This is a genomic window from Microbispora sp. NBC_01389 (assembly GCF_045040095.1).
Classification (GTDB): Bacteria; Actinomycetota; Actinomycetes; order Streptosporangiales; family Streptosporangiaceae; genus Microbispora.
In genome coordinates this window covers 1729874-1787544 of the sequence record NZ_CP109552.1, presented here as the reverse complement: position 1 = coordinate 1787544, position 57671 = coordinate 1729874, and the positions used below count along the sequence as shown (strand labels likewise).

Here is a 57671-nt window from a genome sequence, read left to right as displayed (position 1 = left end):
CCGATGACGACCGTGAGGTTCTGCCTGATCGAGCAGTTCGTGACCCGGCGGCAGAAGCCGTCCTCCACGCTGGTCGCCCCACCGGCGGTGCTGGCGCTGGTGTGCTGGTGACCACGGCTGCGCGAGGGGCTGTCCAGGAACACGACGTTCCGGTTGCGGGTGCCGTTCCCGACCGTGGCCGGGCCCCTTCCCCCCGGCGGATCCTCCGCCGGCCGGCCGGCCGCCGCCGCGGGGACGGCGAAGAGGGCCTGCGTGACGGCCGCACCGGTGAGCGGACCAGCGAGCAGACCGGTGAGCAGACCAGCCAGCAGACCGGCGACAACAGCGCGGAATCGGGCGAGAAGCGGGTCGCGCCGTCGCCCGCCGCGCGCTTCGCCGTGTGAACGAGCCATTCGCCACCGTCCTGTGCGTGCCGCCCCGATCCGGATCGGGCACAGCGTAATCTCGGCGATGGCCCGGCGGATTCCCCGGCGCGCCTCTTGTCGTATTCTTGCCCAGCGCAAAACAGGCGGCGTCAACAGGCGGCGTCAACAGGCTGATTTGAACAGGTGACTTCGAAAAAGCGGCTCATATTCGCATGGCAGACGGCCCGCCGGACGTGTGGGCAGGGGCCACTCGATGCCGATTCAGGGCCGATTCAGGGCAGATTCAGGGCAGATTCAGGGCCGATTCACTGCCGGCTCAGTGTCCTCCCCACGTCACGTTTCCCCGGGTGGTCGGGAAACTCGTGTTGGTGCCCCAGATGCGCTGAGGGACGCCACAACCAGGCCGGTGCCTGCAGTTGGCGGCCTGCGTGTTCACCGCCGCGTCCACGCCCGCGACGACCTGCTGGGCGCCGAATGCGTTCCGCTGACTGCCGGTCAGCAGGTAGGCGCGGTTGTTCAGGCCGTTGTTGATGACCCATCGCGTGCCGGAGGCGTTGGTGTCACCGCCGCCGCCCCGGCCCGCCGCCGCGGCGGCGCTGCCCGGCGAGAGCGCGACGGCCGCGCTCGTGACCGCCAGTGCGCCCAGCGCCAGCAGGCGTGCCGCCGGGCCGGCGAGCGCTTTTCGTGCCGTGTGACGAGCCATCAGATTCTCCCGAGGGGACCGTCGCCTTGAGGCGTTACAACGCCGCCTTGGAGCACCGCCGCACGGCCTACCGCAGGGCTGGGGTCACCGTTCGGTACGGCGACCAGTCGGGCGAGCTGAAGCACATCCGCGCCGACGACCCCACCGGTCAGGGCCGGTGGTCGTTCTCCTCCCAGCAGGCCACCCTGCGCCGGTTGGACAAGGCGTTCGCCGCGTTCTTCAGGCGCGTCCGCGAGGGCGGAACGCCGGGGTTCCCCCGGTTCAAGGGACGGGGCTGGTTCGACACGGTGGAGTGGCCGAAGGACGGCGATGGCTGCCGGTGGGACTCCCAGCCCGAACACCCCTCGGCGACGTTCGTCCGTCTTCAGGGCGTCGGGCATGTCCGGGTCCACCAGCACCGCCGTGTGCTCGGCGCCGTCAAGACGATCAGTGTCAAGCGGGAGGGCACCCGCTGGTATGTGATCCTGTCGTGCGACGAGGTGCCGGCCGGAACCCTTCCCGCGACCGGCGCGGCGGTCGGGCTGGACATGGGTGTGGCCTCGCTGGTCACCACCAGCGATGGCGACCACATCGACAATCCGCGCCACCTTGCCGCGTCCGCCGGCCGTCTCGCGGCGGCACAGCGGGCGCTGGCCCGCACAAAGCGCGGGAGCAAGCGCCGAGGTAAGGCCGCTGCCAGAGTCGCCGCGGTGCACGCGAAGGTGCGGCGGCAGCGGTTGGACGGCGCGCACAAGGCCGCGCTCGCCGTGGTCGGTGATTACGACGTGATCGTGCATGAGGACCTGCGGATCGTGAACATGACCCGCTCGGCCGCCGGCACGATCGCCCAGCCCGGCCGGAACGTCGCCCAGAAGTGCGGCCTCAACAGGTCGATCCTGGACGCGGGTTGGGGGGTGTTCCTGCGTGTGCTCGCGTACAAGGCTGAAAGCGCCGGTCGCGAGCTGATCGCGGTGAACCCTGCCGGCACCTCCCGCACCTGCTCGCGTTGCGGGCACTGCGCGAAGGACAACCGCGTCACCCAGGCCGAGTTCCGGTGCGTGGCGTGCGGCCACGAGGCGCACGCCGACGTGAACGCGGCCAAGAACATTCTCAGGGCAGGGCTTGCCCTTCGCGACGCTGCGGAAGCGGCTTAGCGAGAAGCCGCTCCCTTCAGGGAGCGGAGGAGTCACTGTCTTCTACGCCCTCTCGGTCGGTTTCCGCGTCCGGTGGAATACACCGGGCATCCACCCCGGATCTACCCCGCAGGGCCGCGCGCGTCACCGCCGCAGTGAAATGATTACCGCCGCATCGACCGCATGGCGGTCCTTTTGGCATCACGTCGGATTCGGGGAGAAATTTCCCCCGAATACTGCTGGTCCGACGCCCATATTCTCTGGGTCGCCGCACAGCGGCGGAACCACCGCCGGCAGGCTGTGCTCTGGGCGTTGCCGATTCCGCCGACGCCGACCGTCTGCTGCTGGATGCCGCCGTTTCTCGCGCTGCCCACCGCCATGTGGCTCGTGTTGTCGATGCCGTTGCCCACGCGGACCAGGGCGCGGTTGCCGTTCCGGTCGCCGCCATCGTCCCGGAGCGCCGCCGCGTTCGCGACAGGTGGCGCGATGGACCAGGCGATCACGATCGCGATCGCCTGGACCAGGGGGACGAGAACCCGCACGGCCGGCCGGTCACGCAAGCCGTTCACCCGGCCGGGGACGGAGGTGATGACCGGCACGCGCGGTGACCGGCGACTCGGAGGCGGACGCGCGCACCTTCTGCTTCAGCACGCAGAGGCGGCCGTGCGGCCGGCACAGGCCGCCCTGCACGCTGCTCACCCCGCCGACTCCGGCGGAGAACTGGTACAGGACGCCGCGGATGCGCGTGCTGCCGATCGTCACCATGTTCCGGTTGTCCGAGCCATTGCCCACGCGTACGGCCGCGTCGTTCCCGTTGCCGTCACCGGTTCCGGCAGGGTGACCGGCGCGGTGCCCGGTTCCGGCAGGGTGACCGGCGGGCGGCCGGGACAGGGCGGAGGCGCTCGCCGCACCCGCGTCCGCGTCCAGCGCCATGCCCACCATCAGGCCCACCATCAGGCCCACCGTCAGGGCCGTCATCAGAGCCGTCGTCAGGACCACCACAGTGGCCGCCATCAGGGCCGTCATCAGGGCCGTCATCAGGGCCGGCCCGAGCGCGATCGCCGCCGCCGTCGCGGCGGGCCCTACGCCGGCCCGGCGCGTGGCCGCGTGAGGAGTGTCGGAGGTGGGAGTGATCGGCATCGCTGTGCCTCTACCCCGCCGTCCGGTCCCCGTCTCCGCTCCCGCCGAACGCGGGCCGGATGATTGCCGGCCCTTGGCAAGATCTCGGAGGCCGAGTCATAGGGCCAACTACGATACGCGGACCGCCGAGTCCGACCGGTGGGTTCAGCGGCGCCTGTTGAACCCCGCCTCCGCGATGTTCCGCGAGGGCACCCTGCTCCTGCGGGAAGAGCCCACGATCGCCGATCCGACCTCGTACGCGGCGACGCTGAGCGCGATCAGCGCCGGCAACCATCGGCGCTCGGAGACCACGTCGTTCGGCGCCCTCCCGAAGCTGATCCTGTTCGCCCGGTCCGGGTTCTCCGCGGCGCTGGTGCGCCTGGCCGGCGGCCGGCCCGACGTGGAGCTCGTCCCCCTGGACCGCCTGTACGGCGGACACTGAGGGGCCGGGGCCCCCGGGGGCCCCGGCGGGTGCTACTTGCCGAAACCGGCGGTCAGGCCGCTGAGCAGCTGACGGCGCCCAACGGTGTAGAGGACCAGGATCGGCAGGATGGTCAGTACCACTGAGGCGAGCACGGCGGGCACGTTCACGCCGTACGGCCCGCCCTGGAACGCCGCCAGTCCCAGTGGCAGGGTGCGCTTGTCGGGGCTCTGGGTGAGGATCAGCGGCAGCAGGAACCCGTTCCAGACGTTCAGCGCGTTGTAGATCGACACCGTCACCACGGCCGGCCGGGTCAGCGGGAAGGCCAGACGCCACAGTGTCATCCACTCGGTCGCGCCGTCCATCCGCATCGACTCGAAGAGCTCCTTGGGCACGTCCCGGATGAAGTTGGACAGCACCAGCACCGACAGCGGGATCGCGAAGGCGATCGACGGCAGGACCAGCGCCGTCAGCGAGTCGTAGAGGTGCAGCTTGATGATCATCAGGTAGATCGGGATGACCGTCGCCTGCAGCGGGATGGCCAGGCCCATCAGGAAGAGCGAGTTCACCCCGCGGAGGAACCGGCTGGCACTGCCGCTCCGGACGATCGCGTACGCCGCCATGAACGAGAACAGGACCGACGGGATCACCGTGCCGACGGCGACGAGGAGGCTGTTCAGGAAGTACAGCGGGAAGTCCATCTCGATCACGAGCCGGTAGTTGTCCAGCGTCGGATCGGCGGGCGGCAGCAGCGGGTTGGTCAGATAGTAGTTGCTCTGCGTCTTGAAGCTGGTGATCACGATCCAGTAGATCGGGACGATCACCACGGCCAGCCACAGCCAGCCGATGAGCCCGCCCAGCCAGTTGGGGCGCTGGCTGGGCGTTGCGGGGCGGCGTCCGCGCGAGTGGGCGGCGGTGGGGCGCTTCGCCGCCGCCGGCGTGTGGGTCGCGGTCACGGTCAGGCCCCTTCGAGCTGGCTTGCGTTGGGGTCGCGGCCGCCGAGCCGGCGCAGCAGCAGCGCCAGGGCGAGGCCGACGAGGACGAGGATGACGCCGATCACGCAGGCCGCTCCCATGAGGTTGGCCTGGAAGCCGCGCTTGTACATGTCCAGGGCGAGCGCGCGGGTGGCGTCGGCGGGGCCGCCCTCGGTCAGCACGAAGATCAGGTCGAAGAAGGTCAGGGAACCGACGATCATCAGCGTGGAGGACGTGATGACCGTGTACTTGAGCTGCGGCAGGGTGATGTTGAAGAACATGCGGACCCGTCCCGCGCCGTCCAGCTCCGCGGCCTCGTACAGCGAGCGCGGGATCTGCCGTACGCCGCCCTGGTAGAGCAGCGAGTGGAACGGGATGAACTGCCACGACACCACGAAGATCACGATGCCCAGGGCGAGGCCGGGCTCGCCGAGCCAGTCCTGGGTGAGCAGGTCGAAGTGCAACCCCGCGCCGAGCCCGAAGTTGGGATCGAGCAGCGCCTTGTAGGTGATCGCGATGGCCGCCGAGCTGAGCAGCAGCGGGACGAAGTACAGCACCGCGAGCAGCTCGCGGTAGCGCTGGTGTCCCGCGAGGAACACCCCGATCAGGATGCTCGCCGGGGTCTGGACCGCCCAGGAGAGCGCCGTGATCAGGAACGTCACCCACAGCGCGTGCGGCAGGCCGGGGTCGGTGAGCACGGACTGCCAGCTCTCCAGGCCGGTCAGCTGGATCGTGCCGAGCGTGTCCCAGGACGTGAAGCTGAGCAGCAGCACCCCGATCAGCGGAATCACCGCGAAGGCCACGAAGGCCAGCAGGGCCGGAAGTGCCAGCCACGGCAGGACGCCGCCGCCGCGCGCCGCGGGCGCGACGGCGGACGGCGTCCGTCCGGTGGCGGTCGCGGACACGGTCACTTGCCGATGACCGCGTTCATGTTCGTCGCGAACTGCTGCGGCGAGATCGACAGCTGGAACAGCTTGGCGATGTTGTCCAGCAGCACCTCGGCCGCGGTCGGGCTGAGCGCCTGGTCCCAAGACTGGGCGAAGACCTTGGCGTTGCTCGAGACGCCGTAGATGAAGTTCAGGAACTCGGCGTCCTTGGACCCGGAGAACAGGCTGTCGGAGCCCTTGACGATCGGGACGCCGCCGGTCTCGACCCATTCCTTCTGCTCGGTGTCGTCGAGGACCCCGGTGGCGAAGAACTTCTTGGCGATCTCCTTCTGCTCGGGCGTCGCCTTGGAGGAGATCGAGAGGTACTGGCCGGGGTTGCCGACGGTGTCGCTCGGGTCGCCCTTACCGCCGTCGATCGGCGGGAAGTTCATCCAGCCGAGGCCGCCGCTGGAGACGAAGTCGCCGCCCTGCGCCTGCTGGATGCCGTACGACCAGCTGCCGTGCAGCATCATCGCGGCCTTGCCGGTGTAGAGCAGCGCCTGGTCGGCGTTGGAGTCGGCGGTGACGGACGAGAAGCCCTTGATGAATCCGTTCGCCTTGATGAGCTCCTGCATCTTCGTCAGGGCCTCGATGGAGGCGGGGTTGTTCCAGGCGTCCTTCTCGCCGTCGAAGACGGCCTGGAACACCTCGGGACCGCTGATGCGGTCGAAGAGGAACTCCAGCCACATCATGTTCGTCCAGCGCGACTGGCCGGCGAGCGAGAAGGGCGCGATCCCCGCCGCGTTGAACTTCTTCACCAGGTCCAGGATGTCGCCGTACGACTGCGGCGGCTGCACCCCGACCTTCTCGAAGACCTTCTTGTTGTAGAACAGGACGATCGGCTGCACGGTCTCGCACGGCATCGCGTAGATCTTGCCGTCGATCGTCGCGGCTCCGAAGGCGCCGGGGAACAGCCGGTCCTTCACGGCGGCGTTCTCACCGAACCACGAGGTGAGGTCCTCGACCTGGCCGGCCTGCACATAGCTGCGCAGACCGCCGCCGCCCCAGCCCCAGATGATGGTGGGCGCCTGGTTCGCGCCGATCGCCGTCTTGATCTTCGTCTTGTACGCGTCGTTCTGGATGACGTTGATGTCGATCTGGCCGTTGGGGTTGGCCTGGTTGAATCGCTTCACGGCCGCGGTCCGGGGCGCCTCACCGGGCGGGCCCGAGAGGAACCAGTAGCTGGCCTTGGCCCCGCCGCCCCCGTTTCCGCCCGCGGCGGCGCCGCTCGCGCCACCGCCGCTCGGGGCCGGGCCGGACGTGCCGCAGGCCGCCAGCGCGGCGCCCAGCGGAAGGCCCATCGAGAGGGAAAGGAAAGCACGGCGGGATGTATTGCTGGACTCCACGCTGTTCTCCGTACGTCGCATGCCGAAGGCTGAGCGCGGCTCGCCGAACATCGGATGCGGTGGCCGGCGAACTGGATCAACACCGTGATCAGCACCGTGTGATCAGCACCGTGGGCGCCTCCGCCCCACTCCTCCTTGAAGTCAGCCCGTCGAAACATTTCGACACAAGCCGCGTGGCACGCCAATTTAGATAGGCGTTACCAACGTGTCAAGGCTCCTATCACGCCCTCGGCACAGGCGGGTTAGCCGTGTGTAGAGTACTTTCGCATGGGCGTCTAGCTGGTGATCTCGTGAAACATCCATGTTTCATGAGATTCCGCGGCCGGACCCCGAAATGTTTCGAAACTCTTTCTTGAGGAGAGCAGATGACGGCGCTCGATCGGACCCCCGCGACGGACCGGATCCTCCGTCCGTGGCAGGACCCCGCGCTTCCCGTGGCCGACCGGGTGGAGGCCCTCCTCGAGGAGATGACCCTGGAGGAGAAGATCGGCCAGCTCGGCAGCCGGTGGATCGGCAACGACATGCAGGACGAGCAGGTCGCCGAGCCGGAGGACGGCACCGGCACGCACAACGTGGCGCCCATGCAGGACGTGTTCGCCGCGGCGGGGAGGGTGCCGTTCGAGGAGTCGGTGCGCCACGGGCTCGGCCATCTGACGCGGGTGTTCGGCAGCACTCCCTTGACCGCGGCGGAGGGCGCCGCGGAGGTGGTGCGGCTGCAGCACGAGGTGGTGAAGCACTCCCGGCTGGGCATTCCGGCGCTGGTGCACGAGGAGTGCCTGACCGGTTTCACCACTTACGGCGCGACGGTCTACCCGACGGCCATCGCCTGGGGCGCGACCTTCGACCCCGCCCTGGTGGAGCGGATGGCCTCGGCGATCGGGCGGGACATGCGCGCCGTGGGCGTCCACCAGGGCCTGTCGCCCGTGCTCGACGTGGTGCGCGACTACCGCTGGGGCCGGGTCGAGGAGACCCTGGGCGAGGACCCGTACCTTGTCGCGATGCTCGGCTCGGCGTACGTGCGCGGCCTGGAGAAGGCCGGGGTCATCGCCACGCTCAAGCACTTCGCCGGATACTCCGCGTCCCGGGCGGCCCGCAACCACGGCCCCGTGGCGATGGGCCGGCGCGAGCTGATGGACATGATCCTGCCGACGTTCGAGACCGCGATCGCGGAGGGCGGCGCGCGCTCGGTCATGAACTCCTACTGCGACATGGACGGCGTTCCCGCCGCCGCCGACCCGTGGCTGCTGACCGAGGTGCTGCGCGAGGAGTGGGGGTTCACCGGGACCGTCGTGTCGGACTACTGGGCGGTCGCGTTCCTGGCCACGATGCACCAGGTCGCGGCGGACGCCGAGGACGCGGGCGTGCAGGCGCTGAGCGCCGGCATCGACGTCGAGCTGCCCGACACGCTCGGCTTCGGCCAGCACCTGGCCGACCGGGTGCGGCGGGGCGAGCTGCCCGAGGCCCTGGTCGACCGGGCCGCGCGCCGGCTACTCACCCAGAAGATCGAGCTCGGCCTGCTCGACCCCGACTGGACCCCGGAGAAGTCGGTGGCCGGGGCGGAGGCGGTGAACCTGGACTCGGCCGGCAACCGGGAGCTCGCCAGGGAGCTGGCCGAGCGGTCCGTCGTCCTGCTCGACGCGGGCTCCGCGCTGCCGCTGCTCGGCGAGGGCCGTCCCGAGCTGCGCCGGGTGGCGGTGGTCGGGCCCTGCGCCGACGACCCGCGCACGTTCATGGGCTGCTACGCCTTCCCCAACCACGTGCTGCCCCGCTACCCCGGGCTCGGGCTCGGCATCGAGACGCGCGGCCTGCTCGACGCGCTGCGGGCCGAGCTGCCGGACGCCGAGATCGTCCACGAGCGGGGCTGCGACTGGCGGGACGCGGACCGCTCCGGCTTCGCGGACGCGCTGCGGGCGGCCCGTGAGTCCGACCTGTGCGTGGCCGTCGTCGGCGACCTCGCCGGGCTGTTCGGCCAGGGCACCTCGGGCGAGGGGTGCGACGCCGAGGACCTGCGGCTGCCCGGCGTCCAGGAGGACCTGCTGACCGAGCTCGCCGCCACCGGCACGCCGGTCGTCGTGGTGGTCGTCTCGGGCCGGCCGTACGCGCTGGGGGACGTGTGCGACAAGGCCGCCGCGCTCGTCCAGGCGTTCATGCCGGGGCAGGAGGGCGGGGCGGCGGTCGCGGGCGTCCTGTCCGGCCGGGTGCAGCCCTGCGGGAAGCTGCCGGTGCAGATTCCCCGCAGCCACGGCGGCCAGCCCGGGACCTATCTCCAGCCGCCGCTCGGCGCCGAAAGCCACGGCATCAGCAACCTCGACCCGAGCCCGTTGTTCGCGTTCGGCTACGGCGCCTCCTACACCACCTTCGAGATCGGCGAGCTGGAGATCGGCGCGACCGAGGTGCCCACGGACGGTGAGTTCACCGTGTCGGTGCGCGTGCGCAACACCGGCCCGCGCGCGGGCGAGGAGGTCGTCCAGCTCTACCTGCACGACGTGCTGGCCCAGGTCACCCGGCCGGTGCGGCAGCTCACCGGCTTCGCCAGGGTCCGGCTGGAGCCCGGCGAGAGCGTGCGGGCGACCTTCACCGTCCACACCGACCGCACCGCCTTCACCGGACGCGACCTGCGGCGGGTGGTCGAGCCCGGGGACCTCGACGTCCTCGTCGGCACGTCGGCGTCGGACCTGCCCTGCCGGGGCCGCGTACGGCTGACCGGCCCGCTCCGCCACGTCGGCCGTGGCCGCCGGCTCGTCACCCCCGTGGCAGTGACCCCCGAGGCAGTTACCCCCTTGGCAGTGGCTCCCGTGGACGCGGCTCCGGCGCCGGGGGCCGGAGCCACGCGACAGGGAGGATCAGATGGCGGCCGGTCGTAGACGGGCCACTCTGGCGACGGTCGCGGCCTCGGCGGGGGTCTCGGTCGCGACGGTGTCGAAGGTGCTGAACGGCCGCAGCGACGTCGCCCCGGCGACGCGTTCCCTGGTGCTGTCGCTGCTCGCGCAGCACGACTACGTGGCACCGCCACAGCGCCGGGGCGAGGCGGCCGCCTCCGACACGGTCGAGGTGGAGTTCGACGACGACCTCAATCCGTACTCCACCGAGATCGTCCAGGGCGCGGTGGAGGCCGGGGCCGAGCTCGACGCGTCGATCGTGGTGAGCATCCGGCGCTCCGCCGACCGCACCGGGGGGTGGGCACGCGGGCTGGTCGCGGCCGGGCGGCGGGCGCTGGTCGCCGTCACCGGCGAGCTGACCGGGGGGCAGCTCGGCGCCCTTTCCCGGGCGCGGCTGCCCCTTGTGGTGATCGATCCGCTGAACCTGCCGAGGACCCGGGTGACCAGCGTCGGCTCCACGAACTTCGCCGGTGGCCTGGCCGCCACGCAGCACCTGCTCGGGCTGGGCCACCGGCGCGTGGCCCACCTCGGCGGCCCGCCCACCGCCGCCTGCACCCAGGCCAGGCTGCACGGCTACCGGGCCGCGATGGAGGCGGCGGGCGTCGCCGTACCCGCCGGTTACGTGCGGACGGCGCACTTCCACTACCAGGACGGGATCGAGGGCGGCGCGGCCCTGTTCGACCTCCCCGAGCCGCCCACGGCGATCTTCGCCGGGTGCGACGAGATCGCGTTCGGGGTGCTGGAGGCCGCCAGGGCGCGCGGGCTGCGGGTGCCGGAGGACCTCAGCATCGTGGGGTTCGACGACACCCAGATCGCCCGGATGGCCTCGCCGCCCCTCACGACCGTCCGCCAGCCGCTGCGGGAGATGGGCGCCGTCGCGGTGCGTACGGCGCTGCGCCTGGCGGCGGGGGAGCGGATCGAGTCGCACCACGTCGAGCTCGCCACCGAACTGGTGGTGCGCGGGTCGACCGCGCCCGTCGCGACCATGGACACCCCGGCGGAAGCCCCTGAGGACACCCCGGCGGACGTCCGCCGGGGGCGGGCGTACACAGCCTGACCAGGGCGAACGTAGGCTGGGATGGACTGTCCGTCCGGGGGGACGGGCCATGTCCGCGCGCTTCCGGGCCGCGCGGCCGCTGGGGGAGGCGGAGATGTCCGATCGGTCGTTGCCATTCGCCGCGCATCCGCGGGTGCGCACCCAGGACGTCGACGAGGCCAAGGCCAGAGTCGGCGAGGTCCTCGGCTACCACCAGTTGCGTCCCGTCGAGCCCGGCGCCCCCATCCACGCCTGCATGAACGGAGTGGAGTTCGACGGCGTCGGCCTCTACTGCCTCGACTACGGCACGGCGGTGTCGATCACCCCCCAGATGCTGGACGGGCATCTCCTCGTGGAGATGCCGCTCGCCGGCACGGCCGAGGTGTGCCACGGGTCCGAGCGGATCACGTCGACCCCCGAGCTCGCCTCCGTGCTGTCACTGAACCGGCCCATGTCGATGCGGTGGGCGGCCGGGCACCGCGAGCTGATCACCCGGTTCAACCGCGGGGCGCTCGAGAACCAGCTCGGCAGGCTGCTCGGGCGGCGGCCGGACCGGCCGCTCACGTTCTCCCTCGGCATGGATCTGACGCGGCCCCCCGCCCGTTCCTGGCGGTCGGTCGTCGAACTCCTCCGCAACGAGGCCGAGACCGGCGGCGGCATGCTGGAGCAGCCGCTCGTCGTCAGGCAGCTGGAGGGGCTGCTGATGACGCAGCTTCTCATCGCACAGCCGAGCAACTACAGCGACGCGTTGTGCGGTGGCCAGCGGAGGGTGGCGCCGCCCACCGTGAAGCGGGCCGTCCGGCTGATCGAGGACCACGCGGACGAACCGCTCACCGTGGAGGACATCGCCGAGGCGGTGGGGGTGAGCGCGCGGGCGTTGCAGGAGGGGTTCCGGCGTCACCTGGAGAAGACGCCCATGGGTTACCTGCGTGAGGTGCGCCTCGATCGGGTACGGGCCGAGCTCGCGGTCACCGATCCGGTCGCCGCGACCGTCACCGACGTCGCCTACCGGTGGGGGTTCGCTCATCTCGGCCGGTTCTCGCTGGCCTATCGGCAGCGGTTCGGGGAGTCGCCCTCCGACACCCTGCGTCGCTGATCCCGGCCTGATCCCGGCCTGGCCCGCTCAGCAGGAGGGCAGCTCGGCCCAGTAGGTCGCGGAGTCGGAGCGGACGTCGGCGCCGTGACTGAGCGCCAGCGCCTCGACGACGTCGGCGCCGCGTCCCCGCTCGCCCGACGCGGGCGCGCTGCCCGGCCACACGGGCGCCGCCCCCGAGTCGCCGACCTCGACGCGTACGACGTCTCCGTGGAGGAACAGCCGCAGCTCGGCCGGCGGCAGGGCGTGGAGCACCGCGTTCGTGACCAGTTCCGAGATCACGAGTATGGCGTCCTCCGTGGTGGCCTTGGACAGGCCCCACTCCGCCAGCACGTCGCGTGCCCGGCGGCGCGCCCCGCCCACCGCCTGGAAGGAGTGGGAAACCGGATGTGTGTAGACGGCCGTCGCGGCCGTGGAGATGTCGGCACGGTCCATGATCTGTACGTTCATCGTCTCGTGCTCCCTGATCACCAGCGCGGAACCCGTTCGGAGAGTCCTGCGGTGACCCTCCCGGCAAGAAGGCGTCCAGCTGGTGAGAGCGTCCATATCGCCACGTTATGTGGGTCGGTCAATGCGTGCTATCCCGAAGACGAGGCATGACGTCCACATTACGAACCCCCCCTTCTCTACCGGACTCCGCCAAGATCGATCTCCCGCCTACGGTGGGTCCGGCGCCGCCGCCTTCTGGTGCGGGCGGCGAGGGCTTAGCGTATGAGTCATGATTCGCGTGTTCCTGGTGGACGACCACGAGGTCGTAAGGCGAGGCGTGGCCGCGCTGCTGGAGGCCGAGGACGACATCGAGGTCATCGGCGAGGCGGGAACGGCGGAGTCGGCCGTGGCCCGAATCCCGGCCCTGCGGCCCGATGTGGCGGTGCTGGACGTGCGCCTGCCCGACGGCAACGGCGTGGACGTCTGCCGGGAGGTGCGCTCGAAGGTGCCCGGCCTGGCCTGCCTGATGCTGACCTCCTTCGCCGACGACGAGGCGTTGTTCAGCGCGGTGATGGCCGGCGCGGCCGGCTACGTGCTCAAGCAGATCCACGGCTCCGACCTGGTCGGCGCGGTGCGGACGGTGGCCGCCGGGCAGTCGCTGCTCGACCCGCAGACCACCGCCGCGATGCTGCACCGGCTGCGCGACCAGGCCACCAGGAAGGATCCGCTGGCCGCCCTGTCCGACCAGGAGCGCCAGATCCTGGAACTGATCGGCGAGGGCCTGACCAACCGGCAGATCGGCGAACGGATGTTCCTGGCCGAGAAGACGGTCAAGAACTACGTGTCGAACCTGCTCGGCAAACTCGACATGCAGCGCCGCACCCAGGCCGCCGCCCTGGCCGCCCGTCTCAAGGCCGAACACGACCAGACCGCGTGAACCGCCGCTCGGCGGTCATTCGCCGAGGGGAATGGTCCACTCCAGACGGGTGCCGCCGCCGGGGGGCGAGGTGAGGGCGAAGGCCCCGCCGAGCCGTTCGGCGCGGTCGGCGAGGTTGCGCAGGCCGCTGCGGCGGCCCTCGGCGGGGACGCCGACGCCGTTGTCCTCGACCACGAGCGTCAGCCGGTCGCCGGCGGCGTCGAGGGTGACGTCGGCACGCGAGGCCCTCGCGTGGCGGACGATGTTCGACAGGGCCTCGCGCAGCACGGCGAGCAGGTGCTCGGCCGCCTGCGGGGGCACCCGGCTGTCGAGATGGCCCTCCAGGCTCTGGCCCGGCATGAAGCCCAGGTGTCCCCGGGCGCTCTCGACCAGGTCCACCACCTGGGCCCGCAGGCTGGGAGAGCTGTCCTCGCGCGGCGTCTGCAGGGCGAAGATGGTCGAGCGGATCTGCCGGATGGTGGTGTCCAGCTCGTCGATCGCGGTCTGCAGACGGGAGGACGCCTCGGGGCGTTCGACCAGCCGCACCGTGCTCATCAGGGTCATGGCGACGGCGAAGAGCCGCTGGATGACCACGTCGTGCAGGTCCTTGGCGATGCGGTCGCGGTCTTCGAGCAGGCCGAGCCGCTCGGCGTCCCTGCGGGTGTCGGCGAGCTCGAGCGCCACCGCCGCCTGCCCCGCGAAGGCGTGCAGCATGCGCAGCTCCGACCGGCTGAAGGGCATCCGCCCGGCACGTTTCACCAGGGCGAGCACGCCGCGGACCGCGCCGGGCGCGCCGAGCGGCACCGCCGCCACCGGCCCCGCGGGAGCGCTGATGGCCCAGGCGAGCGTCTCCTCGTCCTCATCCTCGCCGTCGAGCATCAGCGGCTCACCGCTGAGGAAGGCCCGTCCGGCCAGCGAGCCCTCGATCGGCACCCGTCCGCCGTACGCGGAGCCGTCCGGGCCCGCCTGCTCCTTCTGATCGCCGGGGTCGCCGGGGTCGCCGGGATCATCCGGGTCGGCGGGGTCGGCGGGGTCGGCGGGGTCGCCGGGGTCGGCCGGGTCCGCTGAGCCGGTGCGCTCCAGCGCCAGGTGCAGCGCGTCGCTGCCGGCGCGGCAGCAGGATCGCGACGCCGTCGGCGGCGCTCATCTGGTGCGCCCGGTGCGCGATGAGGGTGAGCACCTCCTGCGGCTCGGCGCCGGAGAGCAGGCGGGTGGTGATCTCGGCGGACGCCTGCAGCCAGGTCTCCCGGCGGCGGCTCTCCTCGTACAGGCGGGCGTTCTCGATGGCCACTCCGGCGGCGGTGGCCAGGGCGACCACGATCGCCTCGTCGTCCTCGTCGAACTGCCCGCCGCCGCGCTTCTCGGTCAGGTAGAGGTTGCCGAACACCTCGTCGCGGACCCGGATCGGCACCCCGAGGAAGCCGCCCATCGGCGGATGGCCGGGTGGGAAGCCGTACGACTCGGGGTGCTGGGAGATGTCGGCCAGGCGCAGCGTCCGCGGCTGCTTGATCAGCAGGCCGAGCAGGCCGAGGCCGTGCGGCCAGTGCTCGATCCGGGCGATCTCCTCCTCGCTCAGCCCGACGGGGACGAACTGCAGCAGCGTGTTGTCCTCGCCGATCACGCCCATCGCACCGTAGGTCGCGTCCACCAGGGTGGCGGCGGTCGCCACGATGCGGCGCAGCACGACCTCCAGGTCCAGGTCGCTGCCGATGGAGACCACCGCCTCCAGCAGCGCGTGGACGCGGTCGCGGGTGGCCAGCACCGCTTCGAGGCGTGACTGCAACTCGGCCAGCAGGTCGTCCAGTCGCATGCTCGGAATCAGCGACCGGGACAGCTCGTGGTCGGTCATAGGGGGCAGTCTCGCATCGAGAACAGGCCGGTGCCCACTCTCAGGGGGCGGGGAGTGGGCACCGGAGCCGGGGAGGCTTACTTGAGGATCGGGAAGCGGCGCACGAGGGGGGTGGCGGCCCAGATCCTGCCGAGTCCGAGGGTGTTGCCGGCGCCGGCGAGGGCCAGGCCCGCGAGGACGATGGCGTAGACGATGTGCTCGTCCATGAAGGGGTTGGTGGTCAGCGGGAGCTCGGCGGCCCACATCATGAGCAGGAGCAGCCCGCCGGCGACGGCGGCGATCCGCATTCCGACGCCAAGGACGAGGGCGGCGCCGATGCCGGCGAGGCCGGTCATGAACAGCCAGTCGACCCAGGCCTGACCGGCGAGGGCGCCGAACAGGTCGCCGAAGGTCCTGTCCGCGGTGCCCTTCAGGAAGCCGGTGGTCGGGCTGCCGCCATTGATCCAGGCCTTGGCGGCGGGGGTGGCGAAGCCCCAGCCGAACAGCTTGTCGAGGAAGGCCCACAGGAACACCCAGCCGACGGCGACGCGGGCGGCGGCCCAGACATACCTCGCCGGGTCCGGGCCGGTCGTCGGGCCGGTCGTCGGGCCGGTCGTGTGGGTCATCTGGGGAGCGGGGGGAGTGACGGGGAGGAGGGGGGTCCTCTGGTGCCGACCTTCGGTGATGGCCATGACCGGCCCCTTTCGCTGCGGTGGTCGCTTCTTTGTGCTTCTCTTTGTGCTTCCAAGAACACCGCGACACCGCATGCGCGGAGCAGAGCCGTACGGCACCCTCCGATCACTCCGAAGTCCCGTGATCGTGGGACCTTCGGCCCCCCGTGAACCCGCGCGAAACCCATGCGCGGGGCCGCGCGAGCTCGGGGGGTGACCACCCACCCCGGTCTCGCACGACCCCGCAGCGCACTCTCGACGTGCGTCTACCCCACGGGTTCGACGTCATGCACGAGGGCGTTCTCCGTTATCTGCTCCAGGTCCACTTCTGGTTGGTGCCGCCGTGGCAGCTGTACAGCTGGAGTTTGGTGCCGTTGCCGGTGCCGTTTCCGGTGGCGTCGAGGCACAGGCCGGACTGGACGCCGGTGATGCTGCCGTCGGCGTTGACCCGCCACTTCTGGTTGTCGCCGCCGTGGCAGGAGTAAATCTGGACCTTGGTGCCGTTGCCGGTGCCGCCGGCGTCGAGGCACTTGCTGCCGTAGACCCGGATCTCACCGGCGGACGTGGACGACCAGGTCTGGTTGTTCTGGCCGTTGCAGTCCCACAGCTGCACCTGCGTGCCGTCGCTCTGGCTGGCGCCGGGCACGTCCACGCAGCGGCCGGAGGCCACACCCTTGACCGCCCCACTACCCCCGCCGGACGTCGGGGTGGTCGTCGGCGTCACAGTGGGGGTCACGGTCGGTGTCGCGGTCGGGGTGGCCGACGGGGAGGTGCTCGGCGCGTCGAGGCCGAAGAACCGGATCGCGTAGATCCCCATCCCCTGGTGCGGCAGGTCGTGACCGGCCCCGGAGATGGTGTACGCCTCGACCTGACCCGAGCCGAAGGTCCGCCGGGTCCAGCCGGACTGCGGGGAGCCGGTGGAGGTGGGCGTCTGGCTGATGCCCCACACGTTCGTCCACTGGTCGACCTCCTCCTGCAGCATGCTGTAGTTCAGCACCGAGTCGTTGGTGCCGTGCCACGCCTGCACCCGCGGCCGGGGCCCGGTGTACCCCGGGTAGGCGTTGCGCGCCAGGTCGCCCCACTGCTGCGGCGTCTTGTCGCCGCACCCGGCCGGGCCGAGGCAGCCGTAGGGGACGCCCGAGAACGGCGCGCCGGCCTGGAACACGTCCGGGTAGGTGGCGAGCAGGTTGTTCGTCTCCATCGCGCCGGAGGAGAAGCCGGTGGCGAACACCCGCTGCGGGTCGCCGTTGTAGCGCTGCTGGACGTAGTTCACCATCGACACGATCGAGCCCGGGTCACTGCCGCCGCCGTGGCGCAGGGACTCGTTCGACCACACGTCGAAGCAGTTCGACATGCCATTGGCGCTCTTGTTCGCCTGGGGATAGATGACGATGAATCCGTACCGGTCGGCCAGCGAGGCGAACTCGGTGCCCTGGTAGAAGCCCTGCGCCCAGCCGTTGCAGCCGTGCATCGCCACCAGGACTCCCGGCCTGGCCGCGACGTTGTTGGGGACGTACAGGAACATCCGGATGTTGCCGGGATTGGAGCCGAAGTTCGTCACCTCCGTCAGTGTCGCGGCGGACGCTCCCGGCACCGGTCCCACCAGCATGGAAAGCGCCGTGACCACCGCCGTGATCAGCGCGGCCAGGGCGGTGCCGACGAGTTTCCTGAGATGTCGTCTCATCGATCTGCTCTTTCTGCGGGGTTCGTACGGGGGTCGTGCCGGGGGTCGTGCCGGGGGGCCGGACGGGAGTTCGTACGGCTATCGGGTCCAGGTCCACTTCTGGTTGGTGCCGCCGTGGCAGGAGTACAGCTGGAGCTTGGTGCCGTTGCCGGTGCCGTTTCCGGTGGCGTCGAGGCACAGGCCGGACTGGACGCCGGTGATGCTGCCGTCGGCGTTGACTCGCCACTTCTGGTTGTCGCCGCCCCAGCAGGAGTAGATCTGGACCTTGGTGCCGTTGCCGGTGCCGGCGGCGTCGAGGCACTTGTTGCCGTAGACCCGGATCTCACCGGCGGACGTGGACGACCAGGTCTGGTTGTTCTGGCCGTTGCAGTCCCACAGCTGCACCTGCGTGCCGTCGCTCTGGCTGGCGCCGGGCACGTCCACGCAGCGGCCGGAGGCCACGCCCTTGATCGCCCCGCTGCCCCCGCCGGACGTCGGGGTGGTCGTCGGCGTCACAGTGGGGGTCACGGTCGGTGTCGCGGTCGGGGTGGCCGACGGGGAGGTGCTCGGCGCGTCGAGGCCGAGGAAGGAGATGGCGTAGGCGAGCTGGCCGTTCATGGGGAGCTGGTGGCCGACGCCGGAGATGCTGATGCCCTCGACGGTGGCCTGGGTGCTGGTGTTGCCGTAGCGGGTGCGGGTCCAGCTCGACTGCGGGTGGTCGGTGAAGGCGGGGGTCTGGCTCAGCCCGTTGAGGTTGGTCCACTGTTTGATTTCTTCACCGAAGTTGTTGTAGTGCAGGGTGGTGTCGGTGGTGCCGTGCCACAGCTGCATGCGGGGGTAGCGGCCGGTGTAGCCGGGGTACATGGCGCGGGCCTGGTCGCCCCACTGCTGGGCGGTCTTGCTGATCTGGCCGCCGGAGCACTGGCCGTTCCACAGGGAGCCGTCGTTGGTGGCGAAGCAGCCGGCGGGGACGCCGGAGAAGGCCGAGGCGGCGGAGAATACGTCGGGGTATTCGGCGGCCAGGACGTTGGTCATCATGGCGCCGGAGGAGAAGCCGCTGACGACGATGCGGCCGGGGTCGACGTTGTAGCGCTGGCGGGTGTAGTTGACCATGGCCATGATGCCGGTGGAGTCGCTGCCGCCGTCGCGGCGGAGCGCGGCGGGGGTGGACACGTCGAAGCAGGATCCGCTGCGGGTGGCCTCGGGGACGACGATGATGTAGCCGTAGCGGTCGGCGGCGGTGACGTAGTCGTGGCCGTTGCCGTTGAAGATGCCGCTGGCCGAGCCGCTGCAGTAGTGGACCAGGAGCAGCAGGGCCGGTCGTGCGGCGACCCGGTCGGGTACGTAGAGGTACATGTTGAGGTTGGTCGGGTTGGTGCCGAACCCGGTGATCCGGGTGAGTGTGGCGGCCGCGGCGGGCCGGGCCGCGAGCAGCATGCCGACCAGCACCAGCGGCAGCGACACGGCGGCCAGCAGGGATCTGAGCCTTCGTTTCACGGAAGGTCCTTTCGTCGGTGGGGGGTGACCCGTCGTCGCGGGCCTGTGCGGGGGCGGGCCTTCGCCGGGGCGGCCGATCCGGCCGCCCCTGCGTTGTCGCTGATCAGACGCGGGTCCAGCGCTGGTTGGTCTGCCCGTTGCAGGACCAGAGCTGGAGCTTCACACCGTTGGCGGTGGAGTAGTTCGGCACGTCGAGGCACTTGTTGGCCCCGACGGCGGTGATGCTCCCGTCACTGTTGAAGCGCCACTTCTGGTTGTTCTGTCCGTTGCAGTCCCAGATCTGCACCGCGGCGCCGTCGGCGGTGCTCATGTTGGCCACGTCGAGGCACTTGTTGCCGTACACCCGCAGTTCGCCGGAGCTGGTCGCGGTCCAGCTCTGGTTGGGCTGTCCGTTGCAGTCCCAGATCTGCACCTGGGTGCCGCTGGTCTGCGAGGCGTTGGGAACGTCCAGGCACCTGCCCGACGCGACTCCCTTGATCGCATTGGTGGACGAGGGCGTCGGCGAGGGTCCGGGCGTGCCGCCGGGGGTGCCGATGCTGCCGGAGACCGACTGGAGGGCGGCGTACCAGGCGGCGGCCATCTTGTCGTAGCCGCCGGCGGTGGGGTGGATGCCGTCGGTGAGGTCGGCGGTGGTGAGCTTGCTGTGCATGTCGACGAGGTAGACGTGCTTGCCGCTGTTGACCTTGGACTGCACGATGCCGGGGAGGGCGGCGTTGAAGGTGCGGGCGGCCGACTCCTGGCCGGAGTTGGACAGCGGGATGATCGTGGCGACGAACACGTCGGCGTTGGGGGCGGCCGAGGTGATGTGGTCGATCAGGGTGGACAGCCGCTGGGGGGCGGAGGAGACGTTGTAGTTCTGCAGCACGTCGTTGGTGCCGATGTGCAGCAGCACGGTGCGGGGGGTGTAGGTGCGCAGCCAGCCGGTGATGTTGGCGTCGATCTGGTCGATCCGCCAGCCGGGGTGGCCCTCGTGGTCGTGGTCGCCCAGGTTGCCTGGGCCGTTGTACTGCGAGCCGACGAAGTCGGTCGTGTAGCGGCCGGAGGCCAGGCGCTGCCACAGCCCGATCCGGTATCCGCCGGGCACCTGGGTGCCCTCGGTGATCGAGTCACCCAGCGGCATCACCCGCACCCCGCCGTTGGACTCCGCGTTCGCGGCGCCCGCCCCCAGCACCGCGCCCGATGCCGCCATGGCCAGGGCCAGGAGTGGCGCGGCAAGCCATCGGCTCAGCGACCTCCGCGCACTCGGCCTGCGCGGGCGACGGCTCTTGTCTGTTATCGCTAACATTTTTGGTATCCAGCTCTCTCGGGGGCGAACGCCGTGAAGTGGTGGCTCTGCGGCCGGACACGATCGGGTGGCCGGCGGTCGGGTGCGGGCCGCACCGCTGCGAGGAGTGGCGACCGGGCGATCCGGCTCCCCTCCCGCTCCGTACGGGCGGCCTCCCGTCGACGGAAGCGGCGACCAGGGGAGGACCGCGGAGGGAAGGTGGTGTGCCCGTCCGGGGTCTCGTACCACTCGGGGTCGCCGGGTGCGCTTTCAAGACGAGGTGCTGTGTTGCGACGAGGTGCTGTTAACGTTAACAAGGTCGTAGGGGGCCAAGCTCCTTCTCTGTCCGGTGCGCCTACATGGTGGTGGGCGGAGCAAAGCCGAGGTGGCAAGGCGGCGTCAAGGACCCGTTCCCCCGGCGTCGGGCGGGCGCGACGACCAGGCGCGGGCCCAACTGGTCTTATGCCATACGTCTCACCCAAGGCATGGGGGATGTGTGATGAAACTTTCAGGCATTCCGGCCGGACCGGAGATGACGGCTCGCCGCAACGTTTCCAGAGACCGGGGCTGATGTCGACGCGGAGCGACACCACCCGGAGAGGGCCGGGCGTTCCGAAAGTTTCACGAAAGTCTTGACATGTTTCGGCGAGGTTTCCACACTGAGGTCCCGAGGCGATCTCCTGCCTGATGGTGGTGCTCAGGCGGGAGCCGTCCGCGATGCCCCGGTGGTGTGCGCTCCCGATCGAGGGAGCGCGGCGTCGCCTCGCGACTCTACTCGCCTCTTTCCCTTCCCGTTTCAGTTATGGAGGCTCAGGCATGGGCGTACGCGCCAATTCCCGGCCCGGAACCCCGCAGTCCGTCACAGGACTGCGCCGGGCTCTGGCCGTCGGTGCTCTCGGTGTGCTCGGCGCGGTCACGGCGTTCGCGGCGGCTTCCGGCCCCGCCGACGCGGCGGCCAGCACGCTGGGCGCGGCGGCGGCGCAGAGCGGCCGCTACTTCGGCACCGCGATCGCCGCCGGCAAGCTCGGCGACTCGGCCTACACGACCATCGCGAACCGTGAGTTCAACATGGTCACGCCCGAGAATGAGATGAAGATCGACGCGACCGAGCCGAACCGCGGTCAGTTCAACTTCACCAACGGCGACCGGGTCTACAACTGGGCGGTGCAGAACGGCAAGCGGGTGCGCGGGCACACGCTGGCCTGGCACTCCCAGCAGCCGGGCTGGATGCAGTCGCTGTCGGGCAGCTCGCTCCGTCAGGCGATGATCGACCACATCAACGGGGTCATGGCCCACTACAAGGGCAAGATCGCCTACTGGGACGTCGTCAACGAGGCGTTCGACGACAGCAACGGCGGACGCCGCAACTCCAACCTGCAGCAGACCGGCAACGACTGGATCGAGGTGGCCTTCCGCACCGCGCGGGCCGCCGACCCGGCCGCGAAGCTCTGCTACAACGACTACAACATCGACAATTGGTCCTGGGCCAAGACGCAGGGCGTCTACAACATGGTCAAGGACTTCAAGTCGCGCGGCGTGCCGATCGACTGCGTCGGCCTGCAGTCGCACTTCAACAGCCAGAGCGCCTATAACAGCAACTACCGCACCACGATCTCCAGCTTCGCCGCCCTCGGCGTCGACGTGGCGATCACGGAGCTGGACATCCAGGGCGGCTCATCGCAGACCTACGCCAACGTGACCAACGACTGCCTGGCGGTCTCGCGGTGCGTCGGCATCACCGTGTGGGGCGTCCGCGACAGCGACTCCTGGCTCGGGTCGAACACCAGCCCGCTGCTGTTCGACGGCAACGGCAACAAGAAGGCCGCCTACACCTCGGTCCTCAACGCACTGAACAACGCCGGCCCCGGCCCGACCAACACCCCCACGGCCACCCCGACCGTGACGCCGACCGTGACGCCGACGACGACTCCGACCTCCGGTGGGGGCAGCGGGGCGATCCGTGGTGTGGCCTCCGGCCGCTGTGTCGACGTGCCCAACGCCAGCCAGAACGACGGCACGCAGGTGCAGCTGTGGGACTGCAACGGCCAGAGCAACCAGACCTGGTCGTTCACCTCCGCGGGTGAGATCCGGGTCTACGGCGGCAAGTGCCTGGACGCCGGCGGCACCGGCAACGGCGCCATCGTGCAGATCTACTCCTGCTGGGGCGGCGACAACCAGAAGTGGCGGGTCAACGGCGACGGCAGCATCACCGGTGTCCAGTCGGGCCTGTGCCTGGACGCCGTCGGACAGGGCAACGGCAACGGCACCAAGCTCCAGCTCTACAGCTGCCACGGCGGCAACAACCAGAAGTGGACCTGGAACAGGTAGGCGAGTCCGTCCGCTGACTCTCCCCCTCTCAGGCCACCCCTCCTGGTGGTGAAAGACTGGTGGTGAAAGAAGGCCTCCGGCACGGCGCACGCCGCCGTACCGGAGGCCTTCGTACGTCGTGGGCGGAGTGGTCGGGAGGACGCCGCCAGGGTCGCCCGGGCGCACTGCTCCGGCGGGGCCGGTGATGTAATTTTCAGCGATTCGCGCCTCTTGGGCAGGGCGACCGGATCGAAAATTTCCATGGCTCTGGGCAGGCCGTATACGGGGGTAGGCCGGCAATCTGACGACGGCCTGTCTCCGAAAGTTTCACCCCAGCCTTGACATGTTTCGGCGAGGTTTCCACACTGAGGTCCCGAGGCGGCCCTCCTGTCCGGTGGTGGTGCGCAGGCAGGGGGCCGCCGTTTCGCGACGCCTGACGGGTGGGCGTTCCCGGCGATGGGGCCGGCGTCCATCCCGCGCGGCATGTCGCCGCAGTACTCCCTTCCGTTTCAGTTTTGGAGGCTCAGGCATGGGCGTACGCGCCAATTCCCGGCCCGGAACCCGGCAGTCCGTCACAGGACTGCGCCGGGCTCTGGCCGTCGGTGCCCTCGGTGTGCTCGGCGCGGTCACGGCGTTCGCGGCGGCTTCCGGCCCCGCCGACGCTGCGGCCAGCACGCTGGGCGCGGCGGCGGCGCAGAGCGGCCGCTACTTCGGCACCGCGATCGCCGCCGGCAAGCTCGGCGACTCGGCCTACACGACCATCGCGAATCGCGAGTTCAACATGGTCACGGCCGAGAACGAGATGAAGATCGACGCGACCGAGCCGAACCGCGGTCAGTTCAACTTCACCAACGCCGACCGGATCTACAACTGGGCGGTGCAGAACGGCAAGCAGGTGCGCGGGCACACGCTGGCCTGGCACTCCCAGCAGCCGGGCTGGATGCAGTCGCTGTCGGGCAGCTCGCTCCGTCAGGCGATGATCGACCACATCAACGGGGTCATGGCCCACTACAAGGGCAAGATCGCCTACTGGGACGTCGTCAACGAGGCGTTCGACGACAGCAACGGCGGACGCCGCAACTCCAACCTGCAGCAGACCGGCAACGACTGGATCGAGGTGGCCTTCCGCACCGCGCGGGCCGCCGACCCGGCCGCCAAGCTCTGCTACAACGACTACAACATCGACAACTGGACCTGGGCCAAGACGCAGGGCGTCTACAACATGGTCAAGGACTTCAAGTCGCGCGGCGTGCCGATCGACTGCGTCGGCCTGCAGTCGCACTTCAACAGCGGCAGCCCGTACAACAGCAACTACCGCACCACGATCTCCAGCTTCGCCGCCCTCGGCGTCGACGTGGCGATCACGGAGCTGGACATCCAGGGCGCCTCGGCCACGACCTACGCCAACGTGGTCAACGACTGCCTGGCGGTGTCGCGCTGCGTGGGCATCACCACGTGGGGCGTGCGCGACAGCGACTCGTGGCGGTCGGGTGACACCCCGCTGCTGTTCGACGGCAACGGCAACAAGAAGGCCGCCTACACCTCGGTCCTCAACGCCCTCAACGCGGCCCCCAGCGTCTCACCCAGCCCCTCGCCGTCGCAGTCCCCGTCGCAGTCACCGTCCCAGTCGCCCTCTCAGTCCCCGTCGCAGTCACCGTCCCAGTCGCCGTCCCAGTCGCCTTCGCAGACGCCGTCCGGGGCCTGCTCGGCGACGATCGCGACCATCAGCAGCTGGCCGGGCGGTTTCCAGTCCGAGGTCACGGTCCGCGCGGGCAGCGCGCCGGTCAACGGCTGGACCGTGAAGTGGACCTGGCCGGGCGGGCAGAGCTTCAGCAGCCTGTGGAGCGGCACGCAGACCGTGTCCGGTTCCAACGTGACGGTCCGCAACGCCGACTACAACGGCTCCATCGCGGCCGGTGGATCCACCACCTTCGGCTTCACCGCCAACGGCACCGCGGCCACCCCCGCCATCACCTGCACCAGCCCGTGACCCACTGAGAACGAAACGAACAGCCGGACCGAGCGGGTCCGGCCGGGAGCACGACTCCCGGCCGGACCCGCTCGTTCGTGTTGCGGGGAGAGACACCGGCGCCGCCGGCCGGATCACCGCCTCTGGCCGGGCAGCCCGCCGGCGCGCACCCCTTTGACCCTGACTGAAACATCCCATAGGGGAAGACCGTCCGGGTTATCCTCACCGCGACGTCCGGCCGTACCATCCCGGGGCATGACTGGGGCACGACCTCTGGCGCCCCTCGGCATTCGGGAGCGACATGAGATTCCAGGTGCTCGGCGACATGGAGATCGTCGTCGGTGACCGGGTGGTGTCGCTGCCGTCACGGCGCCAGGGGCAGTTGCTGGCCCTGCTCATCTGCGCCGAGGGCCGTCCGGTGCCGGCCGACAGGCTGGCCGACGTCCTCTGGGCGGGGCGGCCCGGCTCGCAGTCGGGCAAGAACCTGCAGGTGATCGTGCACCGGTTGCGCAGGACGCTCGACGATCCCGGCCGGATCCAGTACGGCCGCTCGGGCTACTCCCTGGTCGCGCAACCCTCGGAGGTGGACTCCTGGGAGTTCGCCGCCCTGGTCGAACGGGCCGGGCAGGCGCTGCGCCGCCGTGACAGCCGGGGAGACAGCCGGGGAGACAGCCGGGGGGACGGCCGCGGCAGCACGGAGGAGGCCGCCGTCCTGCTGGACCGGGCGCTCGCGCTGTGGCGGGGCCGCGCCTTCACCGGCCTGGACGACCTGGCCCCTCTGGCCGAGGAGGCCGAACGGCTGGAGCAGCAGCGCAGATGGGCGCTGACCGAGCGCATCGACGCCGACATGGCCCTGGGCAGACACGCCCGGGTCGTCCACGAGCTGGTCGCGATAGTGGACGAGAACCCGCTGGCGGAGCCGGCCGTGGCCCGGCTGATGGCGGCGCTGCACCACACGGGGCAGCGCACGGACGCGCTGGAGCTCTACCGGCGGACCCGCGCCGCCCTGGTCGGGGAGCTGGGGCTCGAACCCGGGCCGCAGCTGCGCGCCCTCCACCAGGCGATCCTGCGCGGAGACAGGGAGATCGGCCCGGCCGTCCCCGGCCGGGAGACGGCGCCCGCGCCGCCCGCGCCGCCGGGGGCCGCGCCCTGCCTGCTCCCGCCGCAACTCGGCGACCTCACCGGGCGCGACGAGGAACTGCGCCTGATCGCCACCGTCCTGCGGGAACGCCCGCCCACCGGACCGGTCAGGTGCGCGATCTCCGGCATGCCGGGCACGGGCAAGACCGCTCTGGCCGTACAGGCCGCGCACGAGGCCCGCGACCACTTCCCGGACGGCCAGCTGTACGTGAACCTGCACGGCGGGAGGGCGAGACCGGTCGATCCGTCGCACGCGCTGGGCCGGTTCCTGCGTGTCCTCGGCATGCCGGCCACGGCGATCCCCGACGGTCTCGACGAGCGGGCCGAGGCCTTCCGCGTCCGCCTGTCCGGGCGGCGGGTCCTCGTGGTGCTGGACGACGCGGCCGACGAGGCGCAGGTCGAGCCCCTTTTCCCCGCCGGGAGCGGGTGCGCGGTGCTCGTGACGAGCCGCGCCGCGCTGACCGCGCTGCCGGGGGCCCACCGGATCGCGCTCGGCGTCCTCGGCGACGCCGCGGCCGTCGACCTGCTGAACGCCATCAGCGGCCGGACCGGAGACGACGCCGATCTCCCCGCCACCGAGCGCCTGGCCGAGCTGTGCGGGCGGCTCCCCCTCGCGCTCAGGATCGCCGGGGCGCGGCTCGCCGCCCGGCCGCACTGGAGCGTCGAACGGCTGGTCGCCCGGCTGGCCGGTGAGCACGACCGGCTCGACGAGCTCACCCACGGGCCCCTGTCGGTGCGGGCCAGCCTCGCCCTCGGCTACTCCGGGCTGGCCGGGCCGAGCCGCGCGCTTCTCCGCCGTCTCGGGCTGCTGGAGACCCAGGACTTCGCCGGCTGGGTCGCCGCGGCGCTCCTGGACGCCGCGCCCCGCGATGCCGAGGACGTGCTGGAAGGCCTCGTGGAGGCCCGGCTCGTCGAGTACGCCGGGCTCGACCCGATCGGCGAGCCGCGCTACCGCCTCCACGACCTGGTACGGCTGCACGCCCGGGAGCGCGGCGCGGCCGAGGACCCGCCGGAGGTCGCCGGCGCGGCGCTGTCCCGGCTGGCCGGGGGATATCTCCGGCTCGCCGAGCAGGCGCACCGGCTGCAGTACGGCGGCGACTACACGGTGCTGCACGGGAACGGCCCACGGTGGGACTGCGGTCCGGCGGCGGTCCGGCGGCTGCTCGCCGACCCGGCCGGCTGGCTGCGCAGCGAGCGCGCCGGGCTGGTGGCGGCGGTGCGGCACGCGGCCCGCCTCGGGCTGAGCGAGACCTGCTGGGACCTGGCGATGACGGCGGTCACCCTGTTCGAGGCGCAGGGGCTGTTCGACGACTGGCGGAGCACCTCGGAGACCGCGCTGGCGGCGGCGCGGGAGGCGGGCGACGCCCGCGGCGAGGCGGCGATGCGTTACTCGCTTGGCACGCTGGCTGTGTTCCGGCAGCGCTACGCCGGCGCGCGCCCGCACTTCGACGCCGCGCTGCGGCTCTTCGAGCAGGTGGGCGACCGGCACGGCCAGGCGCTGACGATCCGCAACGCCGCGCTGATCGAGCGGGTGGAGGGGCGCGGCGACGGCGCGCTCGCCAGCTACGGGCGGGCGCTTTCGATGCTGCGCGAGGTCGGCGACCGGCACGCCGAGGCACATGTGCTCGGCAGCATCGCCCAGATCCACATCGAGCACGACCGGACCGGGGAGGCGGGCCCGCTCCTGGAGACCGCGCTGGCCGTCTACCACGAGCTGGGCGACCTGCGGGGAACCGCCCAGATCCTCAACCGGATGGGCGCACTGCTGCTGCGGGAGGAACGGGCGGCGGCGGCCGAGGCGGCCTACCGGCAGGTGGGCGCGGCCGCCCGGGCCGCCGGGGACCGGATCGGCGAGGCCCACGCGCTGCTCGGCGGCGGGGAGGCGCGGCTGCTGGCGGGGGACCTCGACGGCGCCGCCGAACTGCTGGAGTCGGCGCTCCGGCTCGCCGGAGAGGTCGGCGAGCCGTTCGTGGCCGCCCGTGCGCGGCTGACCACCGGGCGGATCGCCGCCCTGCGTGATGATCTGCCCCTCGCGGCGTCGCTGCTGAGCCGGGCGGCCGCGGCGTTCGAGGAGATCGGGCTGCCGCTCTGGCACGACCGGGCGACCCGCGCACTGCGGGACCTCGACGGCACGAAAGGGCCGGCGCGCCCGCCGGGGTGAGGCGGGCGCGCCGGCCGGAGATCCGTCAGTTGCCGCCACCGCCGGGCTCGCCCCGGTCCATCCAGTGACTGTCACATCCGTACGGCCCGAACTTGCAGGGGTTCTCGTACGCCGCGGCCGGGGCCGCGAAGCCGCCGAGCAGCGCCGCCGTCGCGACGGCCGCCAGCACCGCCTTGCGTATCCTGCTCATCTGTCTCCTCGGTTCGTCGTCGCGGTTGGGGAGATCTAACAGTGCCACGCCCACCAGGCCTTGCAAATCGGGTCGCGCAGCTGTGGCGGCAGCGGATCCGTAAGCCCGGTAAACCCGGACCGGCCCTTGCTGATCTTCCAGGTCGCGACGGTGTACTCCACGGCGGGCTCGACCTCGCCCTCGGCGAAGCCGATCCCCTTGGCGTCCTGGTATCCGATCCATCTGCCGTTCGCGTCGACCCTGGGACCACCGCTGTAGCAGGGGCCGACCGGGATGCCGACCGCGCCGCACACCGCGCCGCCGACGGGGCCCTGTTCCTCGGGCGGCGCCGACGCCCACTGGACGGACCCGCCGGCTCCGAGGGCTCCCGGGCCGGTCGTGAGCATCAGCGTGCCGTGCTGGTAGCTCAGCGTCGCGCACACGCCGTCACAGACACCGATCGCGATCTTCACGTGCTCGTGCAGGGACTGGTTGGTCTTGCGCAGGCTCTCCCGGCACCCGGCGGCATTGGGGAAGCTGTCGCAGCTGAAGGGTTTGCCGAGGCCGCTCCGGTTCAGCGTGGGCCGGACGTCGCACCCGGCGAACAGCAGCCGGCAGGCACGCGCGGTCTGTTTCCGCACCGCCCGCTGGGCCCGCTCCCTGGCCTGCTGGGCCTTCCTGCGCGCCTCCTCGGCCTTCCTGCGCGCCTCCGCCGCGCGCCTGCGCGCCTCCTCCGCCATTCGCCGGGCCGCCTCGCGGGCCCGCTCGACCAGCCTTCTCTGGACGTCGACGAAGCGGTGCCACGCGTCCCGGAAGAAGTTCCCGACCGAGTGGAACACCTTGGAGAGAGCCCTGCCGAAAGCGATGACGAATCCGCACAGACCCCAGCAGCCCCAGTCGTCGCCGTCCGGGTCGCTCTGGGTGACCGGGTTGTTGCCGGCGTACGTGTACCCGTTGAGCTTCTGCGGCTCGTTGGAGTCGAACACCGGGTCCACCGACAGGAACCGTCCCTCGCTCGGCAGGTACTCGCGCGCGCCGAGATGGACGAGGCCGGTGGAGGGATCGGCGGTGCCGCCGACGAAGGCCCGCTCCGACGGCCAGGAACCGGGCTGGTCGCCCCGTGGATCGCCGAAGGGGTCGAACCGCCGCCTGGTCACGTCCAGGGAGGCCGCGTCGATCGCCAGGTCGGCCGTGCCGTGGTGGTCGGAGACGAGCCAGGTGAGCCGCTGGTCGTCGCTCCTGACCGCGACCGTCCGGTCGCCGTGGGTGTAGTAGCGGGTCGCGGTCCGCACGTTCGAGCCGGCGCCGACGCGCACCTCCATCGTGCCGAGGTAGAGCACCGTCCCCGAGGGGTCGCGCCGGATGAGCCGGTTGCCCTCGGCGTCGTACACGAACGAGGTGGTCCTGCCCGCCTCGGTCACCTTCGCGAGGTGACCCTCGGCGTCCCACTCCAGCGTCTGCTCGGCGGAGCCGATCCGGCGCGTGGTGGTGTTGCCGGTTCTGTCGTAGGAGTAGGCGTCGATCCGGTTGACTCCCGGACCCGCCGTGCTCACCTGCTTCGGGGCGTGTGCCTGGGGCTGTCCGGCGGCGGGATAGGAGTAGGTCCGCACGGTGTCGCCGGTGGCCCCGTTCACGGCGTGCCGGGTCTCCGTCTCCCGCGCGCCCGTCGGGTCGTAGGTGTAGGAGTTCCAGTACGGCGTGGCGCCGCCGACCCCGCTCGGTGTGACGCCGCCGTTCGCGTCCGGAGTGGTGGCGCAGGCGCCGGTGGTGGTCCAGGCGTGCGACAGCCGCCGCAGGTGGTCGTACCGGAAGCACTGGATGTCGGACGCGGCGTTGCTCGCGGGAGGCGTGTCGGCGATCCGGGTGAGGTTGCCCGACTCGTCGTGTTCGTAGTTGAGATCGGCCTGCCGCACCTTCGCGTCGGTCTGCCGGTCGGTGATCCGGCGCAGCAGCCGGCGGGTGCCCTCCTCGTAGGTGTAGTCGTTCAGGACCTGGTGACCGTCCTCACCCCAGCGTTCCTGCAGCGTCTCGCCGCTCTTGGCGTACAGCGTGTCGTTGACGTACGTCCCGAGACCGCTGCGGGTCTGCAGCGGCATCGCCTGGTCGGTGTAGGTGGTGCGCACCGTCTCGGCGGGCAGGTTCCCGGCCCCCGGATGCGTGACCGACTGGACCGTGCCGTCGGGGTTGTAGCGGGTCTTGAAGGTGTAGGTCCCGGCGAGCCCGCCCTCCGACCCGGGGATGACGTAGCTGGTCGAGGTCGCGCGGTAGGAGGTGTCGTAGGAGTCGATCCGCGTGGTGTAGGCGTTCGTCCCGTCCCACCGGGTGGCGGAGACCGGCAGGCCCTTGACGGAGGTGCCGTCGGGGAGCGCGTCGTACGTCCACGACGCGATCGCCGGGGCCTGCGTCGTCGTCCCGGCGTGTACGGCGGTGCGCCGGCCGAGCACGTCGTACTCGAACGCCAGCGTCCGGTTCTGGGCGTCGGTGCTCGTCGTCATCCGGTCCAGGTCGTCGTAGGTGTAGGTCGTCGCGCCCCGGTCGGGGTCCTCGGTGCTGACCACCCGGCCGCGCAGGTCGCGGGTGGTGCGCCACACGTTGCCCGCGGGGTCGGTGACCGTGTCCTGCTCCCCGCCGCGGCTGTATCCGTACCTGGTGGTGTCGTACGCCCCGGCCGGCGACGGGCCCTTGTACTGGCGCAGCTCCACGGTCCGGCCCCGGGCGTCGGTGATCGTGGTCGTGGGGGTCGAGCCCGTCGGCGGATCGACGTCCACCCGCTCGCCGTTGTAGGCGGTCGTGGTCCGCCACTTCTCGTCGCCCATCACCCTGAAGATCTCGGCGGTGGTGCGGCCCAGCCCGTCGTAGGCGTAGACCGTCTGCGCCGGGACCGCGCTGTCGGCCACGCCGAGGATGCGCGGGCCGGGGGCGTCGGCGTTGGCGTACACGTCGTTGACCTTCGCGACCTGCCCGAGGGTGTTGTAGACGGTGTCGCTGAGCAGGCGCCCGCCGCCGTGCGCCGGCTGCTGGTTCTGCCGCGAGCGCAGCAGCCCGTCGTAGATCTCGTAGGAGACGGCGTAGCCGCCGTCGTTGTCGAGGGTCTTCGTGGCGACGGCCACTGGCGCGTCCTGCTGGATCGTGTAGGTGAACTCCTGGCTCGGGCTCTGACCGGTGGGCCGGTCCGGCAGCCACACCTTGGTCAGCCGTCCGAGCGGGTCGTAGGCCAGCTCGGTGTGCCGGCCGTTCGGGTCGTCCTGGGCGGCCGTCACGCTCCACTCGGGACGCAGGGCGGTGGTCTCGGCGTGGCCGAGCGGGTTGGTGAGGACCGTCCTGACCGGCGGGGCGTCGGCCGCCGGAGTATACGACATGGTGGTCTTCGCGTCGGCCGCGTCGTAGCTTTCGGTCTTCCGTCCGTACGCGTCGTACACGACCCGCGCCGCCTGCTGGTAGACCGGCTGGCCGTTCGCGTAGCCGCGCAGGTCCTCGGTCTTCGTCACGTCGCCCTTGGTGGGCGCGGCGCCGTAGGCTCCGCCGTCGTAGTACGTCCGGACGTCATCGAGGACGTCGTCCGGCCGCCGGGGGGTGGTGTCGCAGGCGACCGCGACCTTCTCGCTCCGGACCACCGCGTTGAGGATCCACGCGCCGGTGTTGCGGGCGTAGGTGTTGCGGAGGCACTGGTCGTCGCTGGTGGTCCCGGTGTCGCCCAGGTCGTCGACCGAGGTCAGCGAGCCGTACGCGTCGAAGGAGTTGCGGGTCTCGGTCCGGCGGACCGCGCCGGTGCTGAGCTTGCTGCGGCCGCGCACCTTGGCCACCGAGAGGCGGTAGGCCTGGTCGGCGCCCTCGGTCGCGTTGGGCCCCTGCAGCCAGGGGTCGTTGACGGTCGCGGACATCTCCGCGCCGTCCGGCCCGTCCAGTTGCCGGGTCTCGCGCTCGAAGCCCTGCAGCCTCCAGTGGTCGGTGACCTTCGCGCCCTCGGAGTCGGTTACCTGGACGCTCCGGGTGCCGCTCGGCTGTTTGTCGCCGTCCAGCCCGCGGAAGAACAGGTGCTCGACGGCCGTCCGGCGGTCGGTGGCCTCGCCCTTGACGACCTGCACCTTCTCGTAGCCGCGCCACGCGGACCAGGTGCGGCGGGAGGCCGGGGCGAGCTCCAGGTCGTCGTACGCCCACGCCGGCTCGCCCTTGTAGACGTAGTCGGTGCGGACCATCGGCGCGCCGCCGGTGAGGTCGACCTCCTGCGTCTGCACGGTGACGTACCGGTGGAACCAGTCGATGCCGGGGGCGGACGCGCCCTCGGGGGTCCAGAACATCGGATAACACCGCTTGCCGTTGGCGTGCGGCTGGGGCAGCGTGGCGCGGGTGCACTGGGGGTCGGAGTAGACGACCGTGAGCCGCCCGCCGGTCTCGTTGTTCACGCTGCGGATGCGCCACTTCATCATCGGCGCGACGCCTTCGAGCGCGTCGACCCGGTTCGGCATCTCCACGCCGTCGAAGTCGACCGGCGGCGTGCTGAGGGTGCCGCCCACCTTGCCGGTGTGCTGGATCCGCGCCAGCCAGAGCGCGGCGCTCATGTTGTCACCGGGCTTGGGGAAGGACTGGGTCAGCGTCCAGGTGTCGACGTCGGTCAGCGCGCCGTCCTTGAGCACCTGGGTGGTCACCGCGGTCAGCCGCTTGCGGGTGAAGAAGACCGGCGCGTGGTTGGCGCAGCTGGCGCCGGCGGCGCACAGCAGGTCGGCCGGCACGTCGGGCCAGTAGGCGGCGTTGGCCTTGGTGAGCTTGGCGGGCGCGCAGTCGAACGTGGAGGTGCGGACGCACCGCTCGTCCACCGAGAACAGGACCTTCCCGACGGGAGGCTTGGCGTAGACCTGCCCGGCGCGCTGGCCGTACTCGATGCGCTCCAGGTAACCGCCCGGCGTGTACGGCGTCCCGTCGGCGGCCTTCATGTTGCGCCCGTAGTGGTTGGTCTCCTTGGTGTAGAAGAAGCTCATCGTGTTGCCGTGGCTGTCGATCACGTGGTCGAGGTTCCAGCGGTAGGCCTGCTGGCACCACGAGTCGGTGTAGGCCGTCTTGTGGCAGGGCTCGCCCGAGTCGTCGCCGTACACCGGCGCCGTCCACGTGGACCCCGTCTCCTGCTTGCCGGTGGTCCAGCCGGGCAGCCGGCCCAGTCCGAAGAAGAACTGGGTGCCGTCGGGCTGCGTGATCTTCCAGTGCTCGCCCTTGCCGCCGTCGCCGTCGCCGTCGTCCCCGTTCACGGCGCCGGTCAGCTTCTCCACCCGGGACCCGTCGTCGTTCTTCAGCCGCCACGCGCCGGTGGCCGCGTCGTGGACGAGCTCGTTGGCCCCGCCGCCGAGCACCACGACCGCGTTGTCGCCGCCCCAGCACAGCTCGCCGTTCTTGGGGGTGACGCCGTCGTCCGCGCAGGGCTTGTACTTGCGCTCGACGAAGCCGCCGGGGTTGAGGTCGAAGCCCTCGCCCACCCAGCTCGGCTGGTTGTTCGTCGACGCGGTGCGCCCGTCGACGCCGCTGGACGAGTACGCCAGGGTGAGCTCCGGCGCCGGCCCGCCCAGCGACGGCGGCACCCGCATCGGGTAGGACCAGGAGAAGTCGCCCGACTGCAGGCTCACCTCCCAGTCGGCGCTGGGGGAGAGCGGCGTGGCGGTGTAGTCGCCGGTGCCGCCCGAGGGGCCGGCCGCCAGCGCGTAGAGCCCGGAGCCCGAGGCCGCCGCGCCGGCCGCCGCGCCGGCCGCCGCGCCGATTCCGGCGGCGGGCGCGGACGACGCTGCGGGTGCGGACGATGTGGCGGGTGCGGACGATGTGGCGGGCGCCGCGCCGACCTCGGCGGTGAGCGTGCCCCGCGCGACGTCGTTCGTCCCCGGCACCGGCCGCGGAGCGGGGCAGTCGCCCGTCCCGGCGACCGGGGGAGCGGCCAGGCCGGTGGCCAGGGTGGTGGCAGGGGCGGTGGCAGGGGTGGTGACAAGGGTGGTGGCGGCGCAGGCGGGCAGTTCCACCAGGCGCAGCCGGGCCGCCCAGTCGCCGCCGTAGGCGCCGCGGAACCCGGAGTAGTCCAGCTCAAGCGTGACCGGCGCGGCCTGCGCGGCGCCGTCGGCACGGGTCACCCGCAGCCGCACCCCGGTGTCACCGGGCAGGGACGAGGCGACCGGGTCCAGCAGGTCCACCCGGACCTTCCCCGGCGTCGCCGCGGACGGCTGGGCGGAGGACTGCTGGGCGGCGGCCGCCCGCGCGGCCTCGGCGCCGGGCCCGGACCCGGAGCCGGACCCGATTCGCACCGGCAGGCCGGACAACTGGACGAGAGCCGGCCGCGCGTCCGGAGCCCCCGCTGCCCGGACGGCGGCCGGGTTCTGCGTGGCCGGGTTCTGTGCGGCCAGCTTTCCGGCGAGCGCGGAGAGGTCGGCCGTCGCGCTGCCCGCCCGCGGCCACACCACCGTGGGCGGGGCCTTCAACGCGCCGCGTTCGGCGGGGTCGGGCTCCCCGCCCTTCACCGGGACGGGCGTCCCCTCCACCAGGTGGTCCCGCTGTGGATCCGGGGGATCCCAGCGGTCACCGGCGGCCGCCACCGGCTGGGCGTACAGGAAGGTGGCGGCGAGGGCGGCGAGGGTGGTGACGGCGGTCCGGCGGCGGAGGCCGCGAGATCGTGACTGGGGGAAATCCATGGTGACTACCTCCGGCGGCCGGCGAAGGGCGCGGGAACGCCCTTCGCCGGCGAGGGGGGAAGGACTTACTGCAGGGAGAGCTCGTAGATCTCGTCGTCGGTGAGCACACCGGTGTAGGCGCGGACGTCGTCGATCGCACCGACCCACTTGTTCGAGCCGTTGATCGCCTGCCCGATGGTCAGTGCGTCCTTCGCCTGCCAGGGCGTGGTGAACGACGTGGTGCCGTCGAGGTTTCCGTCGACGTACAGCCTGAGCTGGTTGTCCGCCCGGTCGTAGACGCCCACGAGGTGGGTCCACACCCCTGTTTCGGCGGGGTCGATCGAGAAGGGGCCGGTGTAGACGGCGGAGGTGGTGTCGGCCGTCGGCATGTTGAAGCGCCAGCGGTCCTGCGCCTTGTCGTACTGCAGGTAGAAGCCGCTGCGGTTGACGCCGTCCACGCTCACCGCGGTGCGGTAGTCGGCCTTGTCGGTCAGCCGCACCCAAGCGGCGACGGTGAAGGAGCCGTCGGTGCGCAGCAGCGGCCCCGCGCCGGACTGCAGCGGCGCCCTGGTGCGGATCAGGCACCCGGCCGCGCCGAAGCCGGCCGCGCCGCCGACCCATCCGCCGGTCCAGGTGCAGGCGCCGGTGGCGTCGGCGTCCCTGATCAGGTCGCTCGGCTTACCCGAGGAGTCGTGGGCGACGGTCCCGGAGGTCTCGTCGAGTTTCCAGTGGCCCTCCAGCTTCACCGGGCGGTTGGCCAGGTCGCCGACCTCCCTGTCGTAGACCACCCGGTCCCAGACCCGCACGTCGTCGACGTCGCCGGCCCACTGTTCCGACCCGCCCAGGGCCCGGCCGATCACGAACCTGCCCGCGGCGTTCCACGGGGTGGGCTGCACGGCCGTCGTGCTCTGCGGCCTGCCGTCCACGAAGAGGCGCAGCCGCCCGGTCGCCGCGTCGAAGGACGCCGCCAGGTGCGTCCACCGTCCGGTCACCGGCGCCGCGTCGGACTTGGCGTGGTAGTACGTCGGCGAGGCGACGCTGTCCGCGGAGCCCATCGCCATCGCCCACCGGTCACTGCCGATGTGGTACTGCAGGGAGAAGCCGGCGCGGTTCACGCCGTCCTGGCTGAGCACGGTGCGGTAGGAGTTCTTGTCGGTGAGCCGCACCCAGGCCGCCACGCTGAAGTTCTGGTCGGTGCGGACGATCCCGTCCGGCTTCGACGGGGTGACCGTGCCCTGGACGCCGTCGAGCCGTACGGCACCGGAGACGCGGCCGGGGGTGCGGGTGGCGCCGGTGCTCAGCGCGGCCTGGTAGCCGTTGCCCGAGGAGTCGCCGGCCACGGTGCCGGAGGTCTCGTCGAGCGTCCAGTGCGCCACCGGCGAGGTCGCCCGCCGCACGCTGAACTCGTACCGCCGGTAGGGGCCGATGTTGCCCGCCTTGTCGCGGATCCACACGTACAGCACGTTGAGCAGGTCGCGGGGCGGGGTCACCTTCACGCTCGCGGTGCCGTCCGCCGCGGCGTTCACGGCCGTCGCCGTCCCCGGGTCGTCGCTGTTCAGCGCGTAGAGGTAGCCGCCGGCGTCCGTCACCGGTCCGGGACTGAGCCGGAAGACCCCCATCCGGCCGACGCCGCCGGCGGGGACCGGGTCGCCTGCCGCGGGCGTCTCGGGATAGTCCGTGGACAGCACGTTCGGCGCGGCGGACGGCCGGGTCCTGTCGACGATCATGTCGCACCACCCCGACCAGCCGCTGGTGCCGCTGGTGGCGACGCCGTCCTGGGCCCGCACCCGCCAGCTGATCTTCGCCCCGTCGGTGACCGTGAGCGGAGCGGTGACCGGCGTGCCGGAGGCAACGTAGGACGTGTAGCTCTCCCCCAGCTTCGCCCCGCCGGTCGCGTACCACTCGAAGTGGGCGCGCACGGTCTGGCCCTTCGCGCCGTCGGCGTCGGACACCCTCGCCCGCAGCGTGGGGGTGAGCGTGGTCACGTACGGCGCGGCGCTCCCGGTCGCGCAGGGCACGTACGCGCTGGCGCCCACCTGGGTGGAGAGCTGGTCGGGCACGTTCGGGGTGGTGTTGTAGGTGATCTCCAGGGAGGGGTTGTTGCGGAACTTCTTCCAGCCGTTCTTGTCGCTCTCGCTCCCGGCGCGCAGGCCGAGGGTGAGATTCGACCAGTTGCCGGACGCCGCCTCCGTCACGGCCGAGGTGGCGTCGAAGTCGACGCCCCCGGCGCCGCAACTCGAGCTGTAGCCCTTCGCGACGCTGACCGAGGAGATCTTGCGCTTCCAGGCGGGCTGCGCGTTCCAGGTGGTGCCGGTGCCGATCGCGCCGGTCAGCCAGAGCTGCACCTCGCGGGCCGAGCACGACCACGAGTACGTCTCGAAGGCGCGGAAGGTGGCCTTGACGATGTGCTTGCCGTTCACCGCCGAGGTGTTCATCCGGAAGAACGACCGGTAGGTGTCGCTCGTGGGCCCGGACGGCACGTACGGGTCGTTGTAGTAGCCGACCTTGGCCACGTCGCTGGTGCCGTAGTACTTCGTCGTGGCGAAGTGCTTGGAGACGTAGGCGAAGGCGAGCCGCCCGGCGCCGTACATCGGCGGGTCGACGTAGACGGGGTATGTCAGGCCGGGCGCCCGCAGGAAGCTCTGGTCGGGGGTGAGCACCAGCGTGCCGGCGTCGAGCCGGGCGGCGACCGTGCCGATCGCGTCCCCGGTCGTCGGGCCGACGAGACGGCCTATGTGGTCGTACTCCGTGTCCTCCGTGCCGGAGGAGTCCCACATCTGCGGGGCGTTGCCCTGCAGGACGACCTTCCCGCCCGGGTCGCGCACGGTGGCGTTGCCGGCCGGGTCCAGGCTCAGTGTGCCCCCGCTGACCTGCACCTTCATCCGGAACTCGGCCAGCCGCGGATCGCGCGCCGCCTCCGGGGTCTTCACGACCAGCACCTGCGAGAAGCCGTCGAGGCCGGCCGTCAGCTTGAGGTCGACCCCCGGGAACACGTCGTAATAGATGGCGGTCTCGTACAGCGGGGAAGGCTTCGGCAGCGGCGCCGGCCAGGTGTAGGTGAGCGTGACGCCGTCCTTGACGATCCGGACCAGCGGCCCGTCGCCGCCCCCGGAGAACGTCATGTCGATCGGGGCGGAGTAGGGCCCGAGCGTGCCGTCTCCCCGCCACATCAGGCCGAGGTCGACCCCGGCCCAGGTGCTCCCCTTCTTCACCCTGGTGGGCCAGAGGCTCTCGACCACGCGCTGGTTGCCGTCGGGCTCGGCGAACACCTGGGTGGTCTCCGTACGCTGCGACACGATCTCGACCGGCTGCCCGGTGTCCTTCGCCTGCCGGATCGCCGAGGCGTCCTCTCCGGGAAGCGGCTCGGGGTCGGGGTAACCGCCCCGGGCGGCGAGGCCGGTCGCGAGGCCCGCCGTGGCGGGCGCGGCGGCCGGCCCGGCCGCCGCGGGCAGGGCGAGGGCGTGCGCGAACGTGACGAGCAGGGCGGGTACGGCGAGCACGGCGGCGAGCCGTCGCCGTCGTCGTCGCCTGCCGTCGTCGTGTCGGGATCGTGGGCGGAAAGTCACCTTCACCTCACGGGCAACTGGGATACCGGCCGCGGGCGGCATCGGCGCTGATCACGATCAAGGTAGGGAAGGTCACTTTCACGGCGGTTTCACGTAATTCGGGCGCTATGCCGTTCTCCACTCGCGCCGTTCTCCGGCCGGGCGATCTCCACCCACGGATGGAGCGGGCGGCCCGCGCGGGTCAATCCGTACGCCGATGGCGGCGAGCCCGCCCGCTGGAAGTCTGGTCCTCGTCGAAACCCTCGTCGAAACCCTCGTCGAAACCCTCGTCGAAACCCTCGTCGAAACCCCCGTCGAAACCCCCGTCGAACCCGCTGACACGCACGGAGCCTCCGATGACCACCACCCAGTACCTGCTCAACCTCGGCCTGCTCGCCTACGTCCTCTACAGCAACCTCGGCACGAAGACGCTGACCCGGACGCGCATGGTCCTTCCGCTGGTCGTCGTCGCGGTCGCCGCGTACGTGTTCCTGCGGGAGATGCCGGCGATCGGCAACGACGCGCGGCTGGAGCTGGCCGGAGCGGCCGCCGGTGTGGCGCTCGGGGTGGCCGCCGGGCTGCTGGTACGGGTGCGGCGCGCGGGTGAGCGGATGGTCACGGTCGCCGGGGCCTGGTACGCCGCCCTGTGGGTGGCGGTGATCGGCGGGCGGATGCTCTTCGCCTACGGCGCCGACCACTGGTTCTCCGCCGGCATCGCGACGTTCTCCCGGACCCACCTCATCACCGGGGCCGACGCGTGGACCGCGGCGTTCGTGCTCATGGCCCTCGCCATGGTCGTCACCAGGGTCCTGGTCACCGGAGCCCGGGCGCTGCGCACGTCGACCCGTCCGGCGCCCGTAATGTCGTGACCAGGCTGTGAGCCATGACGCGCCCGACACTGGAGGATGCAGACGTGAAACCACGGGACCGGTCGCGGACGCCGGAACACCGGCCGCGCGACCAGCGCCGTACCTTCACCGTGCTCGCCCGGTTCACCGCCGGCGTCATAGCGGTGAGCACGGTGGCGGGCGGCCTGCCGGTGGACACGGCGGCGCGCGTCGCCGTACCGGCGCTGACGGCGGTGGCCCTGGCGCTGTGGCTCGCCGGCGCGACCAGCGTCGTCTTCGGCCCGCGCCTGCTGATGGGATGTCTCATGGCCGCGGGGCTGTGCGGCGCGGGTCTCGGCCTGCTGAACCCGCACGGGCCCGGGTTCGTCATCGCGTACATGGCGATCGCCGCGATCGGGCTGCGGCTGCCGCGCCGGGTCGCGCTGCCCGGCAGCGCGGTGGTGGCGGTCGCGGCGGCCCTGACGGAGTGGCGGACCTCCGATCACGCCCTCAGCGCCATGCTCAACCTGGCCGCCGGCGCGTGCTTCCTGTTCGTGGCGTCGGCGTTCGCGGCGGTGAGCCGCGACGCGCAGGCGCAGGCGCAGGCGCTGCTGGCCGAGGAGGCCGCCGCCCGCAAAGCCCGCGAGCAGGCCGCGGTGCTGGCCGAACGCGGCAGGCTCGCGCGTGAGCTGCACGACGTGCTCGCGCACACCCTGTCCGGGCTGGCCGTGCAGCTGGAGGGCGCCCGGCTGCTGGCCGAGAAGACCGGTGCCGACGAGCGGCTCGTCGCCCAGATCGGCACCGCGCAGGGGCTGGCCCGCGACGGCATGGCCAGCGCCAAGGGCGCCGTCGCGACGCTGCGCGGCGACACGCTGCCCGGAGCCGACCGGCTGCCCGAGCTGATCACGCACGCGCGGCTCGCCACCGGCCTCGCGGCGCGCCTCGTCGAACGCGGCGAGCCGAGGCCGCTCCCGCCGGAGTCCGGCCTCGCCGTCTACCGGACGGTGCAGGAGGCCCTGACCAACACCGCCAAGTACGCCGGCTCCGGCGCGCAGGCCACCGTCACGCTCACCTGGGCGCCCGGCACCGTGAGCCTGGAGATCGTCGACACCGGCGGCGTCCCCTCCACCCCCCTGCCGTCGGGCGGCTTCGGGCTGACCGGCCTCGCCGAACGCGCCGAACTCGCCGGCGGGCACCTCGACGCCGGCCCCACGCCCGAGGGCTGGCGCGTCCACCTCGTCATGCCATCCACCCCGTCATATCCCACCCGACTATCACAGGAGATGAGCCGGTGACCGCCGTACCCGACCGCGTCAGAGTGCTGATCGCCGACGACCAGAAGGTCGTCCGCGACGGGCTCGCGATGATGCTGGGCCTGCTCGACGACATCGAGGTCGTCGGCACCGCCGTCGACGGGGCCGACGCGGTGCGCCAGGCCGCGGACGCCGACCCCGACGTCGTGCTCATGGACCTCGGCATGCCGAACGTCGACGGGATCGAGGCGACCCGGCGGCTCGTGGAGGGCGGCAGCCGCTCCCGCGTCGTCGTGCTCACGACGTACGCCGACGACACCTGGGTGTTCGGCGCCCTGCAGGCCGGCGCCCGGGGGTTCATCACCAAGGACGCCGGCGCGGAGCAGATCCGCGACGCCATCGTCGCCGTCGCCTCCGGCGAGGCCCAGCTCGACCCCTCGGTGCAGCGGCGCCTGCTGGAGGCGCTCTCCCGCGGCGCGCCCGTGGGCGCGGCGGAGCCCCCGGCGCCGCCCGACGACGGCCTGACGGCCCGGGAGACGGAGGTGCTCACCGAGATCGCGCAGGGCCTGTCCAACAGCGAGATCGCGCGGCGTCTGTTCGTCTCCGAGGCGACCGTCAAGACCCACGTCAACCACCTGCTGGCCAAGACCGGCTGCCGCGACCGCGCGGCGCTGGTGGCGTACGCCTTCCGCACCGGCCGCGCCACGCTGGACTGACGGGTGGACTGACGGGTGGACTGACGGCTGGACTGACGGGTGGACTGAGGGGCCGCCGCCTCAACCCCCGGGTGGAGAAGGCGGCCGGGGGAGTCCATCCGCCACCCGATGACCGGCGTGGGGTGTGACGACGACAGTGGAGCCCTCGGAACCGCACGACAGAAGGCGACCACCATGACGACCACGGTCACCCCCCACAGTCCCTCACCAGCGACCGACGTCGTGGCGCGCACCGCCCGCACGGGCCACCTGATCGCCGCCGGCGCCGCCATGTTCGCGCTGCCGTGGCTGGTCTGGGGATCGGCCATCGCCCAGGCGCAGGGCCTCATCGGGTGGCGGCTGCCGCAGGGCCTGGCGCTGTGGGTGCTCACGCCGTCCATCGCCCTGGTCACCGCCCTGATCGGCGGACGCCCGGCCCTGCTCGACCTCGGCCGCCGCCTCGTCGCCTGGCGGGTGCCGCCGGTCACGTACCTGGTGGCGCTGGCCACGCCCGTCGTCGTGGCGACGGCTGCCGGGGCGCTCGCCGCCGCCTTCGGGCACCACCCGGACCTCGGCGCGATGATGAGCCTGCCGTCGGCGCTGGCCTATCTCGGGTACGGCGTCGGCCTGTACCTGCTGACCGAGGAGGCCGGCTGGCGCGGGCTGCTGCTGCCCCGGCTCCAGGCCCGGATGCGTCCCGTCTGGGCGAACCTGCTCCTCGGCGTCGTCTGGTCCGTGTGGCACTACCCGCTGCTGCACGTGCCCGGTGAGAGCGACAACGGCCTGCCGTTCGCCGGCTTCCTGCTGCTGACCACCAGCACCACCGTGCTCATCGGCGCCCTGGTGAACGCCGCCGGGGGCAGCGTGCTCGTCGCCGCACTGTTCCACGCCGCCTTCAACGCCACCTACAGCTACACCGGCGTCGTCGGCCCGGACCACACGCCGCTCTGGACGGCGGCCGCCGTCTCGGCCGTACTCGCCGTCGCCGTCTCCGCGGCCACCCGCGGCGCCCTCCTCCGCCGCTGACCCTGCCATCCTCCGGTTTACGCTGCTGAGGTGTGGCGGCCGGGGTTCGCCGCCGCCCCCGCCCGCGCGTGAAGGAGGCCGCCGTGGCCCACGAGGAGATCGTCGACCGCTACGAGATCCGCCCCATGCGGGCGGAGGACGCCGGCCAGGTTCTGAGCGTCTACCAGCTCGGCCTCGACACCGGCCACGCCAGCTTCGAGACCACCGCCCCGTCCTGGGAGACGTTCAGCTCCGCCCGTCTTGCCCACCTGCGCTACGTCGTCGCCGACACCCGTACGGGCCGGGTGGTCGCCTGGGTGGCCGCCTCGCGCGTCTCCGCCCGTCCCGTGTACGCGGGCGTCGTCGAGCACAGCATCTACGTCCACCCCGATCACGGTTCCCGGGGCCTGGGCCGGGCCCTGCTGGACGCCTTCATCACGGCCAGCGAGGACGCCGGCATCTGGACCATCCAGTCCGGCGTGTTCCCCGAGAACACGGCCAGCCTGGCGCTGCACCGGGCGGCCGGCTTCCGTGTCCTCGGCACCCGCGAACGCATCGGCCGCCATCACGGCGTCTGGCGCGACGTCCTCATGATCGAGCGCCGCAGCCCCGCCATCTGACCTCACCGGCTCCTGCTGGTGCGGACGGCCACGCCGGGGGCGGGCTCTCCCGCCCGCTCGCCCGGCGGGTGAACCGCGCCGTCACCGAGTGATGTGCTCGCGGTGATGGGAGCCGCTGAGGCTTTCCGCGACGCCGATCAGTGCCACGGAGGCGATGACGGCGACGACGAAGCCGAGCACGTTCAGTTCGAAGATGTCCCCCGTGCCGAGCCGGCACCCGATAAACATCGGCATGATCGCGAGCGCCGGCGGCTCATCGTTCCGGGAGGCCACGGAACGCGGGCGGTGCGGCAGTGGGAGAATGGCGAGGGTGACGGCGAGAACCAGTGACATCGAGAAGGCGGCCGGTGTGCTGCGCGCCGGAGGCCTGGTGGCCCTCCCGACCGAGACCGTCTACGGCCTGGGCGCCGACGCCGAGAACCCCGCCGCCGTCGCCCGCGTCTTCCAGGTCAAGGGGCGCCCGCCCACCCACCCGCTGATCGTCCACATCGGCGGCGCCGAGCACCTCGGCGACTGGGCCGAGGACGTCCCCGCGACGGCGCGCCTGCTGGCTGAACGGTTCTGGCCTGGGCCGCTCACGCTGGTGCTGCGGCGTGGCCGCCGGGTGCCCCTGGAGGCGACCGGCGGCCTGGAGACGGTGGCCCTGCGCGTGCCCGATCACCCCGTCGCGCTCGCGCTGCTGTCGGCCTTCGGCGGTGGTGTCGCGGCCCCGTCCGCCAACCGCTTCGGCTCGGTCAGTCCCACAACGGCGGAGCACGTCCGCGCGGAGCTCGGCGACGCCGTCGATTTCGTGCTGGACGGCGGCCCGTGCGAGGTGGGCGTCGAGTCGACCATCGTCGACGCCACGGGCGACACCCCGAGCGTCCTTCGGCCCGGCGGGGTCACGCGCGAAGACCTCGAAGCGGTGCTGGGGCGCCCGCTCGCGGTTCACTCGACGAGCCGCGTCCGAGTGCCGGGCCAGCATCCGTCGCACTACGCGCCGCGTGCGCGGGTCGTGCTGGTCGAGCCCGGGAAGGTCGTCGCCGAAGCGGAGCTCGCGCGGGAGCTAGGGCACCAGGTGGGTGTCTTCCTTCCCCCGTCTCTCGCCGACGCTGAGGTGAAGGCGCACGCCGTGGTCGAGGTCCCCGGTTCGATGTCCGCCTACGCGCGCGGGCTGTACGGGTTCCTGCGCGAGCTCGACCGGCAGGGCTGCGACCTCATCGTGGCGTCCCTGCCGGTGGAGGAGGGGCTTGGACTCGCGATCGCCAACCGGCTCCGCCGCGCCGCGGGCCCCCGCCCCTCCCGCTGACCGGCACCCACGCCGCCCGGCGATCCTGCCAGACCGCCCGCCGTACGCGTCCCGCGCCCGGCGGCGCCGCCGCGTTGGGCCGGGGCGGCCGGGTCAGACGGGAACCGCCCAGTTCTTCGTGAGCCAGACGAGGTCGGCTTCGCCGCGTTCCCGGGCGAGACGCTCCTCTCTGAAGAGCGCGTCGGTCTTGGTCAGCACCAGGGTGTATGGCCGGCCCTGCCGTCTGGTCTCGTGGAGGACCGGCAACTCGGCGAGGTGGATCCGGCCGTGGACGTGGCTTCGCTTCTCCTGCGCGAGCGGCCACTCGAGAACACGCCGCTCCGGGTCCTGGAGGAACGCGCCGAGCGTCCGGCACAGCTCGCACGCGCATCCGGCCGGTAACTCGATCGACCAGTCGCCGGACGCCCGCTGAGGACGGGCGAGCACCTCCCGGATCCGTTCGGCGCAGCCGAGGGCCAGCTCGTCGAACCCTTCGCTGCCTGGCCTCGCGGCTCGCAGAGCGGCCATCACCAGCGCTATCCCCTGATCGCCGTCCGCCTGCCCGGCGAGCGTGACGACATCGTCCAGCACGCCGGTCGGCCCGCTCTCGGCCGCGGCCGCGACGAGCCCGGAGAGCGGCTCTCCCAGTCTGGTCAGCTGTGCGACCGCGCTGCTGGTGGACGGCTCGGTGAGCAGGGGACGGATGCCGTCCGCCAGCCATTTCCACGACAGGCCCAGGATGTGGTGGACGGCCGTTGTGGCTCCCGCACTGCCTGTGGCCGAGAACGCCGCGCACAGCCGCGGAAGGCCGGTGAGCCAGGCCGGCGGCTCCGGGGCATAGCCGTAGTTCGCCGGTGTCCAGGCGTCGAACCAGTCGCGCAGCAGAGCGGTGATCCAGATGTCGCCGTAGCGCGCGGCCAGGGCGGCGAAGGCCGGTGCGTGCTCGGGGAGCAGCTGATCCATCCGGAACGGACGCAGGAGCGTGGCAGCCGACGCGGCCTCGTCCAGCCCGTCGGCGACGGGCAGCGCCCTGCCGAGGAGTTCCTTCCCCGGCGTGGCATGGACCGCGGCTTTCCAGAACGGCTCCGTCGACTGTGCCGCCTCGCGGGCTTCCGCGACCTTCCCGGCGCGGATCATCTCGCCGAGCTCGTCGAGCGCCCAGCGCGAGGACGCCTGTGCCCGGCTGGCGAACCCCCGGCTCCGGGGCCAGATGACCAGCGCCGCCCGCCGATACCAGCGGTCCAGGGTGTTGCCGTAGTTGCCCATGTAGCCCTCGTAATGCGACTCGTAGGGCGTCAGGCCGGCCGTCGGAACCGTCGCGGCGACCTCCGCGTCGCGGAGGGTCAGCGAGATCTCCTCCAGCTGTCCGTCCGGGCCGACCCAGTGGGCGAGCGCGATGGAGGAGTCGATCAGGTCCTGAAGGACATATTGCCCGTCGTCCGCGCTGTCATCATCCTCCTCCGGGGAGTCGTCATCGTCGCCGTACCACGAATCCTCGTCGTCGTCGGCGTACGCGTCCCAGGTCTCCTGGATCTCCGCGAGGGCCAGCGTCATGTCACAACCCGCACGTTCCGCCGCGGCTCGCAGCAGCGCGGCCCGGGCGGCGTCGGAGCCCTTCAGCCGCGACCAGCTCAGCCCGCGTTCGGTGTACTCGTGATCGAGCAGGTACGCCAGCCGCGTGGGCGGGTCGGTCTGGCCCCTTCCGTACGGAAGGACGGCCGGGGTCGCGAAGTGCTCGTCAAGACAGGCCGCGACCTCTTCCGCGAGCGCGTCCTCGGCCGCGGCGCCGCTGTCTCCCGTCAGGAGCAGGTTGTAGGTGAGGGTGATCCGGTTTCCCGTCTTCACCGGGAGGACCTGGTGATGGCAGTCGGCGTAGAAGGCGACCAGTGAGACCGCGACCTTCGATCCGCGGTATTCCGCCCGCTGACCGCGGTGCTCGATGACCAGCTCACCGCCGGTGTGGTCGGAAGGAAGCGTCACCACCAGGGTTCCGACCATGGAGTCGTCCTTCTCGGAGTCCTGGTGCGTGACGAAGAACTGGCCGGTCTCGTAGAGAAGCATGGAGTGCAGGTCGGCCGTGAGCTCGCAGTGCGGCGGCAGCCCCAGCTCGTCGCGCATCACTTCCAGCATGGTCCCGAACGCGGCGGTCCACTCGACGTGCACCAGCTCCTTGGGGATCTCCCAGGTGTCACGGACCTCCGGGTCGGTCAGGGTCTCCTCACCGCGCCCGAACCGTGCCCGGCGGCCGAGCTCGCGTAGCCGGACGGACTGCTCCTCGGAGACGGGGAAGCGAAGCGGGCCGATGCCGTCGACCGACACCGACAGGTCGGTCATGAAGAGCTTGTGGTAGACGCTCCAGGCGGGCTCTTCATCCAGATCACCGAGTAGTTCGGCCAGTCGCTCACGAGCCGTCCCCGCCACGAAACACCACTCCCTCTCACGCGAAGCCCCTAAATTACTGGGTTCACGGCATCTCGACAGACATTCGCGTCACCGGTGGCCCGGTCCGGCCTCCGTGGCGGGAGGAGTCGAGCGCAGCAGTCGCAGGACCGCCGCGCAGGCGAGGTAGGTGATCAGCGCGACCGCCGGCATTCCGGAGACGGTCGGAGCGGTGCTGGGCCACAGGCTGTTGGCGAGCAGAGCGAAGGCGACTCCCGCAAATCCGGCCAGGGTCAGCCACAGCCGGACAACCCGACGGCACGCCATGCGGGTGAGACCGGCCGGCGCCGGGAGCGAGATCCGGCGGGACCGTCGGGCGCCGCGCATCTCGATCGGGCCGAAGATCGCGACGAGCGGCGCGAGGACGACGGCGAACAGGACCAGCAACGGGATCCGCCAGGCCAGCCACGCGGCCGATCCGGCCTCAGGAGTCGGCAGCACGCCCGCGACGTGAAGCGCGGCGACGAGCAGGATCGCGGCGGAGACGTGCCAGAGGAAGATCGTCATGATCACCGAGTTGACCGCGACCACGGCCGTCCACCGGCGGGTGTGCCGCAACCATCGCTCGCCCCGATCCCGCAGCAGCAGCGCGGCCCCGATCTGGGCGGTGGCGACAGCGAGCAGGGCCAGGCTGGGCGGGGACATGTTGTGCAGCCGCTCGCCCGGCACATTGATCATGCTGATCGGGTAGGGACCGGCGAGCGTGAGAAGGAGCAGCGCGCCGGTCCCGCCGAGCAGCAGCGGCACGGCGACGCGTGGGCGGGCCGGCAGGCCGTCCCGCCAGGCGAAACCCATCTGGTGGACGGCCAGCCAGCCGAACAGGAAGTTGCCGTTCCCCCAGAAGTCGTGGCCGAGGAGACGGGCCACATCGCCTGCGGCGACGAGCCCCACCAGCACCGGCGGGACGGCGAGTCCGTACCGGCGGTGGAGGGCGTACATCGGCGGGGTCAGCACGACCACCATCAGGTAGGCCACGAGGAACCACAACGGGATCGAGGCGAGCCAGACCACCGTACGGACCCGGCCAGGGTCGGCGTCGAACAGGCCGGCCGCCAGCGCACCGCCTCCCATCACCAGCACCAGGGCCGTGGTCGGCGGGATCAGCCGGCCACTCCGCCTGATCAGCCACTCGGTGGCGTTGCCTCCGCGCCGCCGCTCCGCGGCCAGGGAGACCGCGTTCGCGTACCCGCCGACGAAGAAGAACACGGGCATCACCTGGACCACCCAGGTGAGCGGCTGCGCCCACGGCAGGTCCGGCAGCGCCGACCGGCCGGTCAGCTCGCCGTGCGCGTCGTAGCCGACCACCGTCGCCAGCCAGTGCCCGAGGACCACCGCGACGATCGACACGGCTCGCAGCAGGTCGACGAACCGCTCCCGCGACGGCGGCGTCCGCTCCGCGAGCCGCCGCACCTCCCACGACGCGGCCCCCATATCCCGCATGTTCCCCGGCAGACGTGGAGGTAAGAGTTCCTTCTCGAAGCGCGCGCCGACGACCACCGTGGGGGTAGGTGGCGCACGTACCACTGCAGGACCGGCCGCCTGGCACGCAGCGATCCGGTGCGGCCTTCCTGGTGCTACGGGCGCGGTCGGGTTGCGCGGCGGCCGATCAGGCAGCGACCGCGGGGAACACCACGAGCGATCCGTCGCCGCTTCGTTCGATCTCGATCGTGACGTCGGTTTGGTGGATTCCCGCGTTGAGGCCATCACCCAAGGCGCGAAGGCGATATACGGATTTGAGCAGGTCGTCGACCTCGCCCTGCGTGAACATGATGCTCAGGAAGCCGCCTTCACGCTTCAGTTCGAGAGTGGACAGGCGAAGAAGGACGGAATTGATGCCTGACTCCAACTCGTCGACGCGACGCTCGTCGTCGTGCAGCGTTCCGACAAAGCTCTTGAACGGATTGTTCGTGCCCGCCAGTTGAGCGTGTTCGACAGCCTGAAGCACGAGCACTCGCCGTTTGAGAGCGATGGCGAGTCGTGCGAGCTCCAGGTGCGCGCGGAATGTCCCGCCATCCTCGTTGACACCGGGGAACGACTTCGTCAGCTCACCGAGCTCGACAGGGCCGTCGGGCAGCTTGGCCAACGAATCCTGCCACTTCATGAGCCGGCGCTTGGCTCGTTCGATCGCCGTGCTGATCGCGTACGACGAAGTGTCCAGTCCTAACGACGGGCCGATCCTGCCCTGGTCGAGGAGGATCGACGTCGCCTTGTCGATCGCGTCCCGGCAACCGTCCAATTCGCTGCGTTCGTCCTCGAGGTTGTCTTCGTGTAGCTGCTCCAGGAGGTCGGTGATCCGCTCGATCGCCTCCTGGCGTTGGCGATCAGCGTAGGCGCTGACGCCGACCGCGACGGCCATCAGCACGAGTGGCGCGGCCACGGTCAACGCTCCGGCGCTGGCCGCGGCCACCCCGGCTGTGGTGGCCGAACCGGTCGCGGCACCCGCGACAGCGGCCCTGCCGCAAACGGGCACGAACGTGGCACCGGCTGTGATGCGGCCGCTGGAGTTGGCCAGCGCGCTGTAATACCCTCCTGCAGCTGCCTTCATGGGCTGAACGAGTCCCTGACCGAACTGTGCGGCGACCTTCGCCGGCACCACCATCCGGTAGAGCACGTCACCGGTCGCGGCGACGTTCAGCGTCGAAGGTGCTGACTTCGCTGTCTGAGCTACGAGCTGCGACAACTGCTGAGCGAGTGGACTGGCCGCATGGAGCGGAATCCCACCGTTCCGATCACGCTTGGTCGGCATTGGATGCGCTTCCAGCGTGGCGATGGGGGAATCCGCAAGTGCTGCCAGGACTGTTCGCAGTTCTGCGAGTCGGGCCGGCGTCATCCCCTCATGCAAATGGCATAGGCGGACCGGCACCGCACCTCGGGCCGACCGCGCGATGCCGCCATGCGGATCCCCGGCACCGATCGCACAGCGCGGGATCGGCACCGGGGAGGGATGGGACCGAATCCGCGGTTACGTCGAGACGACCGTCAGACGGCCGTGCGCGACCACTGCTGGTTGGTGCCGCTGTTGCACGCGTACTGCTTCAGGATCACACCATCAGCGGTCGATGCGGACGGTACGTCCACGCATTTGCCGCTGTGCCGTGCCCGGAGCTGGAAGTAGCTGCCGTTGGCGACCATCTGGAACTGCTGGTTGGTGCCGGTGCCACAGGTGTACTGGACGAGCTCGGCGCCGTCGGCGGTTGAAGCGCCCACCACATCGAGACACTTTCCGCTGTGGCGGCTGATGATGCGCCAGTAGCCGCTGCCGGCGTCCTGGAAGCGCCACTGCTGCCACGCGTTGCCGTTGTACGTGTACTGGTCGACGCGCGCGCTGTTGCTGGTGCTCGCCTGTTGGACGTCCATGGCCTTGCCGCTGTGTCGCGCGTTGATCCGGTAAAACGTTTCCGGCTCTGGCGTGGCGGTGGGGCTGGGGCTGGGGCTGGGGGTGGAGTCGCGGACGGTGTCGCCCCAGCCGTAGCGGACCCGGTCGGCGCCGGATTGGTTGCGGACGGCCAGGGTGAGATTGGTGCCGCTGCCGCCGAGGGCGTACATCGAGTAGTGGTCGTAGCCGAGGCCTGCGGTTATCTTGCCGCCGAGGGCGGGCCAGTAGGTGCCGCCCATCTGGTTGTCACGCATGACCTGGGCCACGGCGCGGAGGTAGCGCACGAAGTTGTCGGTGCTGTTCGCGTCGCCGTAGTTGAGGCCGGTGGCCATCGGCGCGCCGTATTCCGTCGCGACCGCGCGGGAGGCGCAGTTGCCCAGAAGCGTCTGGATGTGGCTTCGGAAGGCGTCGTAGGTCATCGCGCTGTAGAAGAAGGCGTAGTAGTGGAAGGACAGCAGCGTCGAGTTGAAGCGGCTGTCGTTGCAGATGTCCCGGAGGTCCTGGCTGAAGCCGGTGCCGCCGATGAGCACCCGGCCGGGCGCCGCCGAGGGGTGCGAGCTGAGCCAGTTCGCCGCGACGTTGCGCCAGTCCGCCGATGAGTAGCCGTGCGGCTCGTTCATCGGCTCGAAGTAGACGTTGCCGTTCGAGCCGTACGTGTTGATCACGCTGGACCACATGGCGTTCCATGCGGTGAGGTTCGTGATCCTGCCGCCGGAGGCGGCGCCGTCCTCCCAGTAGGCCAGGATGACCTTGAATCCACGCTCGGTGGCGGCGTCGATGGCGCCGCGGTAGGAGTTCCACCAGGTCGTGTTGGCCACAGTGTGCGTGTTGATGGGCAACCGGACGGTGTTGACCCCCATGATGTATTCCATGTGGTCGTAGAGGGCGTTGGCCTTGGCCCGTACTGTCGCGTTGCTGTCGGACTGGCTCAGGCCCTGCACGACGAGCGTGCCGGTGCTGAAGTTGTCACCCAGCACGGCCCAGTTCATGCCTCGGAACTGGCTGGTGGCGGCATTGGCCGACGGCGCGGAGACGAGGGCTGTCACCGCGGTGAGCGCGGTCACCACAAGGGCGATCAGCAACCGGTGCGACGACCGGATGCTCCGCGATGGTCGTGATAAATAATTATCGGACGCCGTGCTCAGTGCCATGAAATTTCCCATCACTAGATCTGAATCGATGAATCGACTTTCCGCGGCCGACCGCCCTGGGGATCTGCACGACACCGGAATCAGCTGCGCAGGGTCCACTTCTGGTTGTTTCCGCCGTTGCAGGCCCAGAGGATGAGTTTCGTGCCGTTGGCGGTGCCGGCCGCGTTGGCGTCCAGGCACAATCCCGACTGCACGCCGGTGATCGTGCCGTTGGAGTTGACGTTCCACTGCTGGTTGGCCTGGCCGTTGCAGTCCCAGATGATCACCTGGGTGCCGTTGGCCGTGCCCTGCCCGTAGGCGTCCAGGCACTTGTTGCCGTACACCTGGAGTTGCTTGCCCGAGGTGGAGGTGAACCGCTGGTTGGTGCCGCTCCCGCAGTCCCACAACTGCACCTGGGTGCCGTTGGCGGTGCTGGAGTTGGGCACCTCGACACACCGGTTCGACTGGGCGCCCACGATCTGCACGCCCTGCTGGGGGGTGCCGCCGCCCGCCGGCGCGTATCCGGCGGCGGCGATGTTGGCCTGTACGGCGTCTTCGGTGGCGGCGCTCGGATAGCCGGAGGTCAGCACGCCCTCGAAGAAGGTGCCGCGGCCGGAGACGCTGTTGTCACCGCCGATGCCGAGCAGGATGGCGCCTTCCTTCTTCATCGGGTTGTAGCCGTTGGGGCGCCGTCCGTCGAAGTAGTTCGTCAGGCCGCCCGACTGCGCGTTCCCGCCTCGGATGGCCCAGTGGTTCGGCTCGCCCTTGACCATGGCCGTGACGAAGCGGTGGTCGATCGACGCGAGGTTGTTGTAGCCCGCGTTCACCCCGGAGAACAGCCCCCACTCCAGGTCGGCCATGATCCAGGGACCGGCTCCGGCCCCGTAGCCCCACTGTTTGTCGGCGCCGAAGTAGACGGTCTCCATGATGGCGGGGGAGTCGGCCTGGCCGTCCGTCTGGGCGTTGCCGTAGTCGAAGCAGCACCACTGGTTGTAGTGCGTGCCGTCGACGACGGCGTAGATGCCCTCGGGCTGGTCGCCGGTCGCCACACCGTTGGTGTTGTTGTTGCGGTAGCCGGTGCCGGGCTCCACGCGGACGCCGTAGGCCTTCTGGCCGCCGATGGTGATCGGGGCCGCCTTCGCGTCGGCGAGGTTGTCGTATCCGCCCGCGGCCGGACCCTTCCAGTAGCCGGGCGGCGCCTGGGTGAGGCGGTTGTTGCGGCCGGACTGGTCGTAGAGGATGGTGATCACACAGTTCGTGCCGGCGCAGAAGGAGTCCTGCGTGGCGGCGTTGACGACTCCGCCCGCGCTCAGCAGGCCGATGTCGCGGGTGGTGTTGTCCGAGGAGCGCCGCACCTGGTACAGCAAGCCGTTGTAGGCCGCGTACAGGGCGCGGGTTGTGCTGTGCGCCGCGACGCACGGCGTGCCACCCGCCGCGTAGATGTCACACGGACCCTGCGTCGCGGCCTGTGACGGCGTGGAGACGCCGGTCAGGCAGGCGGTGGCGAGCAACACGCTCGCCCCGGCCGTGAGCACCCTTCTCAGGCTCCCGAAAAGCATCATGCCTTCTTCTCTCAATCAGGAATCATGACCGGACGGTACCGATGCGGCAGGCCTTGCCAAGGCAAGTGTTAGCGTTAACATTGATGAGCGTCCGAATCGATTCGACGGTGAACGGGGGTAGTGCGGAGTCAATTCAATGAAGGTCCCGGCGTCAAGCACGTGGATCACATCTCTCGGACGCGCGGGGTGTAGTCGGGGCGCCGCCTGGGCTCTTACCATGACGCGTTCGCACTGTTCCGATGAAATGCCGTGAAAATTTCATCTAGTGCCCGGGCTCTGGCCGCATCGTCGCCGCTGGAGCCGATTGCCGGTTCGGCGGCAGGGTTAGGTCGGGCCAGCACCCTCACCGAAGTGCAGCAGGACCATCTCGACCAGTGCGGTGACGTCGGCGTCGGCCATCGGCTCGCCGGTCATCCCCATCCGGTGGAGCAGGGTTCCGACGATGACGTCGATGAAGAACAGGACTCGGTTCTCCGGCTCGCCGAGTGCGTCCTGGAGCGCGAGCCGGTAGGGGTCCTGCAACCGTGTGGAAAGGACCTCGCGCAGGGCCGGATCGCTGACGGCGTCACTGAACACACCTGCGAACGCGTCGCCCACTCCGGGCTCACCGATCTTCGCCGCGATCCATTGGGCGGCTGAGGACATGAGTTCGGCTCGACTGACGCCCTCCAGCGGCACCGGGCCGAACGCGTCAAGGAGGCAGTCCACGATCAGCGCGCCTTTCGACGGCCAGCGACGATAGATCGTCGTCTTGGCGATCCCGGCCGCGGCGGCGATGCGGTCGACGGTGGCCCGCGCGTAGCCGAGCTCGTGGACCGTGCTCAGCGTTGCGGCGAAGACCACGGCGTTTACGCCGGAGCGCGGGCGACCGGGTGGTTTGGCGGATGTGGTCGCTCGGGTCATGCCCACACGATAACCTATTGCGCTACTGTTAGTATCGATACTTCTGGTAGCGAAACTAGTGGGCTAGGAGAACACATGGGCGAGGTCACTGGTACGGAGCGGCCGCCGCTGGGCGTCCGGTTGATGCGTGCTCTGGGAAAGGAGCCGGACTGGTTGGCGATGACGGCCGAGGAACTGATCACCCTCCGCGACAAGGTGAACCGCAAGCGGGAATCCCGTCTGGCACGGGTGATCTCCGGGTTTCCAGACCGCGGCGCCACGATCCAGTGGCAGGAGATGGCGCTGCCCGGTCGCGGCCTCCGGGTCCGGGTGTACCGGCCCTCGTCCGGACGCGGCGGCGAAGGCGGCGACCGGACCGGCCTGCCGCTCGTGCTCCACGTACACGGAGGCGGGTTCGTGGGCACGGCGGTGCAGAGCGACTGGGTGAACAGCCACCTCGCCGCGCGGCTGCCCGCGGTCGTCGTCTCGGTCGAACACCGCCTCCTCGATCCGGAGACTCCGCTGTCGGCGGCCGTCGACGACGGCTGGGACGTACTCCGGCACGTGGTGCGGCACGCCGCGCAGTGGGGCATCGACCCGGCACGGGCCGCCGTCTTCGGTGAGAGCACCGGCGCGATGGTCACCGCCCTGGCCGCGATCCGGGCCGGAGAGTCCGGCCTGCCCCTGCGGGCGCAGGTGCTGGTCAACCCCGCTGTCGACCTGACCTCGACGGGGTTCGAGCACGCCTCGATCAGCCGGCACGCCCACAGCCCGACCCTCACCGTGACGCAGATGCGGCTGTTCCAACGACTCGCCGTTCCGCCGGGAACGGATCCTCGTGCGGTGTCGCCGCTGTATGCCGACGACCTGAGCGGGCTGGCCCCAGCGCTCGTGATGGTGCCGACCATTGATCCGGTGGCCGATCACGGCCGCTGTTACGCCGAACGACTGCGGGCGGCCGGGACCCCCGCGAGGCTCACCGAATATCCCGGAGCGACGCACGCGTTCCTCAGCATGCCGGGCGTGGTGCCACACGCGAAGGCCGCGCGGGCGGAGATCGTCGAGTTCCTCCGAGGGGCGCTCGCTGGGTGACGGGCCCCGGCCTACCGGTTTGTGTTCCACATCCGGGTCGATCGACACAGTCGATGGGCCGCCCCGGAAATACGATCACCGGCTCCACTATGGGCCTGGTCGCGACGAGATTGACGAAGACGGGAGAACGATGACAACCATTGACCTTGCCGAGGCGAGGGGGCGGCCCGCACCACCGTCAGCTGCCGTTTCCGCGGCGGGGCAGAGCCTGGCAGGGCTGCTGCGCCCTCATCTCGGGAGCTTCGCCGTCGTTGTGGTCCTGCAGGTGATCGGCGCTGTCGCGGGTCTGGCGCCGCTGCTGGCGGTCGTCGAACTGGGTCGTACGCTGCTGTCGCCCGGTCCGATCGATCACGGTCATGTCTGGCTCGTCGTGATCGCGGGTGCGGTCGGCTTGTTCGTCCGACTGCTCTTCACAGCCGCGTCGTCCGGACTCGGGCATGTTCTCGACGGCCGGGTGCAACTGTCGTTTCGCCGGCAACTGGCCGCGCGGCTGGGGCGCGTGCCGATCGGCTGGTTCTCCCGGCGCCGGACCGGCGCGCTGGCCAAGGTGGTGGGGGAGGACGTGAGTGCCGTGCACCCGTTCATCGCCCATGCCCCCGGCGAGCTCGTCTCCGCATTCGTGGTGCCGCTGATGTCGCTGATCTACTTGTTCACCGTCGACTGGCGGCTCACGCTGATCACGCTGATCCCGGTGGCGCTGGCGGTGGCGCTGGTCCCCCTGATGATGACCCCGACCCGGCTGCGCGAGCAGGAGGAGTTCGACGCGGCCATGGGACGGATCGCGAGTTCCGTCGTCGAGTTCGTGCAGGGCATCTCGGTGGTGAAGGCGTTCGGCGGAGCCCAGCGCTCCCACCATGGATTCCGCACGGCCGTGGACGATTTCGTCGGCATCTTTCTGCGGTGGGTGCGCGGTATCTCCGGGATCGCTGCGGGGATGCAGCTGGCGCTGTCGCCGCCCTTCGTGCTGCTGGTCGTGCTGATCGGTGGTACGGCTCTGATCACGACCGCTGGCATGACCCCGGCCGGCCTGCTGCCCTTCCTGCTGCTCGGACTGGGCCTGACCGCTCCGGTGGCGGCCCTCGGCCACGGCTTCGACGATATGCAGGCCGCCCGGCGCGCGGTCGGCCGGATCAGGGACGTGCTCGCGGTGCAGTCGCTACCGGAGCCCGCGCACCCGGTCGCGCCACAGGGGCACCGGGTGGAACTGCGCGAGGTTCGATTCGGCTACGAAGCCGATCACGAGGTGCTGCGCGGGATCGACCTGGTGCTCGAGCCGGGAACGGTCACCGCGATCGTCGGGCCGTCGGGGAGCGGAAAGTCCACGCTGGTTCAGCTGTTGCCACGGTTCTTCGACCCGACCCACGGTTCGGTCGCCCTTGGCGGTGTCGATCTGCGCGATCTCGGCAGCCGGGAGCTCTACCGGATGGTCTCCTTCGTCTTCCAGGACGTTCACCTGCTGCGCGCTTCGGTCGCGGACAACATCGCGCTCGCGGTGCCGCATGCCGACCTCGACGACGTGATGCGCGCCGCCCGGCTGGCGAATATTCACGACCGAATTCTCGAGCTGCCGCGCGGATACGACACGGTGATCGGTGAAGACGCCGGACTGTCGGGTGGCGAGGCACAGCGGATCTCGGTCGCACGCGCACTGCTGGCCAACACACCCGTTTTGGTGCTCGACGAGGCGACCGCCTTCGCCGACCCGCAGACCGAACAGGCGGTGCGCCGAGCCCTGGCGACGCTGGAGGGCGACCGCACGATCCTGGTCATCGCCCATCGCCTGGAGACGGTCGCCGACGCCGACACCGTCGTGATGCTGGAGAACGGGTCGATCGTCGAGCGCGGCAAGCCCGCCGAGCTGCTGGCGCTGGACGGAAAGTTCGCCGCGTTCTGGTTGTCCCAACGATCGGCGGTCGCCGACGAGCTCGAAACCCACGGTGGCGTACTGCAGGGAGACGAGCCCCGATGATTCGAATGCTGCTAAGCGTGCTGGGGCACGAGTACGCCCAGCCGGTGCGTCGCACCGTGGCCCTGATGACGACGACCGCGGTGGTCGAGGGTTTGTCCTACGCCCTGCTGGTACCAGTGCTGCGGTCACTGTTCGGAGGTGCCCCCGGAGATGCATGGCCCTGGCTGATTGCGTTAGGGGGCGCGGTCGCGGTCTACGCGGTACTGCGCTACGTCAGCGATCTGTCCGGTTTCCGCGTCGGGACCACGCTGTTGCTCGGTATGTATCACCGTCTCGGTGATCACCTGGCTCGGTTGCCCATCGGCTGGTACAGCGCAGGCCGCATCGGGGAGGTGTCCGTCCTGGCCAGCCGCGGTGTCCTGCAGGGGATGAGCGTGATCGCACATCTGCTGGCACCGTTCATCTCCGCCTGTGTGACCCCTCTGACGATCGTTGTTGTGATGCTTGCCTTCAATGTGCAATTGGGGCTGGCCGCGTTGGTCGCCGTACCGGTCGTGGCGGCGATCCAGATCTGGACGGGACGCTCGATGGCCGCCACCGATGCGGAGCGCGCCGAACGCGACCATGAGGCCACCGGGCGGGTCATCGAATATCTCCAGGCCCAGCCGGTGCTGCGCGCCGGCGGCCGGACCGTCGAACGCTTCCGGTCGCTCGACGACTCGCTGCGGGAGGTCCAGCGCGCGTCCCGCCGTTCCACGCTGTCTGCGCTGCCCGGCGTATTGGGCGTGACGCTCACGGTGCAGGCGATGTTCACCGTGTTGCTGGTCCTGGGCGCCTATCTCGCGCTCGGCGGGAATGTCGGTGCGGCAGAGGTTTTGGCGATCCTGGTGCTGGCCGCCCGCTGTGCGGATCCGCTGCTGTCGCTGGCGGATATCGGTGGCAAACTCCGCGGTGCACGTTCCGAGCTGGTGAGACTTGACACGGTGCTGCGCACCGAGCCGCTGCCGGAAGCCTCCGAACCGATCCAGCCGGAACGCCATGATCTGGAGTTCGACTCCGTCGCCTTCCGGCACGGCGACCGTACGGTGATCGACGACGTGTCGTTGTCCGTGCCAGAGGGGCAGCGGCTTGCCGTTGTCGGGCCGTCGGGGGCGGGCAAGAGCACCCTGCTGCAGTTGCTCGCACGGTTCTACGACGTGGACGCGGGTGCGGTGCGTGTGGGCGGCGTGGACGTGCGTGCCATCAACACGGAGGTGTTGATGGCACAGATCGCCATCGTCTTCCAGAATGTCTATCTCTTCGACGGCACGATCGAGGAGAACGTGCGTCTCGGCCGTCCCGACGCCGATGAAGCCGAGATGCGGGCGGCAGCGACCGCGGCGAGGTTGGACGAGGTGATCGAGCGACTGCCCAACGGATGGGCGACGAACGTCGGCGAGGGTG

The 57671-nt window shown here is 70.9% G+C and carries 42 protein-coding genes and 1 pseudogene (3 of these 43 only partly in view); 19 read left to right on the top strand and 24 right to left on the bottom strand.

Annotated features, from left to right (window positions below):
• A protein-coding gene (locus OG344_RS07870; protein ID WP_405087646.1) for a hypothetical protein crosses the window boundary here: on the bottom strand, positions 1-392 show its 5' portion. Its footprint begins 16 nt before the window's first position; 392 of the gene's 408 nt are visible here — the first part of the coding sequence; the start codon lies at positions 390-392; its stop codon lies off the left edge, out of view.
• Between the two features lie 289 nt (positions 393-681).
• On the bottom strand, positions 682-1068 hold the full coding sequence (locus tag OG344_RS07865) for a hypothetical protein (protein ID WP_405087645.1): 387 nt from the start codon (positions 1066-1068) through the stop codon (positions 682-684).
• A gap of 26 nt (positions 1069-1094) precedes the next feature.
• Between OG344_RS07865 and OG344_RS07860 the strand changes: the two genes are divergently transcribed.
• Entirely contained in the window at positions 1095-2201 is a 1107-nt protein-coding gene (locus OG344_RS07860) for an RNA-guided endonuclease InsQ/TnpB family protein (protein ID WP_405087644.1), read from the top strand.
• A 143-nt stretch (positions 2202-2344) separates the two neighbouring features.
• Here the strand turns inward: OG344_RS07860 and OG344_RS07855 are convergent, their stop codons facing one another.
• Both OG344_RS07855 and OG344_RS07850 read right to left on the bottom strand, forming a co-directional pair.
• Positions 2345-2740, bottom strand: coding sequence for a hypothetical protein (locus OG344_RS07855; protein WP_405087642.1), 396 nt, complete (start codon positions 2738-2740; stop codon positions 2345-2347).
• A complete protein-coding gene (locus tag OG344_RS07850; protein WP_405087641.1) occupies positions 2733-3320 on the bottom strand; it encodes a hypothetical protein in 588 nt (195 codons plus the stop codon). Before OG344_RS07850 ends, OG344_RS07855 begins: the two co-directional genes overlap by 8 nt.
• A gap of 157 nt (positions 3321-3477) precedes the next feature.
• Here OG344_RS07850 and OG344_RS07845 point away from each other — a divergent pair, with 157 nt between their 5' ends.
• Positions 3478-3741, top strand: coding sequence for a hypothetical protein (locus OG344_RS07845; RefSeq protein WP_405087640.1), 264 nt, complete (start codon positions 3478-3480; stop codon positions 3739-3741).
• A 32-nt stretch (positions 3742-3773) separates the two neighbouring features.
• Here the strand turns inward: OG344_RS07845 and OG344_RS07840 are convergent, their stop codons facing one another.
• From OG344_RS07840 to OG344_RS07830, 3 genes are read right to left on the bottom strand one after another with little or no spacing between them, the layout of a single operon-like run.
• Positions 3774-4676, bottom strand: a complete 903-nt coding sequence (locus OG344_RS07840) for a carbohydrate ABC transporter permease (protein ID WP_405087639.1) — start codon at positions 4674-4676, stop codon at positions 3774-3776.
• Positions 4677-4678: 2 nt separating this feature from the next.
• Positions 4679-5605, bottom strand: coding sequence for a carbohydrate ABC transporter permease (locus tag OG344_RS07835; protein ID WP_405087638.1), 927 nt, complete (start codon positions 5603-5605; stop codon positions 4679-4681).
• Entirely contained in the window at positions 5602-6921 is a 1320-nt protein-coding gene (locus OG344_RS07830; RefSeq protein WP_405087637.1) for an extracellular solute-binding protein, read from the bottom strand. The genes OG344_RS07835 and OG344_RS07830 overlap by 4 nt, the downstream gene beginning before the upstream one ends.
• Before the next feature lie 410 nt (positions 6922-7331).
• On the opposite strand from OG344_RS07830, the gene OG344_RS07825 reads away from it, so the two are divergent.
• Genes OG344_RS07825 through OG344_RS07815 form a run of 3 tightly spaced genes read left to right on the top strand, consistent with a single transcriptional unit; the run spans position 7332 to position 11977 of the window.
• Complete coding sequence (locus tag OG344_RS07825; protein WP_405087636.1) at positions 7332-9830, top strand: glycoside hydrolase family 3 N-terminal domain-containing protein; 2499 nt, start codon at positions 7332-7334, stop codon at positions 9828-9830.
• Entirely contained in the window at positions 9814-10902 is a 1089-nt protein-coding gene (locus OG344_RS07820) for a LacI family DNA-binding transcriptional regulator (protein ID WP_405087635.1), read from the top strand. The genes OG344_RS07825 and OG344_RS07820 overlap by 17 nt, the downstream gene beginning before the upstream one ends.
• Positions 10903-10951: 49 nt before the next feature.
• Entirely contained in the window at positions 10952-11977 is a 1026-nt protein-coding gene (locus tag OG344_RS07815) for an AraC family transcriptional regulator (protein WP_405087634.1), read from the top strand.
• 27 nt (positions 11978-12004) lie between these two features.
• Here OG344_RS07815 and OG344_RS07810 read toward each other — a convergent pair whose 3' ends face one another.
• Positions 12005-12424 carry an ATP-binding protein gene (locus tag OG344_RS07810; protein WP_405087633.1) on the bottom strand — a complete coding sequence of 140 codons (420 nt, stop codon included), beginning with the start codon at positions 12422-12424 and terminating at the stop codon, positions 12005-12007.
• A gap of 268 nt (positions 12425-12692) precedes the next feature.
• On the opposite strand from OG344_RS07810, the gene OG344_RS07805 reads away from it, so the two are divergent.
• Entirely contained in the window at positions 12693-13340 is a 648-nt protein-coding gene (locus OG344_RS07805) for a response regulator (RefSeq protein ID WP_405087632.1), read from the top strand.
• Positions 13341-13355: 15 nt separating this feature from the next.
• Here OG344_RS07805 and OG344_RS07800 read toward each other — a convergent pair.
• The 5 genes and pseudogenes from OG344_RS07800 to OG344_RS07780 all read right to left on the bottom strand — a co-directional run bounded on the left by OG344_RS07800 (position 13356) and on the right by OG344_RS07780 (position 20263).
• Positions 13356-15168: pseudogene (locus tag OG344_RS07800) on the bottom strand (GAF domain-containing sensor histidine kinase).
• Between the two features lie 77 nt (positions 15169-15245).
• Entirely contained in the window at positions 15246-15773 is a 528-nt protein-coding gene (locus OG344_RS07795) for a hypothetical protein (protein WP_405087631.1), read from the bottom strand.
• Between the two features lie 352 nt (positions 15774-16125).
• On the bottom strand, positions 16126-17502 hold the full coding sequence (locus tag OG344_RS07790) for a PHB depolymerase family esterase (RefSeq protein ID WP_405087630.1): 1377 nt from the start codon (positions 17500-17502) through the stop codon (positions 16126-16128).
• A gap of 78 nt (positions 17503-17580) precedes the next feature.
• Entirely contained in the window at positions 17581-18978 is a 1398-nt protein-coding gene (locus tag OG344_RS07785) for a PHB depolymerase family esterase (protein WP_405087629.1), read from the bottom strand.
• 103 nt (positions 18979-19081) lie between these two features.
• Positions 19082-20263 carry a lectin gene (locus OG344_RS07780; protein WP_405087628.1) on the bottom strand — a complete coding sequence of 394 codons (1182 nt, stop codon included), beginning with the start codon at positions 20261-20263 and terminating at the stop codon, positions 19082-19084.
• Positions 20264-21058: 795 nt separating this feature from the next.
• Between OG344_RS07780 and OG344_RS07775 the strand changes: the two genes are divergently transcribed.
• From OG344_RS07775 to OG344_RS07765, 3 genes are all read left to right on the top strand, one after another.
• Positions 21059-22570 (top strand): endo-1,4-beta-xylanase, encoded by a 1512-nt coding sequence (locus OG344_RS07775; RefSeq protein WP_405087627.1) that lies wholly within the window; start codon positions 21059-21061, stop codon positions 22568-22570.
• Between the two features lie 508 nt (positions 22571-23078).
• The gene (locus OG344_RS07770; protein ID WP_405087625.1) at positions 23079-24539 is read left to right on the top strand and encodes an endo-1,4-beta-xylanase; all 1461 of its coding nucleotides are present in this window, start codon (positions 23079-23081) and stop codon (positions 24537-24539) included.
• Between the two features lie 280 nt (positions 24540-24819).
• Entirely contained in the window at positions 24820-27819 is a 3000-nt protein-coding gene (locus OG344_RS07765; protein ID WP_405087624.1) for an AfsR/SARP family transcriptional regulator, read from the top strand.
• Between the two features lie 25 nt (positions 27820-27844).
• Here OG344_RS07765 and OG344_RS07760 read toward each other — a convergent pair whose 3' ends face one another.
• The 4 genes from OG344_RS07760 to OG344_RS07745 form a co-directional block, all read right to left on the bottom strand.
• Positions 27845-28009, bottom strand: coding sequence for a hypothetical protein (locus OG344_RS07760; protein WP_405087623.1), 165 nt, complete (start codon positions 28007-28009; stop codon positions 27845-27847).
• Positions 28010-28044: 35 nt separating this feature from the next.
• The gene (locus OG344_RS07755) at positions 28045-34647 is read right to left on the bottom strand and encodes an RHS repeat domain-containing protein (protein WP_405087622.1); all 6603 of its coding nucleotides are present in this window, start codon (positions 34645-34647) and stop codon (positions 28045-28047) included.
• Positions 34648-34712: 65 nt separating this feature from the next.
• A complete protein-coding gene (locus OG344_RS07750) occupies positions 34713-38192 on the bottom strand; it encodes a LamG-like jellyroll fold domain-containing protein (protein ID WP_405087621.1) in 3480 nt (1159 codons plus the stop codon).
• A 181-nt stretch (positions 38193-38373) separates the two neighbouring features.
• Positions 38374-38517 (bottom strand): hypothetical protein, encoded by a 144-nt coding sequence (locus tag OG344_RS07745; RefSeq protein WP_405087620.1) that lies wholly within the window; start codon positions 38515-38517, stop codon positions 38374-38376.
• Between the two features lie 10 nt (positions 38518-38527).
• Here OG344_RS07745 and OG344_RS07740 point away from each other — a divergent pair, with 10 nt between their 5' ends.
• The 5 genes from OG344_RS07740 (at position 38528) to OG344_RS07720 (ending at position 42571) form a co-directional block, all read left to right on the top strand.
• Positions 38528-39040 carry a hypothetical protein gene (locus OG344_RS07740; protein WP_405087619.1) on the top strand — a complete coding sequence of 171 codons (513 nt, stop codon included), beginning with the start codon at positions 38528-38530 and terminating at the stop codon, positions 39038-39040.
• Positions 39041-39084: 44 nt separating this feature from the next.
• Positions 39085-40293 carry a sensor histidine kinase gene (locus OG344_RS07735; protein WP_405087618.1) on the top strand — a complete coding sequence of 403 codons (1209 nt, stop codon included), beginning with the start codon at positions 39085-39087 and terminating at the stop codon, positions 40291-40293.
• Positions 40290-40967: a response regulator gene (locus tag OG344_RS07730; RefSeq protein WP_405087617.1), complete on the top strand. Its 678-nt coding sequence runs from the start codon at positions 40290-40292 to the stop codon at positions 40965-40967. Before OG344_RS07735 ends, OG344_RS07730 begins: the two co-directional genes overlap by 4 nt.
• 174 nt (positions 40968-41141) lie before the next feature.
• On the top strand, positions 41142-41972 hold the full coding sequence (locus tag OG344_RS07725; RefSeq protein WP_405087616.1) for a CPBP family intramembrane glutamic endopeptidase: 831 nt from the start codon (positions 41142-41144) through the stop codon (positions 41970-41972).
• A gap of 83 nt (positions 41973-42055) precedes the next feature.
• A complete protein-coding gene (locus OG344_RS07720; protein ID WP_405087615.1) occupies positions 42056-42571 on the top strand; it encodes a GNAT family N-acetyltransferase in 516 nt (171 codons plus the stop codon).
• An 81-nt stretch (positions 42572-42652) separates the two neighbouring features.
• Here OG344_RS07720 and OG344_RS07715 read toward each other — a convergent pair whose 3' ends face one another.
• Positions 42653-42805 carry a hypothetical protein gene (locus OG344_RS07715; RefSeq protein WP_405087614.1) on the bottom strand — a complete coding sequence of 51 codons (153 nt, stop codon included), beginning with the start codon at positions 42803-42805 and terminating at the stop codon, positions 42653-42655.
• Between the two features lie 76 nt (positions 42806-42881).
• Between OG344_RS07715 and OG344_RS07710 the strand changes: the two genes are divergently transcribed.
• A complete protein-coding gene (locus tag OG344_RS07710; protein ID WP_405087613.1) occupies positions 42882-43859 on the top strand; it encodes an L-threonylcarbamoyladenylate synthase in 978 nt (325 codons plus the stop codon).
• 93 nt (positions 43860-43952) lie between these two features.
• Here the strand turns inward: OG344_RS07710 and OG344_RS07705 are convergent, their stop codons facing one another.
• From OG344_RS07705 to OG344_RS07680, 6 genes are all read right to left on the bottom strand, one after another.
• The gene (locus OG344_RS07705; RefSeq protein WP_405087612.1) at positions 43953-46259 is read right to left on the bottom strand and encodes a 2OG-Fe(II) oxygenase; all 2307 of its coding nucleotides are present in this window, start codon (positions 46257-46259) and stop codon (positions 43953-43955) included.
• A 69-nt stretch (positions 46260-46328) separates the two neighbouring features.
• Positions 46329-47708 (bottom strand): acyltransferase, encoded by a 1380-nt coding sequence (locus OG344_RS07700; protein ID WP_405087611.1) that lies wholly within the window; start codon positions 47706-47708, stop codon positions 46329-46331.
• A gap of 175 nt (positions 47709-47883) precedes the next feature.
• A complete protein-coding gene (locus tag OG344_RS07695; protein ID WP_405087610.1) occupies positions 47884-49107 on the bottom strand; it encodes a hypothetical protein in 1224 nt (407 codons plus the stop codon).
• Between the two features lie 149 nt (positions 49108-49256).
• The gene (locus tag OG344_RS07690; protein ID WP_405087609.1) at positions 49257-50735 is read right to left on the bottom strand and encodes an RICIN domain-containing protein; all 1479 of its coding nucleotides are present in this window, start codon (positions 50733-50735) and stop codon (positions 49257-49259) included.
• A 149-nt stretch (positions 50736-50884) separates the two neighbouring features.
• Positions 50885-52345, bottom strand: coding sequence for an arabinofuranosidase catalytic domain-containing protein (locus OG344_RS07685; RefSeq protein ID WP_405087608.1), 1461 nt, complete (start codon positions 52343-52345; stop codon positions 50885-50887).
• Between the two features lie 324 nt (positions 52346-52669).
• Positions 52670-53248 (bottom strand): TetR/AcrR family transcriptional regulator, encoded by a 579-nt coding sequence (locus OG344_RS07680; protein ID WP_405087607.1) that lies wholly within the window; start codon positions 53246-53248, stop codon positions 52670-52672.
• A 75-nt stretch (positions 53249-53323) separates the two neighbouring features.
• On the opposite strand from OG344_RS07680, the gene OG344_RS07675 reads away from it, so the two are divergent.
• Positions 53324-54319 carry an alpha/beta hydrolase gene (locus OG344_RS07675; protein WP_405087606.1) on the top strand — a complete coding sequence of 332 codons (996 nt, stop codon included), beginning with the start codon at positions 53324-53326 and terminating at the stop codon, positions 54317-54319.
• A 130-nt stretch (positions 54320-54449) separates the two neighbouring features.
• A complete protein-coding gene (locus tag OG344_RS07670; RefSeq protein ID WP_405087605.1) occupies positions 54450-56288 on the top strand; it encodes an ABC transporter ATP-binding protein in 1839 nt (612 codons plus the stop codon).
• Positions 56285-57671 carry the 5' portion of an ABC transporter ATP-binding protein gene (locus OG344_RS07665; protein ID WP_405087604.1) on the top strand. 23 nt of this gene lie beyond the right edge of the window, so the window shows 1387 of its 1410 coding nt (coding positions 1-1387); the start codon lies at positions 56285-56287; its stop codon lies beyond the right edge, outside the window. Before OG344_RS07670 ends, OG344_RS07665 begins: the two co-directional genes overlap by 4 nt.
• A protein-coding gene (locus OG344_RS07660; protein WP_405087602.1) for an ATP-binding cassette domain-containing protein crosses the window boundary here: on the top strand, positions 57669-57671 show its start. 330 nt of this gene lie beyond the right edge of the window; 3 of the gene's 333 nt are visible here — the first part of the coding sequence; its start codon is at positions 57669-57671; the stop codon falls past the right edge of the window. The genes OG344_RS07665 and OG344_RS07660 overlap by 26 nt, the downstream gene beginning before the upstream one ends.

What these genes read in the sequence shown, in the direction of transcription:
- OG344_RS07865 (WP_405087645.1), bottom strand. Translation starts at nt 1,068, where the DNA reads ATGGCTCGTCACACGGCACGAAAAGCGCTCGCCGGCCCGGCGGCACGC.
- OG344_RS07850 (WP_405087641.1), bottom strand. Translation starts at nt 3,320, where the DNA reads ATGCCGATCACTCCCACCTCCGACACTCCTCACGCGGCCACGCGCCGG.
- OG344_RS07830 (WP_405087637.1), bottom strand. Translation starts at nt 6,921, where the DNA reads ATGGGCCTTCCGCTGGGCGCCGCGCTGGCGGCCTGCGGCACGTCCGGC.
- OG344_RS07825 (WP_405087636.1), top strand. Translation starts at nt 7,332, where the DNA reads ATGACGGCGCTCGATCGGACCCCCGCGACGGACCGGATCCTCCGTCCG.
- OG344_RS07820 (WP_405087635.1), top strand. Translation starts at nt 9,814, where the DNA reads ATGGCGGCCGGTCGTAGACGGGCCACTCTGGCGACGGTCGCGGCCTCG.
- OG344_RS07815 (WP_405087634.1), top strand. Translation starts at nt 10,952, where the DNA reads ATGTCCGCGCGCTTCCGGGCCGCGCGGCCGCTGGGGGAGGCGGAGATG.
- OG344_RS07810 (WP_405087633.1), bottom strand. Translation starts at nt 12,424, where the DNA reads ATGAACGTACAGATCATGGACCGTGCCGACATCTCCACGGCCGCGACG.
- OG344_RS07805 (WP_405087632.1), top strand. Translation starts at nt 12,693, where the DNA reads ATGATTCGCGTGTTCCTGGTGGACGACCACGAGGTCGTAAGGCGAGGC.
- OG344_RS07795 (WP_405087631.1), bottom strand. Translation starts at nt 15,773, where the DNA reads ATGACCCACACGACCGGCCCGACGACCGGCCCGACGACCGGCCCGGAC.
- OG344_RS07790 (WP_405087630.1), bottom strand. Translation starts at nt 17,502, where the DNA reads ATGAGACGACATCTCAGGAAACTCGTCGGCACCGCCCTGGCCGCGCTG.
- OG344_RS07780 (WP_405087628.1), bottom strand. Translation starts at nt 20,263, where the DNA reads ATGTTAGCGATAACAGACAAGAGCCGTCGCCCGCGCAGGCCGAGTGCG.
- OG344_RS07775 (WP_405087627.1), top strand. Translation starts at nt 21,059, where the DNA reads ATGGGCGTACGCGCCAATTCCCGGCCCGGAACCCCGCAGTCCGTCACA.
- OG344_RS07770 (WP_405087625.1), top strand. Translation starts at nt 23,079, where the DNA reads ATGGGCGTACGCGCCAATTCCCGGCCCGGAACCCGGCAGTCCGTCACA.
- OG344_RS07765 (WP_405087624.1), top strand. Translation starts at nt 24,820, where the DNA reads ATGAGATTCCAGGTGCTCGGCGACATGGAGATCGTCGTCGGTGACCGG.
- OG344_RS07760 (WP_405087623.1), bottom strand. Translation starts at nt 28,009, where the DNA reads ATGAGCAGGATACGCAAGGCGGTGCTGGCGGCCGTCGCGACGGCGGCG.
- OG344_RS07755 (WP_405087622.1), bottom strand. Translation starts at nt 34,647, where the DNA reads ATGGATTTCCCCCAGTCACGATCTCGCGGCCTCCGCCGCCGGACCGCC.
- OG344_RS07740 (WP_405087619.1), top strand. Translation starts at nt 38,528, where the DNA reads ATGACCACCACCCAGTACCTGCTCAACCTCGGCCTGCTCGCCTACGTC.
- OG344_RS07725 (WP_405087616.1), top strand. Translation starts at nt 41,142, where the DNA reads ATGACGACCACGGTCACCCCCCACAGTCCCTCACCAGCGACCGACGTC.
- OG344_RS07715 (WP_405087614.1), bottom strand. Translation starts at nt 42,805, where the DNA reads ATGCCGATGTTTATCGGGTGCCGGCTCGGCACGGGGGACATCTTCGAA.
- OG344_RS07700 (WP_405087611.1), bottom strand. Translation starts at nt 47,708, where the DNA reads ATGGGGGCCGCGTCGTGGGAGGTGCGGCGGCTCGCGGAGCGGACGCCG.
- OG344_RS07695 (WP_405087610.1), bottom strand. Translation starts at nt 49,107, where the DNA reads ATGACGCCGGCCCGACTCGCAGAACTGCGAACAGTCCTGGCAGCACTT.
- OG344_RS07685 (WP_405087608.1), bottom strand. Translation starts at nt 52,345, where the DNA reads ATGATGCTTTTCGGGAGCCTGAGAAGGGTGCTCACGGCCGGGGCGAGC.
- OG344_RS07680 (WP_405087607.1), bottom strand. Translation starts at nt 53,248, where the DNA reads ATGACCCGAGCGACCACATCCGCCAAACCACCCGGTCGCCCGCGCTCC.
- OG344_RS07675 (WP_405087606.1), top strand. Translation starts at nt 53,324, where the DNA reads ATGGGCGAGGTCACTGGTACGGAGCGGCCGCCGCTGGGCGTCCGGTTG.
- OG344_RS07670 (WP_405087605.1), top strand. Translation starts at nt 54,450, where the DNA reads ATGACAACCATTGACCTTGCCGAGGCGAGGGGGCGGCCCGCACCACCG.